Origin of the sequence: Paenibacillus sp. 79R4 (assembly GCF_013393165.1) — a bacterium.
Classification (GTDB): Bacteria; Bacillota; Bacilli; order Paenibacillales; family Paenibacillaceae; genus Fontibacillus.
This window is the reverse complement of sequence record NZ_QJOT01000004.1, coordinates 345,912-403,582: the sequence shown is the minus strand read 5'-3', so window position 1 is coordinate 403,582 and position 57,671 is coordinate 345,912. Positions and strand designations below refer to the sequence as shown.

52 protein-coding genes (2 of these 52 cut by a window edge) are annotated in these 57,671 nt (G+C 47.7%); 44 read left to right on the top strand and 8 right to left on the bottom strand.

The features are described 5' to 3' along the window. Window positions 1–300 carry the 5' portion of a dihydrofolate reductase family protein gene (locus DMN77_RS07820; RefSeq protein WP_179014279.1) on the bottom strand. It extends 240 nt beyond the left edge of the window, so 300 of the gene's 540 nt are visible here — the first part of the coding sequence; the start codon lies at window positions 298–300; the stop codon falls past the left edge of the window. 73 nt (window positions 301–373) lie between these two features. Here DMN77_RS07820 and DMN77_RS07815 point away from each other — a divergent pair, with 73 nt between their 5' ends. Further along, complete coding sequence (locus DMN77_RS07815; RefSeq protein ID WP_068781934.1) at window positions 374–1,285, top strand: helix-turn-helix transcriptional regulator; 912 nt, start codon at window positions 374–376, stop codon at window positions 1,283–1,285. Window positions 1,286–1,349: 64 nt separating this feature from the next. Here DMN77_RS07815 and DMN77_RS07810 read toward each other — a convergent pair whose 3' ends face one another. Both DMN77_RS07810 and DMN77_RS07805 read right to left on the bottom strand, forming a co-directional pair. After that, window positions 1,350–2,540, bottom strand: coding sequence for a coenzyme F420-0:L-glutamate ligase (locus tag DMN77_RS07810; RefSeq protein ID WP_068781933.1), 1,191 nt, complete (start codon window positions 2,538–2,540; stop codon window positions 1,350–1,352). 24 nt (window positions 2,541–2,564) lie between these two features. Continuing rightward, window positions 2,565–2,711 carry a hypothetical protein gene (locus DMN77_RS07805; RefSeq protein WP_157259357.1) on the bottom strand — a complete coding sequence of 49 codons (147 nt, stop codon included), beginning with the start codon at window positions 2,709–2,711 and terminating at the stop codon, window positions 2,565–2,567. Between the two features lie 261 nt (window positions 2,712–2,972). On the opposite strand from DMN77_RS07805, the gene DMN77_RS07800 reads away from it, so the two are divergent. The 9 genes from DMN77_RS07800 (at window position 2,973) to DMN77_RS07760 (ending at window position 14,005) form a co-directional block, all read left to right on the top strand. Next, window positions 2,973–3,863 carry a LysR family transcriptional regulator gene (locus tag DMN77_RS07800; protein ID WP_179014278.1) on the top strand — a complete coding sequence of 297 codons (891 nt, stop codon included), beginning with the start codon at window positions 2,973–2,975 and terminating at the stop codon, window positions 3,861–3,863. 169 nt (window positions 3,864–4,032) lie between these two features. Further along, window positions 4,033–5,163 (top strand): ROK family protein, encoded by a 1,131-nt coding sequence (locus DMN77_RS07795; protein ID WP_179014276.1) that lies wholly within the window; start codon window positions 4,033–4,035, stop codon window positions 5,161–5,163. A 9-nt stretch (window positions 5,164–5,172) separates the two neighbouring features. After that, on the top strand, window positions 5,173–5,892 hold the full coding sequence (locus DMN77_RS07790) for a 6-phosphogluconolactonase (RefSeq protein ID WP_256872284.1): 720 nt from the start codon (window positions 5,173–5,175) through the stop codon (window positions 5,890–5,892). Window positions 5,893–5,911: 19 nt separating this feature from the next. Continuing rightward, the gene (locus DMN77_RS07785) at window positions 5,912–6,832 is read left to right on the top strand and encodes an ROK family protein (RefSeq protein WP_068781929.1); all 921 of its coding nucleotides are present in this window, start codon (window positions 5,912–5,914) and stop codon (window positions 6,830–6,832) included. After that, a complete protein-coding gene (locus DMN77_RS07780; protein WP_179014274.1) occupies window positions 6,829–8,214 on the top strand; it encodes a family 4 glycosyl hydrolase in 1,386 nt (461 codons plus the stop codon). Before DMN77_RS07785 ends, DMN77_RS07780 begins: the two co-directional genes overlap by 4 nt. 17 nt (window positions 8,215–8,231) lie before the next feature. After that, complete coding sequence (locus DMN77_RS07775; RefSeq protein WP_179014273.1) at window positions 8,232–10,355, top strand: glycoside hydrolase family 3 N-terminal domain-containing protein; 2,124 nt, start codon at window positions 8,232–8,234, stop codon at window positions 10,353–10,355. Window positions 10,356–10,562: 207 nt separating this feature from the next. Continuing rightward, on the top strand, window positions 10,563–11,474 hold the full coding sequence (locus DMN77_RS07770) for an ABC transporter permease (protein ID WP_179014271.1): 912 nt from the start codon (window positions 10,563–10,565) through the stop codon (window positions 11,472–11,474). A gap of 15 nt (window positions 11,475–11,489) precedes the next feature. Beyond that, the gene (locus DMN77_RS07765; RefSeq protein ID WP_068781925.1) at window positions 11,490–12,362 is read left to right on the top strand and encodes a carbohydrate ABC transporter permease; all 873 of its coding nucleotides are present in this window, start codon (window positions 11,490–11,492) and stop codon (window positions 12,360–12,362) included. After that, window positions 12,362–14,005, top strand: coding sequence for a type 2 periplasmic-binding domain-containing protein (locus DMN77_RS07760; protein WP_179014269.1), 1,644 nt, complete (start codon window positions 12,362–12,364; stop codon window positions 14,003–14,005). The genes DMN77_RS07765 and DMN77_RS07760 overlap by 1 nt, the downstream gene beginning before the upstream one ends. Window positions 14,006–14,217: 212 nt before the next feature. Here the strand turns inward: DMN77_RS07760 and DMN77_RS07755 are convergent, their stop codons facing one another. After that, the gene (locus DMN77_RS07755) at window positions 14,218–16,008 is read right to left on the bottom strand and encodes an Rqc2 family fibronectin-binding protein (RefSeq protein ID WP_179014268.1); all 1,791 of its coding nucleotides are present in this window, start codon (window positions 16,006–16,008) and stop codon (window positions 14,218–14,220) included. Between the two features lie 1,143 nt (window positions 16,009–17,151). On the opposite strand from DMN77_RS07755, the gene DMN77_RS07750 reads away from it, so the two are divergent. The 18 genes from DMN77_RS07750 to spoVM all read left to right on the top strand — a co-directional run bounded on the left by DMN77_RS07750 (window position 17,152) and on the right by spoVM (window position 38,179). Continuing rightward, complete coding sequence (locus DMN77_RS07750; protein ID WP_068781922.1) at window positions 17,152–19,953, top strand: calcium-translocating P-type ATPase, SERCA-type; 2,802 nt, start codon at window positions 17,152–17,154, stop codon at window positions 19,951–19,953. Window positions 19,954–20,067: 114 nt separating this feature from the next. Further along, a complete protein-coding gene (gene dapF / locus DMN77_RS07745; protein WP_068781921.1) occupies window positions 20,068–20,901 on the top strand; it encodes a diaminopimelate epimerase in 834 nt (277 codons plus the stop codon). 147 nt (window positions 20,902–21,048) lie between these two features. Then, complete coding sequence (locus DMN77_RS07740) at window positions 21,049–22,935, top strand: bifunctional homocysteine S-methyltransferase/methylenetetrahydrofolate reductase (protein WP_179014266.1); 1,887 nt, start codon at window positions 21,049–21,051, stop codon at window positions 22,933–22,935. Between the two features lie 35 nt (window positions 22,936–22,970). Then, window positions 22,971–23,858 (top strand): YicC/YloC family endoribonuclease, encoded by an 888-nt coding sequence (locus tag DMN77_RS07735; RefSeq protein ID WP_179014264.1) that lies wholly within the window; start codon window positions 22,971–22,973, stop codon window positions 23,856–23,858. A gap of 80 nt (window positions 23,859–23,938) precedes the next feature. Continuing rightward, on the top strand, window positions 23,939–24,202 hold the full coding sequence (gene remA, locus DMN77_RS07730) for an extracellular matrix/biofilm regulator RemA (RefSeq protein ID WP_068781918.1): 264 nt from the start codon (window positions 23,939–23,941) through the stop codon (window positions 24,200–24,202). A gap of 13 nt (window positions 24,203–24,215) precedes the next feature. Beyond that, window positions 24,216–24,800, top strand: coding sequence for a guanylate kinase (gmk, locus tag DMN77_RS07725; protein WP_068781917.1), 585 nt, complete (start codon window positions 24,216–24,218; stop codon window positions 24,798–24,800). A 40-nt stretch (window positions 24,801–24,840) separates the two neighbouring features. Beyond that, on the top strand, window positions 24,841–25,062 hold the full coding sequence (rpoZ, locus tag DMN77_RS07720; protein ID WP_068781916.1) for a DNA-directed RNA polymerase subunit omega: 222 nt from the start codon (window positions 24,841–24,843) through the stop codon (window positions 25,060–25,062). A 161-nt stretch (window positions 25,063–25,223) separates the two neighbouring features. After that, entirely contained in the window at window positions 25,224–26,444 is a 1,221-nt protein-coding gene (gene coaBC, locus DMN77_RS07715; RefSeq protein ID WP_068781915.1) for a bifunctional phosphopantothenoylcysteine decarboxylase/phosphopantothenate--cysteine ligase CoaBC, read from the top strand. Beyond that, window positions 26,441–28,984 (top strand): primosomal protein N', encoded by a 2,544-nt coding sequence (priA, locus tag DMN77_RS07710; protein WP_068781914.1) that lies wholly within the window; start codon window positions 26,441–26,443, stop codon window positions 28,982–28,984. The genes coaBC and priA overlap by 4 nt, the downstream gene beginning before the upstream one ends. A 172-nt stretch (window positions 28,985–29,156) precedes the next feature. After that, window positions 29,157–29,639 (top strand): peptide deformylase, encoded by a 483-nt coding sequence (gene def, locus DMN77_RS07705; protein WP_068781913.1) that lies wholly within the window; start codon window positions 29,157–29,159, stop codon window positions 29,637–29,639. Window positions 29,640–29,648: 9 nt separating this feature from the next. Beyond that, window positions 29,649–30,593 (top strand): methionyl-tRNA formyltransferase, encoded by a 945-nt coding sequence (gene fmt, locus DMN77_RS07700; protein ID WP_068782513.1) that lies wholly within the window; start codon window positions 29,649–29,651, stop codon window positions 30,591–30,593. After that, window positions 30,590–32,053, top strand: coding sequence for a 16S rRNA (cytosine(967)-C(5))-methyltransferase RsmB (rsmB, locus tag DMN77_RS07695; RefSeq protein ID WP_256872283.1), 1,464 nt, complete (start codon window positions 30,590–30,592; stop codon window positions 32,051–32,053). The genes fmt and rsmB overlap by 4 nt, the downstream gene beginning before the upstream one ends. Before the next feature lie 221 nt (window positions 32,054–32,274). Beyond that, complete coding sequence (gene rlmN, locus DMN77_RS07690) at window positions 32,275–33,321, top strand: dual-specificity RNA methyltransferase RlmN (RefSeq protein ID WP_126997489.1); 1,047 nt, start codon at window positions 32,275–32,277, stop codon at window positions 33,319–33,321. A gap of 6 nt (window positions 33,322–33,327) precedes the next feature. After that, entirely contained in the window at window positions 33,328–34,101 is a 774-nt protein-coding gene (locus DMN77_RS07685) for a Stp1/IreP family PP2C-type Ser/Thr phosphatase (RefSeq protein ID WP_179014262.1), read from the top strand. Then, window positions 34,098–36,260 (top strand): Stk1 family PASTA domain-containing Ser/Thr kinase, encoded by a 2,163-nt coding sequence (gene pknB, locus DMN77_RS07680; RefSeq protein WP_179014260.1) that lies wholly within the window; start codon window positions 34,098–34,100, stop codon window positions 36,258–36,260. Before DMN77_RS07685 ends, pknB begins: the two co-directional genes overlap by 4 nt. 69 nt (window positions 36,261–36,329) lie before the next feature. Further along, entirely contained in the window at window positions 36,330–37,235 is a 906-nt protein-coding gene (gene rsgA / locus DMN77_RS07675) for a ribosome small subunit-dependent GTPase A (protein WP_068781909.1), read from the top strand. 4 nt (window positions 37,236–37,239) lie between these two features. Further along, window positions 37,240–37,905 (top strand): ribulose-phosphate 3-epimerase, encoded by a 666-nt coding sequence (gene rpe / locus DMN77_RS07670; RefSeq protein WP_068781908.1) that lies wholly within the window; start codon window positions 37,240–37,242, stop codon window positions 37,903–37,905. Between the two features lie 193 nt (window positions 37,906–38,098). After that, a complete protein-coding gene (gene spoVM / locus DMN77_RS07665) occupies window positions 38,099–38,179 on the top strand; it encodes a stage V sporulation protein SpoVM (protein WP_036621610.1) in 81 nt (26 codons plus the stop codon). A gap of 168 nt (window positions 38,180–38,347) precedes the next feature. Here spoVM and rpmB read toward each other — a convergent pair whose 3' ends face one another. Continuing rightward, window positions 38,348–38,536 (bottom strand): 50S ribosomal protein L28, encoded by a 189-nt coding sequence (rpmB, locus tag DMN77_RS07660; RefSeq protein ID WP_068781907.1) that lies wholly within the window; start codon window positions 38,534–38,536, stop codon window positions 38,348–38,350. Window positions 38,537–38,835: 299 nt separating this feature from the next. On the opposite strand from rpmB, the gene DMN77_RS07655 reads away from it, so the two are divergent. From DMN77_RS07655 to DMN77_RS07590, 15 genes are all read left to right on the top strand, one after another. Then, on the top strand, window positions 38,836–39,195 hold the full coding sequence (locus DMN77_RS07655; protein WP_068781906.1) for an Asp23/Gls24 family envelope stress response protein: 360 nt from the start codon (window positions 38,836–38,838) through the stop codon (window positions 39,193–39,195). A 15-nt stretch (window positions 39,196–39,210) separates the two neighbouring features. Beyond that, a complete protein-coding gene (locus tag DMN77_RS07650) occupies window positions 39,211–40,974 on the top strand; it encodes a DAK2 domain-containing protein (protein ID WP_179014259.1) in 1,764 nt (587 codons plus the stop codon). A gap of 300 nt (window positions 40,975–41,274) precedes the next feature. Continuing rightward, the gene (locus tag DMN77_RS07645; protein WP_179014257.1) at window positions 41,275–42,144 is read left to right on the top strand and encodes a DegV family protein; all 870 of its coding nucleotides are present in this window, start codon (window positions 41,275–41,277) and stop codon (window positions 42,142–42,144) included. Window positions 42,145–42,202: 58 nt separating this feature from the next. Beyond that, entirely contained in the window at window positions 42,203–44,248 is a 2,046-nt protein-coding gene (gene recG / locus DMN77_RS07640; protein WP_179014255.1) for an ATP-dependent DNA helicase RecG, read from the top strand. Between the two features lie 314 nt (window positions 44,249–44,562). After that, window positions 44,563–44,850 carry a stage VI sporulation protein F gene (locus DMN77_RS07635; RefSeq protein ID WP_068781899.1) on the top strand — a complete coding sequence of 96 codons (288 nt, stop codon included), beginning with the start codon at window positions 44,563–44,565 and terminating at the stop codon, window positions 44,848–44,850. A gap of 165 nt (window positions 44,851–45,015) precedes the next feature. Next, window positions 45,016–45,534 carry a hypothetical protein gene (locus tag DMN77_RS23810; RefSeq protein ID WP_256872281.1) on the top strand — a complete coding sequence of 173 codons (519 nt, stop codon included), beginning with the start codon at window positions 45,016–45,018 and terminating at the stop codon, window positions 45,532–45,534. Then, window positions 45,513–45,803, top strand: coding sequence for a helix-turn-helix transcriptional regulator (locus DMN77_RS23805; protein ID WP_306294236.1), 291 nt, complete (start codon window positions 45,513–45,515; stop codon window positions 45,801–45,803). The genes DMN77_RS23810 and DMN77_RS23805 overlap by 22 nt, the downstream gene beginning before the upstream one ends. Before the next feature lie 229 nt (window positions 45,804–46,032). Further along, a complete protein-coding gene (locus DMN77_RS07625) occupies window positions 46,033–46,737 on the top strand; it encodes a transglutaminase-like domain-containing protein (RefSeq protein ID WP_179014254.1) in 705 nt (234 codons plus the stop codon). 169 nt (window positions 46,738–46,906) lie between these two features. Beyond that, window positions 46,907–47,587: a TetR/AcrR family transcriptional regulator gene (locus DMN77_RS07620; protein ID WP_179014252.1), complete on the top strand. Its 681-nt coding sequence runs from the start codon at window positions 46,907–46,909 to the stop codon at window positions 47,585–47,587. Window positions 47,588–47,714: 127 nt separating this feature from the next. Further along, a complete protein-coding gene (gene map, locus DMN77_RS07615) occupies window positions 47,715–48,461 on the top strand; it encodes a type I methionyl aminopeptidase (protein ID WP_179014250.1) in 747 nt (248 codons plus the stop codon). 208 nt (window positions 48,462–48,669) lie between these two features. Continuing rightward, on the top strand, window positions 48,670–49,080 hold the full coding sequence (locus DMN77_RS07610; RefSeq protein ID WP_179014249.1) for a YhjD family protein: 411 nt from the start codon (window positions 48,670–48,672) through the stop codon (window positions 49,078–49,080). Between the two features lie 190 nt (window positions 49,081–49,270). Beyond that, entirely contained in the window at window positions 49,271–50,362 is a 1,092-nt protein-coding gene (locus DMN77_RS07605; RefSeq protein WP_179014247.1) for a tyrosine-type recombinase/integrase, read from the top strand. A gap of 7 nt (window positions 50,363–50,369) precedes the next feature. After that, complete coding sequence (locus DMN77_RS07600; protein WP_179014245.1) at window positions 50,370–52,421, top strand: tyrosine-type recombinase/integrase; 2,052 nt, start codon at window positions 50,370–50,372, stop codon at window positions 52,419–52,421. Then, the gene (locus tag DMN77_RS07595; RefSeq protein WP_179014244.1) at window positions 52,418–54,415 is read left to right on the top strand and encodes a tyrosine-type recombinase/integrase; all 1,998 of its coding nucleotides are present in this window, start codon (window positions 52,418–52,420) and stop codon (window positions 54,413–54,415) included. The genes DMN77_RS07600 and DMN77_RS07595 overlap by 4 nt, the downstream gene beginning before the upstream one ends. Window positions 54,416–54,428: 13 nt before the next feature. Continuing rightward, window positions 54,429–54,812: a DUF6262 family protein gene (locus tag DMN77_RS07590; protein ID WP_179014242.1), complete on the top strand. Its 384-nt coding sequence runs from the start codon at window positions 54,429–54,431 to the stop codon at window positions 54,810–54,812. A gap of 177 nt (window positions 54,813–54,989) precedes the next feature. Here DMN77_RS07590 and DMN77_RS07585 read toward each other — a convergent pair whose 3' ends face one another. After that, window positions 54,990–55,985 carry a DGQHR domain-containing protein gene (locus tag DMN77_RS07585; RefSeq protein WP_179014241.1) on the bottom strand — a complete coding sequence of 332 codons (996 nt, stop codon included), beginning with the start codon at window positions 55,983–55,985 and terminating at the stop codon, window positions 54,990–54,992. A 136-nt stretch (window positions 55,986–56,121) separates the two neighbouring features. Here DMN77_RS07585 and DMN77_RS07580 point away from each other — a divergent pair, with 136 nt between their 5' ends. Further along, window positions 56,122–56,463 carry a helix-turn-helix domain-containing protein gene (locus tag DMN77_RS07580; protein WP_179014239.1) on the top strand — a complete coding sequence of 114 codons (342 nt, stop codon included), beginning with the start codon at window positions 56,122–56,124 and terminating at the stop codon, window positions 56,461–56,463. 59 nt (window positions 56,464–56,522) lie between these two features. Here DMN77_RS07580 and DMN77_RS07575 read toward each other — a convergent pair whose 3' ends face one another. Together DMN77_RS07575 and DMN77_RS07570 are read right to left on the bottom strand one after the other, a co-directional pair. Continuing rightward, a complete protein-coding gene (locus DMN77_RS07575; protein ID WP_179014238.1) occupies window positions 56,523–56,996 on the bottom strand; it encodes a YhjD family protein in 474 nt (157 codons plus the stop codon). Beyond that, window positions 56,993–57,671: the 3' portion of a DNA polymerase IV gene (locus tag DMN77_RS07570; RefSeq protein ID WP_179014320.1), read on the bottom strand. Its footprint extends 560 nt past the window's final position; the window shows 679 of its 1,239 coding nt (coding positions 561–1,239); the start codon falls outside the window, past its right edge; its stop codon occupies window positions 56,993–56,995. The genes DMN77_RS07575 and DMN77_RS07570 overlap by 4 nt, the downstream gene beginning before the upstream one ends.

Genomic DNA, 57,671 nt, shown 5'->3' with positions numbered 1-57,671 from the left:
CGGGATCAGCGTATCCAGGGCCTCATTCGTAAATGTTGCATGTGGGGCCGGAGGTTGCTCTGTCCGGGACAAGATATAACATGGTTTATCTGCGTAAGGGAATTCATCGGCCAACTTGAGCACTTCGTCATACGTAAGCCGCCCCATCACTACCGTGCCCACTGTATGGTAAAATTTGCTATACCCGTTATCACCTCCGTCCCCTTCTACATCAAACAGCCAATCAACGCTACCGTCATTTCTGGCAATGTAACCGTCCAAGCTTATTGCAAGGTATAACACGACTTTATTGTTATTCATTTGCTATCGCTCCTTTCTATGGACTATGTTATATTATAATTATGACAAAACTTGACGTAATTAGGTGAGGCGATTGAATCAACGCAGACTGATGATTATGCGTCTGTTGGACGCCAGAAAGAAATTTACAGCTCGTGAACTGGCTGAACGATTTGACGTATCGGTCCGTACCATTCAGCGGGATCTCGATTATTTACAGCAGTTGGGCTTCCCTTTATATACTGAGGTGGGTGCCAACGGCGGCTACCGGGTTTTGCCAAATCGGATTTTGCCTCCTTTGCAGCTTACTGAGCATGAGGCGTTTGGCCTGTTCATGATGATGGAGTACTTGCAGCAGGTGCCTGACTTTCCTTACGGTTCCATACGCGATCAGCTGTCTGATCACTATTTCTCCAGCTTGCCAAGCGATGTCCAGGATCGGATCAGCGAAATGAGCCAACATATTGCATTTTTACAAAATCACGCTGAGCAGCCGGAAGCGCTGACAACACAGATCATCCATGCTGCCATGGAGAAAAAACAGATCGCATTCACTTACGCATCACGCAGCGGGCTGAAGGAAGTGGAAGCTTATCCGATTGGCATTTATTATGAGCATGGTTACTGGTATATGCCGGCCCAAAAGCGTGAGCGGGTGCTGTTATACCGGCTCGATCGAATGCAGAAATTATCAATCCTCCAGGATACGGGTACTTCCGTACCTACACTGAAGGAATGGCTAGTCTCAACAGATAATAGGGAGAAGACAGAAGTGACGGTGCGCTTTACCGATTTCGGGGCAAGGCTGGCCCAGTCAGATCTGGTCTTCAAGCTGGTGAAGGATCATGAGTGGAGAGGATGGGTCCCACCGGAGGAATTTCCGTTTATGGCCCGCAGGCTGCTCGCTTACGGGCCTGAGGCGGAGGTTGTGCAGCCGAAACCATTGCGGGAGTTTGTGAGGGAATTGCTGGAGAGCAGTTTGGCCCCATATCGGCAGGATTTCTGAAGCTCTGAATGACCTGCCGACACAAAAAAACCGTCCGGCGTTCGACGCCGGGCGGTTCTGTTTATTATTTCGTGTAATTATCGAAATAGCCCTGAATATAGATGACAGGCGTACCTTTGTCGCCGCTGCCTGAGGTCAGGTCGGACAGGGAACCGATCAGGTCGGTAAGCTTTCTTGGCGTAGTGCCCTGCGATTCCATAGCGCCAACAAGATCGGATTCTTTATTGTTAATGTACTCAGCGATCGCTTGCTGCAGTTCTTCCCCTCTCAGATGAGAGAAGTTATTATCAGCCAGGTACTTCAATTTTACTTCGTTGGGCGTACCGTCCAGACCTGCCGTGTAAGCCGGGGATACAACCGGATCGGCCAGTTCCCAGATCTTGCCCACAGGATCTTTAAACGCACCGTCTCCGTAAACCATAACTTCTACCTGTTTCCCGGTCTTGTCTTTGAGTACGGATTGAATCTTATCCACAATCGGCTGACAATTGCGCGGGAACAACTTCACGCTGCTCTCGGTGGATTTATTGGAGCCAAGCAAGCCGTAAGACTCATTAAATCCGCTGCCGTCCACAGATTCAGCCAGGATATTGTCCAGGCTGAAGACTTTGTCTGCACCATTTGCTTTTAAGATCCGCTTTGTTCTGAATCTGGTGTGAATGTCGCAGGTCAAGACGCTCTTGGTGTAATTCAGAATCGTCTTCGGGTTGTTGGAGAAGATGACCTCGCATTCAACGCCGTATTCTTCAACCAGCGATTTATAATAGTCGATGTAATCCACACCGGTAAAAGTATGCTTATTATATCCGAAATGCTCGCGGAATTGCTGTTCGGTCAGCACATCCGTCCATGGATTGACGCCTTTTTCATCGAGCAGGTCCAGATCGACCAGATGATTTCCGACTTCGTCAGACGGGTAGCTAAGCATTAGTACGACTTTTTTGGCGCCTTTAGCGATGCCTCGCAGACAGATGGCAAAGCGGTTACGGCTGAGAATGGGGAAGATAACTCCGATCGTGTCATCGCCGAATTTAGCATTAACATCCTTTGCGATATGATCGATGGTTGCGTAATTGCCCTGGGCACGCGCTACGATCGATTCAGTGATCGTCACGATGTCTTTATCACCAATTTCAAAGCCTTCGATTTCGGAAGCCCTCAGTACGCTGTCCACGACGATTGTCTCAATGCTGTCTCCCTGATTGATAATCGGGCAGCGCAGGCCTCTGACTACAGTTCCAACTACTCTTTCCAATAGTATCGCTCCTCGTAAGCTATATTAGAAGTATTTCAAAAAGTCCCCTGTGGGTGAGACGCCGATCGATATCATCCAAGGATAAGCGACCGCGATCCCAAGGCTGGTTTTCTTGCGAATATAGAATTTCATCAGCGCGGCAAGATCTCCAATTAATCCTATATCTAACAATCCGCTCCCCATCCCTTAGTTTCATTACAAACTGAAGCGTTTGGCAAAACGCACATCGAGGCATACGCCTCTAGTGCTGAAAACCGGACTTTTTGACTTGCACTATAAGTTGAACCTATATTCAGCTCATATAGTGTGTCCTCGAGATGTAGAGGTTGTTCAAAAATTCGCAATCATTTTGAACCTACCCTTGTAATATACAATGCAATAGTGATATAAGTAAAATTAATATATCAAATGTCCGGTATAAGGGGTGATTATATGTCGAGCAAGCTGGATTTATACAAAATATTTTGCAAAGTCGGCAAAAGCGAAAGCTTCTCAAAAGCAGCCAGAGATTTGTATATGACACAGCCGGCGGTTAGCCAGGCGATTATGCAATTGGAGAGCGAGCTGCGCATCCGCTTGTTTAATAGAACGCCCAAAGGAGTGTCCTTGACTGACGAAGGCAGTCTGCTATTTGAATATGTGAACTCAGCGCTCAAATTGATTCAGGCTGGGGAGGAGAAAATCCAGGATTTCAAAAATTTAACGATGGGCGAATTAAAGGTCGGCGTTGGAGACACGATCTCGCGTTATTTTCTGCTGCCGAAGCTGGAGATTTTTCATAATCAATATCCCAATATTAAATTCAAAATTGTAAACGGGACGACCCAGGAGCTATGCACGATCCTAAAATCCGGCGAGGTGGATATTGCGGTCTGCAACTTTCCGCTTGCGGATTCAACGCTGGAGCTTCGGCCTTGCTTCAACATCCAGGACATATTTGTAGGTGGGGAGAAGTATCGGCAGCTTCTGTCCGCTCCGGTGAGCCTGGAGGAGGTTGTGAAACAACCGTTGATATTGCTTGAGAAGAATTCCAATTCCAGACGATATGTGGAGGAGCACATCCGGTCTAGGGGAATTCAGATTGCCCCGGAGTTTGAGCTTGGTTCGCATGATCTACTGCTTGAATTCGCCAGGATCAACCTTGGAATCGCCTGTGTGACGAAGGAATTCTCCCAAGAGTACTTGAAGAAGGGAGTCCTGTATGAGCTGCCGTTAAGCGAAGGGATTCCGCGCAGAAGCATCGGGGTATGTTCTTTGAAAGGCGTGCCTTTATCGATCTCTGCCCAGAAATTCGTAGAGATTATTGAGGATCAGCAGCTATGATATCGAAACGGATCAGAACTGCTCGGAACCGTGCGCGGGGAAAAGTTGTTGACACTGAGCCCAGTATGTATATAATATTTTGTAAAGGTCAGCTTTGGCCTTTATTATTTTCACTAATTATTTAAGAACATTAATTAATTACATTGAATAAATTGAAAGGAGTGACAGGATGAAGTCGTTTTTGCCCAATGACATTAAGGATGAGAACCGGAAGATCATTTTTGATATTGTGATGCAGAACCCGGAATTAGCCAAGGTAGAAATTACAGAAAAGACGGCGATGAGCTTTGTAACGGTGAGTAAAATTGTCAATTTTTTTGAAGAAATCGGCCTGTTGACTGCGACCGGAGAAAGTCGGGAAGGTTCTGGCGGCCTGGGGAGAAAAAGAACGGTATACCGTTTTAATGAGAATAGCTATGTAACCGTTGGCATCCAGATCATAGGCAGCAGAATTACTGCACTGCTTATCAATCTTTATAGCAAAGTTATCGATTCGTATTCCACCGAGACGGATATCCCATTTTATAGCGAGCAGTTCGTCTCGATTTTTGAAGACATTATTACGCGGATGAAGGAAGTAGCGAAGCGAACGAATAGCGTTGTTCTGGGTATCGGCATTGGGGTTGACGGCGCGATAAACACAAGGAAGAAGAAGATCCGGATGAGGATTCAGGACAATAAGGAGCAGGATTACAACTATGAGCCGATCATCGAAAATCTGATACATCGGGTGGATTTGCCGATTTTTCTGGAGAACGATGTAAACGCTTCTACCGTCGCTGAGTTCCGCAATCTGGAGAACGCCGGGCAACCGCTGGCCGATCTGGTTCATATCGCAGTCGGGGACGGGATTGGCGGCGGCTTGATTATTAATAAAGAGCTGCATAGAGGCTTCAACGCAAGCGCAGGCGAGCTGGAGTATATGTGCTTTGACCCCGAATACAGGAGATCGCCTTCCTCTGTCGGGTGGCTGGAGAGCAAGCTGGGGATTCAGCATTTGCTGAGCCATTATGACCTTGGCTCTGAAGCAGACATCGAAGCCTGTGCGGATTATGTAGCCAAGCATCTGGCTCTGACGATGGTGAATATCATCAGTGTGCTCGATATTGACCGGATCATTATCAGCGGCAAGACGGTAGCCTTGTTCCCGGATCGGATTCTGAAGAGGACAAGCTATTATGTAGAGCAATACGCAGAGTGGACCCCAACCATCACTTACAGCGATTCGCAGCACTCGGCGGCTGTCGGCGCGGCGATATTATCGCTTCAGCATGAGATGATCAAAGTAATTTCCGGATAGGAAGTGGACATGATGATTAAAGTTTTTGCAACGGAAGAACAAGTGGCAGATGCGATTGCCGGTGAAATGAAAGAGCATCTGGCCAATGAGCATCCGGTGTTCTGCCTGGCGTCGGGCAGCACACCCCAGAAGAGCTATATGAAGTTTGCTGCCGATGCTGATATCCAAGCTAAAGTTCAGCAGCTCAACATGGTTAGCCTGGACGAGTGGGTTGGAATAAGCAGAGAATCCGAAGGCAGCTGCTATCAAATGCTGAATCAGGATTTATTCTCGCTTGTGCGGTTGGAGCCTCGGCAAATAGAATTTTTTGACGGGACGGCGCCGGATCTGGAGCAGGAATGTCTGAGAATAGATCGATTTATTGCTCAGCACCCTATTACATTCAGTCTGATGGGAGTCGGGATGAATGGCCATATCGGCCTGAACGAGCCGGGTTGTCCGGTTCTGGATCATAGCAGTGTCGTAGAGCTGTCGGAGACGACCAGAACGGTGGCTCAGAAGTATTTTCGACAACCTACGGTATTGGAGAAAGGAATTACCTTGGGGCTAAATCAGGTAGCAGGAAGCAAGCGGGTGATTGTAGCGATTACCGGTGCACGCAAAGCCGGGATCGTGAGAGCCATTTTTACTGATCCGGAAGCGAAGCTGCCGGCCCAGGAACTGCTTGGTTACGAACATATCGATTTCTTCCTGGATTCGGAGGCAGCGAAATATATCAAACAGCGATAATAACTGAGGAGTTCAAATCATGAGTAACAGCGTTATTGGAGTAGATATTGGAGGAACAAACATACGGGTCGGGTTGGTAAATGAGCAGCTGGAGCTGGTTCGGAAAGAGACAGCATTAACAAGCCGGTTTCAGCATGCCGAAGAGATTTTCGAATATGTCCAGCGCATGATCGGGAAGGTGGATCACCACAAGGAGGCTGACAGCATAGGTATTGCCTTGCCTGTTCCCTGGAAGGAGCAAACGGAGATTATCTATGATGCGACCAATATTCCCTGCTTGGAAGGAATCAACGTCGAATTTATAAAACGCTTTTTTTCCGGTTATGAGGTTCATTTCGAGAATGATGTAAATGTTGTGACATTGCTTGAATCAGAGCGTGGGGCTTCCCAGGCATATGGACATTCCATCTATATTACAGTCAGCACAGGGATCGGCAGCGGAATTGTTCTCAACAACGAGGTGCTTCACGGCGCCCATGGCTATGCCGGCGAGATTGGAAGCATGGTCATATCCGATAACGGCAAGCGGCATTCGACCTTATATCCCGGAACGCTCGAAGCTTTGTGCAGCGGCAGGGCCCTGGAAGAGGAAAGCAAGAAATTGTACGGCAGCGAGGCTACGGCGCATTTATTATTCGATCGATATCAACAGCAGGACGAAAAGGCAGTCGGGGTGGTAAACACCTGGATTGAGTACTTCTCCAATGCGATTGCTTCATTAATGCAGACGATCGATCCGGATATTTTTGTGATTGGCGGAGCCGTCGTCTATAACAACCAATGGTTGATAGATAAAATTGTTGAAAGCGCTAAAACCAAGGTGTTTGAGCATTTAAGCGACAAAGTCAATGTAGTCCTGTCAAAGTTCGGCCCTGATGCCGGCGTGATTGGGGCAGGGTACATGGCCTTAAAAAACGATAAAGGAGCAAGAACATCATGAAGAAAATGAAAGTTGCTTTGATCGGAGCTGGAAGCGTCTCTTTTGCTCTAGGAGCACTGCAGGATATGGTGTTGTCCGAGCGCTTGAAGTCGCAAGTTGAGCTGGAAATCGCGCTTATGGATATCGAGGAGGAGAATGTGGCGAGAACCTATAAATATGCTACAGATATGTTTACGGCCTTCTCTCATCCGGCGGAAATCTGGCAGACTACTCATCTGGAAAATGCGCTGACAGGTGCGGATTTCGTTATCGTGGCGATTGAGGTGAACCGTTATTTCTATTGGTCGCAGGACTTTCATATTCCGCGGCACTTTGGCAGCAAGCAAATTTATGGCGAGAACGGCGGCCCCGGGTCGATGTTCCATACTCTGCGCAACCTTGGCCCAATGCTGGAGATCGCCCGTACGATGGAACGGGTCTGCCCGAATGCCTGGTTTATTAACTATACGAACCCTGAAGCGAAATTGGTAGAAGCGATCTCGAAGCTGACCTCCATCAAGATCGTCGGACTATGCCATGGACTTGATATGGGGATTGAACAGCTGTCCCAATTCCTGGAGATGGATATTGCTGAAATCGGGATGGAAGGCGGCGGCTTAAACCACTTCGGCTTCTTCACCAAAATCTGGAACAAAAAGACAGGTGAGGATCTGTATCCGTTGTTAGATGAGAAGGAACAAAAGGCTAACCGTCTGGCGCAATTCGATCATGTCGCATTATCGAGAACGATGTATCGTACTTATGGCTACTACCCTTATCCAGGCACCAACCATTGCGGCGAGTATGTCTCCTATGCGGAGGATTTCTATGCTGGCCTGTCTTTGCAGTACCGTTATGATCCAATTCGCGAGAAGCTGTGGGAGAAGGATTCAAGAACGCCTGATTTTGTATATTGCGCCAGCGGCAATCATCTAGATCAAGGTTTGTTCTCGAAGGTTCAGACCCAGGAGTTGTGGGTGGAAGAGGCTTATATTTTCGATAAAGAGAAAGTGAACCGCAGTAATGAATATGCAATCCCGATCATTGAGGCGATCTTCTTCGATGATGAGATTGAGTTGAACGCGGTTAACTTGCCGAATCACGGTGCAATCAAGGGACTTCCTGATGATATGGTCGTTGAGACTCAGGCAATCGTGAATGGCAGTGGGATCAAGCTTAAGCCGATGACGGTTGAACTGCCAACAGCGATTATCGGAACGATTCATATTCAGGGCACGATCCATAAATTATTGCTCGAAGCTTATGTGGAGCAGTCCAAGACAAAGCTGCTGCAGGCGATTCTATTGGATCCGCAGGCTCCGACTTATTATCAGGCCTGTGCCATGATCGACGAGATGTGCGAGCTGCAACAAGATATTTTACCTATGCTGGAGTGGAAATAAAGGGGTTAAGTGTTGATATGGACAACAAGAAAATCATTAAACTGCTGCAGGAGATGACGCTGGCCGAGAAGATCGGACAGCTCTCCCAGACAACGGGAGAACATTATGTTGGCAAAATCGACAGCGAAATGGTGGAGACCGGACCTGGCTTCCCGGATCATAGGCTTGAGGGGAATACGCTGTACACGATAGGAAGCATCATCGGGGTATCGAGCGCCAAGATCACAAATCTGATTCAAAGTGAATACTTGCAGAAATCACGGCTGAAGATCCCGCTCCTGTTCATGCATGATGCGATACACGGGTATAGAACGATTTTTCCGATCCCATTAGGGCTCTCTTGTACCTGGGATGTAAGGATTGTACAGCAGGCAGCAGCGGACACGGCAGCGGAATTGCGCGCTACAGGCATACATGTCAATTTCTCGCCTATGGTTGATCTGGTGCGTGACTCCAGATGGGGCAGAGTGATGGAGTCCTTCGGCGAGGACCCTCTGTTGTCGGGACAGCTTGGCCGGTCGATGATCCGTGGCTATCAAAAAGGCGAGGATGGCAGGATCGCTGACTCGGGAGTAGCGGCTTGTCTGAAGCATTTTGCTGCATATGGCGCTGGCATTGGCGGCAAGGACTACAACACGGTGGATATGTCCTGGAGAGAGTTCTACGCCTATTACGGCAAGCCATATGAGATAGCGCTGCAAGAGAAGCCCAGATTCGTGATGAGTTCCTTTAACACATTTAACGGGGTTCCCGTAACTGCCAGCGAGCAGATGATGAAGGATATTCTAAGAGGTGCCTACCGATTTGAAGATATCGTTATATCCGATTGGGGGGCTGTAGCCGAGCTGCAGAATCACCGCGTGGCCGGCAATGGCAGGGAAGCTGCGGAATTAGCCTTGAAGGCAGGCATCGATATCGAAATGGTCTCGACCTTATACCTTGAGCATTATGAACAAATTCTGCAAGAAAATCCGCAGCTGCTTCAAGACATTGATGCGGCGGTACTGAAAATTATGCAGCTGAAAAATGAGCTCGGTTTATTTGAAAATCCATATGTGGACGAGGCTGCCGAGTATGAAGTCATTCTAAATCCAGGCTTTCAGGAGCATGCCAAACAAGCGGCCAAGAGAAGCTGCGTCTTGTTGAAAAATGAGCAAATGCTGCCTATACGCAAGGATTGCAACAAGATCATCATCGTGGGTCCTTTTGCCGGCAGCGATCAGCTGCTGGGCAACTGGCAGTGCAAAGGAAGCTTCGAGGACGTAGTTACCTTGGCGGAAGGGATGAAGCGGGTGGACGATTCATTCGCCCTGCATGTCTGCGAAACCCTGAAGGATTGTCCTCAAGATACGCTGGCGCAATGCGACTATATTATCGTAGCAGTCGGAGAGGACTGGCAACAAAGCGGTGAGGGGCATAGCAGCGTGAACCTCGAGCTTGCGGCCGATCAACAGCAATTGATCCGTGACGTGAAGCAGACCAACAAACCGTATGCCTGCGTCTTTTTCTCGGGGCGGCCATTAGCGCTTCAGAGCATCATCAATGACATTCCTGCGCTCTTATGGTGCTGGTATCCAGGCACCCAGGCTGGCCATGCAATTGCGGAACTGATAACGGGTCAGGATACTCCGTCGGGGAAATTAACGATGTCGTTCCCGCGTCATTCAGCTCAGGCGCCGATTTATTACAATGAGTACAGCACCGGCCGTCCGGCCAATGAATCGAGCTACAGCAGCAGGTATCAGGATTGCGAGGCAGGGCCTTTATTCCCATTTGGGCACGGGCTGACCTATACCGATCCGCAATATTCTGATTTTCAAATTTCGAGCCATCATCTGGCAGCAGGTCAGGAATTGACCCTCTCTTTTCAGGTAAGCAATCCAAGTGGTTATGACTATTCTGAGATCGTTATTCTCTATATTGAAGATCTGGTCTCCAAGGCTGCTCGTCCTGTGCGCGAGATGAAGAAATATCAAGTTGTGGATGTATCTGCGTATCAGACCGTTGCCGTTCAGATGACACTTGCTCCGGAGGATCTTCAATACTTGGACGATAGCTTACAGCCTTCGATTGAACCGGGGGAATTTCATATTTATATCAATGATCTTGAACGTCCCGTGTTCACAATAGAGTATCGATAAAATCTTCTGAATGACAAATGATAACGTGTTTCCAAAAGGATGACTAGGCTTGCTCAATTATTAAATTAAATTAATTAATTGTGTAAAATTTATCCATGACACAATTTTCAATATTTGAGAGGGAGCCTGGCACAATTTTGGGGTAACGCTTACATGATCGAAAAAAACTGTCAATGCTGTACCTGAAAAGAGAGAGGAGGTATACGGATGAAGTCCAAGTTTAAACATAAGTTTCTGTCGCAGTGGGAGCTTCAGGCGATGGTCTGGCCAAGCATTATCTTAATGATTGTATTCTCCTTCATCCCGATGTTCGGATTGATCATCGCGTTTCAGGACTATTCTCCGTTATCCGGTTTTACGGGCTCTGAATTTGTAGGTCTGGACAATTTCAAAGCTTTTTTGGGGGATAAAGATTTCTATAATGTGCTGACGAATACGCTGGCTATCAGCCTGATGAAATTGTTGATCGGTTTCCCGCTGGAGATCGTTCTGGCTATTTTAATCAATCAGATTCGATTAGGATTATTCAAGAAATTTACGCAGACGATATCTTATTTGCCGCACTTTTTGTCCTGGGTTATTCTTGGCGGCATGATTATCTCCTGGCTCGGTTCGACAGGGCTGGTGAACAGCTTCCTGCTGTCGATGCACCTCATATCTGAACCGCTCTCCTTCCTGTCCAATGCCGAAGCCTATTGGTGGATCGCCACGCTGTCGGATATTTGGAAAGAGGTTGGCTGGGGAACGATCCTCTATCTTGCGGCCATCGCGGGGATTGACCCTTCGTTATATGAGGCAGCTAAGGTCGACGGGGCGAAAATCCTAAAGAGAATCTGGTATATCACACTTCCTGGCATCAAAAATATTATCGTCCTGATGTTTGTACTGCGCGTAGGCTCTGTGCTGGGTGCAAATCTGGAGCAGACTCTCGTCCTGCAAAATTCTTCGAATATGCTGCGCAGTGAAGTAATTGATTCCTATGTCTATCATTTGGGTCTGACACAAGGAGACTTCTCCTTCGCGACGGCGGTCGGGATCTTCTCATCCGTTGTCTCCGTCACACTGCTGATGATTGCTAATGTGCTGACCAAGAAGCTTAGCGACAGTTCAATTTTCTAGAAGGGAGGGAGCTATATGGGACTGGATAAAGGCGAGAAAATATTTAACGTGTTCAACGTGCTGTTCATGTTGTTCTTCGTTTCTATCATCGTATTTCCCTTAATCAACATTATTGCGCTCTCATTTAACGATGGATACGACGCGATGAAAGGGGGCATCTATCTATTTCCGCGAAAATTTACGCTTGTCAACTATGAGACGATTTTGAAGGATTCAACGATTTACCGAGCGTTTGGGGTTACGGCGGCCAAAACGGTGATCGGGGTTATTGGACACTTGGTCATCACGGGGGCTGCGGCCTACGCCATGAGCAAGCCTTATCTACTTGGCAGAAAGATATTCATCCGGATGGGCGTCATCACGATGTTCTTCTACGGCGGAATGATCCCGACATTTCTGGTTGTCAAATCGCTCGGTCTGGCAAATAGCTTCTGGGTGTACATTATCCCTGTGCTATTCAGCTTCTATGACATGATCATATTGATGAACTTTTTCAGAAGTTTGCCGGAATCGATTGAGGAATCGGCCAAGATTGACGGGGCTAACGTATTCCAGGTGTTCTTCAAAATCATTATCCCGCTGTCCTTTCCGGTGCTGGCGACCATTGCCTTGTTCCATGGGGTGTACCAGTGGAATGACTTCTTTGTGGCCAAGCTTTATGTGACAGATAAAACTTTATATCCGATTCAATATTATTTGTATCAGCTGTTAACGAGCGCTGGCGCTGCGAACACAGCCAAAGCAGGGGTATACATTTCCAAGGCATTTACGACCCAGTCTTTGCAACAAGCGACGATGATCGTTACGACCTTACCTATTATGCTGATTTACCCTTTCCTTCAGAAATACTTTATTAGCGGCATGCTTGTTGGAGGAGTTAAAGAATAATGAAAAAAGCGAGGGAGCACGTTATGAAAAAATCGATCATACTTCTGACTTTGGTTGCATTCGTAGTAGCATTGTCCGGCTGCGGCGGCAAGAAAACAAACGCAGAATTGCCGGATTCAACGATTGAAGTGAACAAGGATACACCAAGCTGGGAGAATGACAAGGCCACGGCCGAGCTTGACTGGTATATTAACTTCGACTGGTTCGCCCAGACCTGGGGCAATGATGTCTCCTCCAAGTATATTACGGAGGACACCGGGGTTAACATCACATACTTGGGCGGCAGCGACGACAAGCTCAACACGATGATGGCTTCCGGAGAGCTCCCGGACATCATTACGGTGGATGGAAGCAACCCGTTTGTTAAGGATGCGGATAAGTTCGCTATTCCACTGGACGTATTGGCAGAGAAGTATGATCCGTATTTCCTGGAAAAGGCGGCAAAGCCGGAAACCGTAAAATTTTTCACTAGAGAAGACGGTCATATTTACGGATATCCTAACTTCTCGAACACGAAGTCGGATTATGAGAAGGGCGGCATTTATGCGAACCAGGCATTCCTGGTGCGCAAAGATATTTATGAGCAGCTCGGCAAGCCGGATATGACCACGCCGGAAGGCTTCATTTCCGCTTTGGAAGCCGCTCAGAAGCTGGATGCGAAGGATGAGCTGGGTAAATCGGTGATTCCGATCGGGGTCTCTCCATTTAATGAAGGTTCGGAACCAAACGGAGTATTCAATAGAACGCTGGCCGATTTTATCGGAGTCCCTATGTTGACGAAAGACGGCAAATATTATGATCGTTATACCGATGCGGATTTTCAAAAATGGCTTAAAGTGTTCGTCGATGCCCGCCAAAAAGGGTTGACCGACCGTGACATGATTACGATGACGAAGGACGACAAGGATGCGCGGATCACGAACGGCAGTTATTTCGTTTACTTCGCTTCGGATCTGAACAGCGAGACGGATACGATGACGGTATGGGCGAATGAGAATCAAGGCAAGGAATATATCGCTGTTCATGGCCCTTCTTCAACGACAGGGAATAAGACAGCATTGCCGGGTACTTCGATCGAGGGCTGGACACAAACCTTCATTACCAAAGACTGCAAGGACCCGCAAAAAGCGATGGAATTCCTGACCTATATGGTCAGCGAGTATGGCAACGTTGTAATGAACTATGGTCGTGAAGGGGAAACTTACACGATGGTGGACGGAAATCCTGTTCTGAATGGAGATCTGCTGGAGTTCAAGCAGACCGACCCGGCTGGCTTCGAGAAGGAGATCGGTTTGACAACGCATCTGTGGGTGCAGGATAGCGCTCTGCTCTCTCGTCAAATGGGGCTGGATCAATTCCCGAAAGCATTGCAGCAAGCGAAGCAGTGGACCCTCGATTATGTGGTGCCGCAATTTGAATTAGCAGGCCTGGACGTATATCTGTCCAAGGAATCCTCCCGCAATGCGGAGAAGATCAATCAGAACTGGTCACAGACGGTCGCCAAGATTCTGGATGCCAAATCGGATAGCGAAGTGGATCAGGCGATGAATGAATTCATTAAATATCGCCAGGATAATGGCTATGATAAATTGGTGGAAGAGAGAAACAAGCAGATCGAGGCTAACGAGAAGAAGCTGGACTAATTCTGGAATTAATAAGACAAGAAGAGGACTCCCTTTGCGGGGTCCTCTTCTTGTGTATACTTTGTGATTTTGTTGCACGAAATACGATTGTATTTTCCGATGTTCGCTCATTTGCGGGTCTGCGTATTTTTAATCGTACAATATGTACGAAATACACTGATTTTGCTAAGCTTGCGGGGTTAATCGCAAATTTGCAACGAAGCTAGCAAAAGTTAATTTCTCACCACATTGGGCATGTTCTTGATCATTCGCTCGTCCGGAGTAACGAATAGAGTTTTCTGATGATCATAGATCACAAATCCCGGTTTAGCCCCGCTTGGCTTGCGGACATGGCGGATCAACGTGTAGTCGACCGGTACGCTGCTGGAATGCTTGGCCTGGCTGTAGTAAGCGGATAATTGCGCCGCTTCGTTAAGCGTCGCATCACCATAGGAGTTGCTGCGAATCAGCACGTGCGAGCCGGGGATATCCTTCGTATGCAGCCATGTATCGTTCGCACTGCCGACCCGGTTCGTTACGTAGTCATTCTGCAGATTGTTCTTGCCCACGTAGATTTCAATTCCTTCGGAAGAAGTGTAGACATGCAGTGTAGGCTTGTCGTTTTTCTTCTTCTTTTTCAGCTTTTTGCTCCGGTCGCGCAGATAACCTTGCTGTACCAGCTCCTCGCGAATTTCGTCAATATCGTCGAGGGTCGCGTGGGAGAGCTGCTGTAGTAGCTGCTCCATATAGCTGATTTCCTCGCGGGTAATCTTCATTTGTTCATCGATGACCGTCAGGCTGTTTTTGTATTTATTGTATTTCTTAAAATAACGCTGGGCATTCTCCGACGGCGTCAGCAGCGGGTCCAGCTCAATCGTCTTGGTTGCCTGGTTTTCATCGTAGTAGTTGATCAATTCTACGGCTTTGTCTCCCTTGCGCATCAGGTGCAGGGAGGCAAATAGCAGCTCGCCCTTAATGCGGTATTGCTCGGCATCTCCGGCTTCGGCCAAGTCCTCTTCCAGCTTGGTCATTTTCTTAATATTTTTGCTTAATTCATTGTGCAGGAAGCGCAGCAGATCGCTGGTCTTCTGCTTTACCGTATCCCTTAACGCCTTGTCGCCGTAGTATTCTTCCATGCAGTCGCTAATGGAATCATAGGTGCGCAGCTCACCTTGGATCAGCGTGAGCTTCACGGCCGAGAATATGCTCTTCCCTTTGGCATTCTCGCCGGTAACCGGCTCATAGCGATGCTCGCGAATTTGCGCCATCAGGTCGGCAAAAGTGCTCCAAAGCGCATTCGCTTTATCCATTGGCATTTCGTGAGCAGCATTGTTATCTGCGGCGGCTCCTGCGGAGTGTTCCTCCGCCTTGTCGCTTGCCCTCAGACATATCTCCTCGGCGATCAGCGGGCTAAGTCCGCTGAAGGTGGATACAAGCCAGCTTTTATCCGCGATCCCGATCTCAGCCTGCCGATAGGCATCCATGAATTGTTCCTTCACGATCTCAAGCGGATGCAGCTTATTCTGCTGCGGAGGCTCTGTATAAGCGAACCCGGGCATAACGATCCGGAAGCTGCTGATCGCCGGGGTTACATGATGAATTCCGTCCAGCTGCGTTCCCGTTGCGGGATCGAGCAAAATAATGTTGCTGTGCCGCCCCATTAATTCAATGATGATGCGCTTCAAGGATTCATCCCCGAGCTCGTCGCGCTGTCGAATGTCGATATGGATGATCCGTTCCATCTCCTGCTGGGTAATGGCTTCGATGACGCCGCTCTCACAATGCTTGCGCAGCAGCATGCAGAACATCGGGGCCTCCAGCGGATTGGGGAAGGACTGCTCGGTCATTTGCACCCGCGGATAAGTCGGGTTGGCCGAGAGCAGCAGACGCCGGTTGCCTCCTCTGGAGCGAAGTTGAAGGATAATGTCGTTATCCGTAGGCTGATGTATTTTATTGATGCGTCCACCTACACAAATCTGTAGTTCGTGAACGATGGAGCGCGTTACGATTCCGTCAAGTGCCATACCATATAATCTCCTGTCTAATAAGGTAGTTCAAAGAGTCGCTTTTAATCCCGAAGTAACTCGGGGGGAGCGTATTCGGCGTCGAATCTTGAATTCAGTCGGGCCGGGCTTAAGCGGATGCTTACGGAGTCATGTTACCTACAGTAACATCTCAGTTGCTCATGTACAAACAACGCCGGGTTGGGTCTTCCTCTAACGAAACACGGTATCGCTATTTGGGCCAAATTGGGCTGACAATAATTCTAACGAAACGTGGTAACGTTATTTGAGCCCAAATGGGCTGGCAAAAATTCTAACGAAACGTGGTATCGTTATTGAAGCAAATTAGGGCCTTAACGTGGGGAATTCCCCAGAATAGCGATATGGTGTTTCGTTAGCTTTTATTTGCCGCTGTTTTTGCGGAAATAACGCTCCGTAGTTTCGTTAGACGCAGAAATGGCATAAACCTAGCTGGTCGGGCCTTCCTCTAACGAAACGTGGTATCGCTATTTGAGCCCAAATGGGCTGACAAAAATTCTAACGAAACGTGGTATCGTTATTGAAGCAAATTAGGGCCTTAACATGGGAAAATCCCCAGAATAACGATATGATGTTTCGTTAGCTTTTATTTGCCGCTGTTTTTGCGGAAATAGCGCTCTGTAGTTTCGTTAGATGAATAATGGCATAAACCTTGCGGGCCGGGGCTTCCTCTAACGAAACGTGGTATCGCTATTGAGCCCAAATGGGCTGACAAAAATTCTAACGAAACAGGGTATCGTTATTTGAGCCCAAATGGCCTGACAAAAATTCTAACGAAACGTGGTATCGTTATTGGACCAAATTAGGGCCTTAACATGGGGAATTCCCCAGAATAGCGATATGATGTTTCGTTAGCTTTTATTTGCCGCTGTTTTTGCGGAAATAGCGCTTTGTAGTTTCGTTAGAGTTAGACGGACGCGTTCAACGCTGAAAATCGACTTTTTTGAGCATATCCTCGAAATCTTCAATTACTTCAATATCTTACTCCTCTCTATGATGCCATAACTGCAGCAAAAACTTAAGAGCTTCTTCTGTGATAATTTGGGACTGGCTGGAATACATTTACCCTAGGTGGAAAAGCCTCACGCTGTTATCGCACTAAATACGGGAGGGGAAAAAAGGAGAATGGAACAAAAAAACTGGCACCAGTGGAATGGGGAAGAGCTTCTGGAGCTGTTGAACGTGAAGCGCGAACAGGGCCTGACCCGGGATGAGGCGCAGAGGAGACGGGAAGAGAACGGCTGGAACGAATTGTCGGAGGGCAAGCGGGTATCTCCGCTGCTGCTGTTCCTGAACCAGTTTAAAGATTTCATGATGCTCGTATTAATGGGGGCCACGCTCATATCGGGAATTCTGGGCGAATATTTGGACGCCATTACAATTATTGCGATTGTGATCCTGAACGGTGTGCTCGGGTTTATTCAGGAATTCCGGGCTGAGCGCTCGCTGCGAGCCTTGAAGCAGTTGTCCGCTCCTCACGCGAAGGTTCTGCGCGACGGGACCGTCGAGCATATTCCAGCCAAGGAGCTTGTTCCTGGCGATATCGTCATCGTGGAGAGCGGGGACCGGATTCCGGCGGATGTTCGCTGGTTGTCTGTAAGCAGTCTGGATGTGGAGGAATCGGCATTGACCGGGGAATCCCATCCCGTTGGCAAGCATGCCGGGGTGCTTCGCGAGGAGGAAGTGCCGCTGGGCGACCAGAAGAACCTGGGCTTCATGGGCACCATGGTGACCCGCGGCAGCGGCAGAGGAATCGTCGTTCGCACCGGCATGGATACAGAGATGGGCAAAATCGCAGATTTGATTCAAAATACCGATTCCCAAGAGACTCCGCTGCAGCGTCGTCTTGAGCAGCTGGGCAAAATATTGATATATCTCTCACTGGGGCTCACGGTACTGGTCGTCCTCGTTGGTATTCTGCATGGACAACCGCCTGGGGCCATGTTCTTCGCTGGGGTGAGCTTAGCGGTAGCGGCGATACCCGAAGGTTTGCCGGCGATCGTCACAATTGCGCTGGCACTTGGCGTACAGCGTATGATCAAGCGCAAGGCGATTGTCCGCAAGCTTCCTTCTGTAGAGACACTGGGCTGTGCTTCGGTCATTTGCTCGGATAAGACAGGAACGCTAACACAGAATAAAATGACAGTCACTCATGTATGGCTTGAAGGGCGAGCGCTGCAAGTGACGGGTGACGGCTATGAGCCAATCGGTCAGATACTGGAGCATGGGCGATCGGTTGATCTCAAGAAAGATCAGAGCTTGCGCCGGCTGCTGCAGGTTAGCTCGCTGTGCGGCAATGCCGTGATCTATGAGGAAGATGGCGACCAGCAAGCGAAGCGCAAGGGAAAGGATCGGGAGGAAATGACTGCATCGCGTTGGGCACTAAAGGGGGATCCGACCGAAGGAGCGCTCGTTACGCTGGCGGCGAAGATGGGTTTATCTCCAAGCTCGCTCAGCAGCGTATACACTCGCGAGAAGGAATTGCCATTCGATTCTGACCGCAAACGGATGTCGGTTATCGTATCCCACCAAGGCGGCAAAATGGCGCTCGTCAAGGGAGCTCCCGATATGCTGCTGGAGAAATGCTCCTATATATTATGGGACGGCAAGGTGGTTCCCTTCACCGGGACGTTCCGTCAAAAGGTACAGGCCGCTAATGAGGGGATGGCGCGGAATGCTCTGCGTGTACTCGGGTTAGCTTACCGCGATCTAAGACCTGATGATGCGGCCGAGTCAGAAGCGGATGTGGAGTCTCAATTGATATTCATCGGACTGGCCGGGATGATCGATCCGCCGCGCCGCGAGGCACGGGAAGCGATATCGGTCTGCCGCCGTGCCGGCATCAAGACGGTGATGATTACCGGCGACCATGGTCTGACGGCGGAAGCGATCGCTGCCGATCTCGGCATTATCCCGAGAGGCGGACGGACCATGTCCGGCAATCAACTGGCTGCCCTTAGCGATGAGGAACTGGATCGTCAAATCGATCAGATTTATGTTTACTCCCGGGTTGCACCGGAACACAAGCTGCGGATTGTCAAGTCTTTGCAGCGCAAAGGCCATGTCGTAGCCATGACAGGCGATGGCGTCAACGATGCTCCGGCGATTAAGGCGGCGGATATCGGAATCGCCATGGGCATTACCGGCACGGATGTATCCAAGGAAGCCTCTTCTTTAATACTCAGTGATGACAACTTCTCCTCCATTGTGGCGGCGATCGAGGAAGGACGGAATATTTATGAGAACATCCGCAAGTTCATCCGCTATTTGCTCGCTTCCAATGTCGGCGAGATTTTAACGATGTTCTTCGCCATGTTGGCCGGGCTGCCGCTTCCGCTGCTGCCGATTCAGATCCTGTGGGTGAATCTCGTCACAGACGGTCTGCCTGCGATGGCGCTTGGCGTAGACCAACCGGAGAAAGATTTAATGGAGCATAAACCGCGTGGAGCGAAAGAGAATATTTTTGCACGTCGACTGGGCTGGAAAATTATTAGCCGCGGATTGCTGATCGGCTTCTGTACGCTTGGGGCCTTCTGGATCACATTGCATAGCGCACCGGATGATCCGGCCCAGCTAGCCAAGGCGCAGTCAGTTGCTTTCGCAACACTGGTTATGGCCCAGCTGATTCATGTATTCGACTGCCGGAGTTCACGTTCGATCTTCCATCGCAACATCCTGCAGAACCGTTACCTTGTCGTAGCTGTACTATCCTCCGTACTTCTGCTGCTCGGGGTTATGTATATCGAGAGTCTGCAGCCGATCTTCAAAACGGTTCCGCTTGGCTTCCGGGAATGGGCGCTCAGCTTCGTGGCCGCAGGCATACCGACATTCCTGCTCGGGGCAGGCAGCGTCTGGTCGGGGCGCCGTCGCAAGTATAACGGTCCAAGACAGATAATCTCGGCGAAAAGTACAAATATTCGTGCATAAAATCAATACCTTTTAGAACGCACAAAATATAGACTAACCCCATAAAGCATTGCTCTGGCAACTCAAGTCATAAGACACAAGACAGGCGACAGGGCTCTAGGGAGTGGGGTTCAAATGGAATTTACGAAAATGCATGGTCTGGGTAATGATTTTCTGGTGTTCTACGGAGAGCAGGAACTGCCGCAGAATGTCTCGGATTTGGCTATAAAATGGTGCAACCGGTATTTCGGTGTGGGAGCGGACGGTCTGGTGTTTATTTTGCCGTCTGATCAGGCTGACTATAAGATGAGAATTATAAATTCCGATGGTACAGAAGCTGAACAATGCGGCAATGCGATCCGCTGCGTCTCCAAATACGTCTATGAGGCAGGCCATACAGATAAGCTGCGGATGACATTTGAGACGCTTGGCGCCGGCGTTCAGGAGGTGCTTCTCAAGGTAGAGGATGGAATCGTTAAGAGCGTTCGGGTTGATATGGGCGAGCCGATTCTGCAAGGGACCCGGATTCCGACCACACTGGAAGGCGAGTCGGTTATTGGACAGCCGATTGAAGCTCAAGGCCAGCGGTTCAACTTTACAGCTGTCTCGATGGGGAATCCACATTGCGTCATTTACGTGGATGATGCGCCGCATTTTGAGTTGGAAACATGGGGGCCGCAGCTGGAGAAACATCCGTACTTCCCAAGGAAGACGAATGTAGAATTCGCCACCGTGACCTCGCCCGAGCGAATCGAGATGAGGGTATGGGAACGCGGCGCGGGTCCAACGCTGGCCTGCGGAAGCGGCGCATGTGCCACTTTGGTATCCTCTGTACTCAACGGGTACACGCAGCGCAAAGCCTGGGTTGGTTTGAAGGGCGGCGATCTCTATATTGAATGGAACCCTACCGATAACCATGTGTATATGACGGGACCTGCAGAAATCGTATATCAAGGTGAAATTGCATAAAATTTTGTTAAAAAAGGCCTGCGGGCCTTTTTTTGTATGAAGTTCTATCATTTCCTTATCAATTGACGAAAATTATGATAAATTAATATGAAACTAAAGCGAAAAAGGTAGTCAAGCTACCATTACTTATATCGAGGAGGGGCTCATATGAGGCCAGATCTGCGTCAAACGTGGCAAAATGAAGTATTAATCGGCGATGGAGCTATGGGTACCTACCTGCACCAGCTGGGCTTTTCCGTCGGCATTTCCTATGAGGAGATGAATTTGACCCGCCCGGAAGTGATTCAAGATGTACACCGCCGCTACATTGAAGCAGGTGCTAGATTAATAGAGACGAATACGTTCTCCGCGAATTTTTATAAATTATCCAAGTTTGGTCTGGAGGATCAGGTAGCGGATATTAACCGCGCTGCAGCCCGCATTGCCAGACAGGCGGCCGGTCCTGACATCTTTGTCGCTGGCGCTGTGGGCACGATTCGTGGTGGCAAGCGCGTTAATGTGACCGACCAGGAATTGGTCAAATACTTTGATGAACAGATGACTGCCTTGCTGACGGAGGATGTAGATGCGCTCCTTCTGGAGACCTTCTACGATCTGAGAGAGATGCGGCTTGCGCTTGGACGCGCTCGCTATCTGACTCCTTTGCCGCTCATTTGTCAGTTTGCCGTGGATCAATTGGGTAGAACGCTGGATGGCTACTCTATTGAAGAAGCTTTCGGAATTCTCCAGGCGGAGGGGGCCGATGTGCTTGGCTTTAACTGTCATTCCGGACCAAAGGGCATTATGAGCGTTATGGAGAGATTAAATGGCCCGCTGAATATGCCATTGTCTGTATTTCCGAACGCAGGTTTGGCGGATTACGTAGATGGAGAATATGTATATGGGGCTACTCCTGCATATTTTGGTGAATGTGCAGTATCATTTGCCGATTTGGGATCACGCTTGATCGGAGGGTGCTGCGGGACGACTCCAGACCATATCAAGGCTACGGCTAGTGCGCTGGCTAACTATAATCCAGCTTCATTGGCAGAAGGCCGTCCGCTTCCAACTGTTCTTGAATCGATTCAGGTACTTGAGCGTGAACTGAATAATAGGGACAATGGGCGGGCGGAAAATACTCCAAATATCGTAGATCAGGTGAAAGAGCGGCACACGGTGATCGTGGAGCTGGATCCTCCGCGGGATCTGGATACAAGCAAGTTTATGGCCGGGGCTAAAGCTCTAAAAGAAGCGGGAGTCGATGCCTTGACACTGGCTGATAATTCTCTGGCTGTGACAAGGATGAGCAATATGGCGCTTGGCTCGCGCGTACAATCTGAGCTTGGACTGCGGCCGCTTATTCATATTGCCTGCCGCGATCGCAACCTGATCGGCACACAGTCGCACTTGATGGGATTTGATGCTCTCGGTATAGATCATGTTCTGGCTGTGACGGGGGATCCGGCCCGCTTTGGGGATTTGCCGGGGGCCAGCTCGGTATACGACCTCACCTCCTTCGAGATTATCCGCATGATCAAGCAGTTAAATGAAGGTACTGCCTTCTCGGGCAAGCCGCTTAAGCATCGCGCCAACTTTGTAATCGGCGCTGCTTTTAACCCGAATGTGAAGCATCTGAACAAAGCTGTAGAGCGGCTTGAGAAGAAAATCGCTTCGGGTGCGGATTACATTATGACCCAGCCGGTCTATGATCCTGAACTGATCGTTGCGATTCGTGAGGCGACCGCCCATCTCGACATTCCGATCTTCCTTGGTATTATGCCGCTGGCCAGCGGCAAAAACGCCGAGTATCTTCATAATGAAGTTCCGGGCATTACGCTGCCTGAATCCGTGCGCAAGCGGATGGAGGGGCTTCAGGGGACAGAGGGTCGTGCTATGGGCGTAGAGATTGCCAAGGAACTGCTTGATACAGCAATGCAGCAATTTAACGGCATTTATTTGATGACTCCTTTCATGTTCTATGAAATGACTGTAGCTTTGACAAATTATGTTCACGAGAAGTCGATGCACCGTGCTTCCCACTTGTCTCGTTCATAATTATCAATTACAATAGGGTAACGGATGTGATGTTCATGTCTCACAGTATGACTGGGTACGGTGGTTCCGCCAGACATTATGGCGGTTATAACATTCAATTTGAGATTAAATCTGTCAATCATCGGTATTCCGAGGTTGTGCTTCGGATGCCCCGAGAGTGGACTTGCTACGAGGATAAGCTGCGGCGGTTAGTTCAGGAGCACGTGAAGCGCGGCAGAATTGACGTGTTCATAAGCAAGGAACGGGAGGATGACAGTTCCTTGCCTTTTGTACTGAACCGTCCGGTTATTGAGGCTTATATACAGGCGAACGAAGAGCTGAAGCGGCATTACGGCATTGACTCTTCGCTCACCGCTAAGGATTTGCTCGCGCTGCCTGATGCGGTGATCGCTCCCGATCCATTGCTGGACGGAGCTGTCACCGATGAACAGTGGGAGTCGGTTCTTATGGAAGGCCTTGAAGAAGCGCTGGATGGGCTTATCGCGATGCGAGAGCAGGAAGGGCTTCATCTGGTCTCTGATATAGAGCAGCGTGTAAACAGGCTGCAGGAGATCCACACCGACATCGTCAGATTGGCGCCAGAAGTAGTTGTGGACTACCGTAATCGGCTCAAAGGGCGACTCGCCGAACTGTTGGAGGGGGCTTTTGATGAACAGAGATTCGCGATGGAGGTCGCCGTATTTGCGGATCGTTCCAACATCGACGAAGAGCTGATTAGATTGAAGAGCCACTTCGAGCAGTGCCGCGGATTATTGCAATCGGAAGGGCCGGTTGGACGGAAGCTGGATTTTTTGATACAGGAAATGAACCGGGAGACGAATACGATTGGTTCCAAAGCCAATCACCTGGCTCTGGTCAACCGTGTAGTCGAGATGAAAGCAGAACTGGAGAAGATTCGTGAACAAGCGGCTAATCTCGAATAGCGTAACTAAGAGTAAGTGCTCAGAAGCGTCTTTTTGAGCTACCTCTCAGAGTCAAGTAAATTAGGGGGAAAAACCTGGATATGGCAGCGATTAAACTTATTAACATTGGCTTTGGCAACATCGTATCAGCGAACCGAATCATTTCAATTGTGAGTCCTGAGTCTGCCCCAATCAAGCGGATTATTCAGGAGGCAAGAGACCGCCATATGCTGATCGATGCGACCTATGGACGTCGTACGCGCGCGGTAATTATTACCGACAGTGATCATGTCATATTGTCGGCGGTGCAGCCGGAGACGGTTGCTCATCGCTTATCCACCAAAGATGATGACAACGACGAGTAAAATGGAGAGAACTATGGCTAAAGGTTTATTAATCGTATTATCAGGGCCGTCCGGTGTAGGTAAAGGGACGGTCTGCAATGAGTTGCGGGCTAGAATGCCTGAGCTTGTCTATTCCGTGTCCGCCACGACGCGCCATCCGCGCCTGGGGGAAGAGAACGGGGTTAATTATTTCTTCAAGACCCGCGAGCAATTTATGGAGATGATCGAGAAGGATCAATTGCTCGAATACGCGGAATATGTAGGGAATTATTATGGTACTCCGCGTGATTTCGTTGAGGAGACGCTCGAGAGCGGCCGCGATATCATTCTTGAAATCGAGGTGCAGGGCGCGCTCAAGGTGAAGGAGAAGTTCCCGGAGGGCGTGTTCGTATTTTTACTTCCTCCTTCCTTGGATGAATTGAAGGATCGCATTCAAGGGCGGGGAACGGAGAATCAGGCGACGATCGACCATCGCATGTCGGTTGCGGCTGATGAGATGAGATTGCTGGAACAATATGATTACGCCGTAGTTAATGATGAGATTGATCATGCCTGCAGAAGGATTGAGGCTATCATTACAGCGGAGCATTGCAAAGTAAGAAAACCTGCCGATATCTAATATTCGGTAGACGAGTCTAATAGAAGAGGTGTGTTGCTTCATGCTATATCCATCCATTGACAAGATGCTTGGCATCGTTGGTAGCAAGTATTCCCTAGTCGTAGCGGCTTCCCGGAGAGCTAGACAGCTTAGAGAGGGCTCCAAGAGCGATCTTGAGCAGCCAAGATCCCATAAGCAAGTCGGTATCGCGTTAGAGGAAATTTACGGCGGTTTCGTCAAGCTAAAACCGGAAGTTGAAGAACCGGCAACAATCGAGAAATAAAATAGATCGACCTCGTGGTCATATGTTGATTTTGAACAACCTCTAGTTACAACCGCGAGGTTGTTATTTTTTTCTGCTCATATAGGTTATGACTGATTACTGATCCCTTGTAAGACAAAGGGAGTTTGACTTCGTATAACTTGAAAGCGGGGGATAGGACGATGTTAATCGGCAAAAAAATATTGCTTGGCGTTACAGGGGGAATCGCTGCATTCAAGGCGGCTTCGCTCTGCAGTATGCTTGTGAAGCAAGGGGCAGAGGTTCGTGTCATAATGACCGAATCGGCTACGAAATTCATTAGCGAGCTGACCTTACAGGCCTTATCCAAAAATGCTGTATACACCGATACCTTTGACGAGAAGAAGCCGGAGGCTATCGCCCATATTGAACTGGCCGACTGGGCCGACCTGGTGCTGGTTGCCCCGGTTACGGCGAATATGATCGGCAAAATGGCTGCCGGCATCGGAGACGATATGTTGTCGACGACTCTACTGGCTGTCACCGCGCCGATTATGCTTGCTCCGGCGATGAATGTGCATATGTATACCCACCCGGCTGTATCGCGAAATATGGCAGAGCTTAGGTCGCGCGGTGTTCATATGATTGAACCGGGCGTCGGCTTGCTTGCCTGCGGATATACGGGGAAAGGGAGAATGGAAGAGCCCGAAGCGATTGTTGAAGAAGTGAATCAGTTTTTTAAGCGTCAATCTATAAGGGCTGATCTTCCGCTTGCCGGCAAAAAGGTTGTCGTAACCGCTGGAGGAACCATCGAGCGCATTGACCCGGTCCGGTACATTACGAATGACTCTTCAGGCAAGATGGGATTTGCTGTCGCTAAGGCTGCGCAGGAGCTGGGTGCTGACGTCACCCTGATCGTCGCCCGTACGCAGGTGGCCCCTCCGCTGAATATCAATACGGTGCATGTGGAATCGGCAATGGAGATGTATGAGGCTGTCGTCGCCATATGGCAGAACACAGATATTTTAGTGAAGGCAGCTGCCGTTGCGGACTATCGGCCAAAGAGCCCGGCACAGCAAAAAATTAAGAAATCGGGTGACGCTCTACAGCTGGAACTCATTAAAAATATTGATATTCTGCAGACGCTTGGTCAACAAAAGACGTCGCAGTTTCTGATTGGATTCGCAGCTGAGACGGAGAATCTGGAGCAGTATGCCATGGATAAGCTGCAGCGCAAGAACTGTGATCTCTTGATTGCCAATGATGTAACCCAGGCGGGAGCGGGCTTTGGCATCGATACAAATATCGTGAAAATTTATGATGCACAGGGACTGGTGAAGTCGCTGCCTATGATGACCAAGGAGGAGACGGGTCTCCATATTATGGAGCTCGCTGCGGAACGACTGGCGGGAGCTGGCAAATGAACTGCAAAATCGCTAGAGTAATCGTCGACGTTCCAAGCCGCGGCACGGATCGCCCCTTCGATTATATTATTCCGGATACGATGAAAGACTGGATCGAGATCGGCAGCAGGGTTGGCGTTCCCTTTGGTCATCGAACAGTCCAGGGTTTCGTTATTGATCTCCGGCCCGACTCCGAGCTGAATTTCGCACGCATGAAGCCGGTTCAGGAGCTGCTGGATCTGATGCCCCCGCTTCCGCTTGATCTCGTTAAGCTGGCCGAGTGGATGAGCCATAGGTATGCTTGCAGTATGATCTCTGCGCTACAGGCGATGATACCTACAGCACTTAAAGGTAAAGCCGAGAAATATATTCAGCTTCAGGAGGAGTTAGACCCTGCGGATGAGGACCAGACGGAGGAAGCTTTGTACGCGTCACCTCCGCTATTAACTGGCGAGGAAGAGCAAATCGTCGCTTACATTAAAGCGAATGGCTCCGTTCCGATGACGACGGCTCATCTGAGTGCCCAATTTGCCGGCCAGGGAGAGACTATCAAAGGCCTGCTGCGGGCTGGCGTGCTGACGGAGACACAGATGATCAAGGATAAAGTCCGCAAGAAGACCATCAAGACGGTGAAAGCCACGGTCGGCGGAGAGGCGGCGGAGGCGGCGCTCGCTTCCTTCAGCGCGCAGGCGCGCAGGCAGAAGGAAGTTCTGGAGTTCTTGCTTGAGGTTGGGGTAACGATATCCCTGCAGGAATTGCTAACCACGCTGGGCGTTACGGCGGGAACCGTCAAGAAGCTGGCCGAGAAAGGCTTTGCGCTTATTGAGGACGCCGAAGTGTTTCGCGATCCTTATCAGAATCGTCGTTTCAAACGAACCGAGCCGCTGCCGCGAACGTCGGAGCAGGAGCTTGTCTATAATAAAATTAGTGAAGTGCTGGATAGAAGATTATATGGTGCTTTTTTATTGCATGGAATTACCGGAAGCGGGAAGACAGAAGTTTATATGCAGACGATCGAACGCTGCATTTCGCTTGGACGCCAGGCGATTGTACTGGTGCCGGAAATCTCGCTGACCCCGCAAATGGTTGAACGTTTCAAGGGGCGGTTCGGCAATAAGGTTGCTGTGATGCACAGCCGTCTGTCTACCGGAGAACGTTATGATGAGTGGCGGAAGATCAGGGAGGGACGCGTGCAGGTGGCTATCGGTGCCCGTTCCGCTATTTTCGCCCCTTTCTCCGATCTCGGATTGATTGTTATGGACGAGGAACATGAGACCTCCTACAAGCAGGAAGAGACGCCTAAATATCATGCTCGAGACGTGGCGATTCGCCGGGCTAGGCAGCACCAGGCTGCTGTTATTCTCGGCTCGGCAACCCCATCGCTGGAGAGTTACCACGCAGCCAGATCGCTCGATAATGAACATTATGCGCCGATGCTGCTGGAGATGAATGCACGCGCTTCGGGCAGCATGCTGCCAAGTATACAGATTGTGGATATGCGGGAAGAATTGCGAGAAGGGAACCGCTCGATGTTCAGCAGACAGCTCCATGCCGGAATAGAGGCCAGACTTGAGCGCGGTGAGCAAAGCGTCTTATTCCTGAACCGCCGCGGCTTTTCGACATTTGTGATGTGCCGTACCTGCGGATATGTGGCCGGCTGCCCGGATTGTGATATCTCGCTTACCTATCATCAGAAGTCGAACAATTTGCGCTGTCATTATTGCGGTTATGCCGTGCCTGCGCCTTCGGTATGTCCAGAGTGCGGCAGCGAGCATATCCGCTATTTCGGAACCGGTACCCAACGGGTTGAGACCGAGCTGTCCAAGCTGTTTCCAGGGATCCGGGTTATCCGTATGGATGTAGATACAACGACGGAGAAGGGCTCGCATGAGAAGCTGCTGCAGACTTTTCGCGAGAAAAAGGGCGATGTGCTGTTGGGGACGCAAATGGTCGCCAAAGGGCTGGATTTTACGGATGTTACATTGGTAGGCGTTATCGCTGCAGATACTTCGCTTAATTTTCCGGACTTCCGGTCTGCAGAGAAGACTTTTCAATTGCTGACGCAGGTGGCCGGACGGGCTGGGCGTCACCAGCTTCCGGGCGAGGTTGTGATCCAGACCTATATCCCCGATCATTATTCGATTGTCCATGCCAGCTCGCATGATTACAACTCTTTTGTACGTGAGGAGCTGCTGCATCGCAAGGCGCTGCATTATCCGCCGTATAGCCGCTTGATTCTTGTAACGCTGTCCCATGAGAAGCTGCCGTTATTGCTGCGAATGGCGGAGAATTTCACGGCGAATTTGCGAGGTAAGGCTCAGCAGCTGGGCTGGTTCGGCAATATGGACCGCTTTACGAGAGATGTCCTGGACATCCTTGGTCCGGTCGCCTCGCCGATTCCGCGGATCAAGAACCGCTACAGATTTCAATGTATGGTGAAGTATCGCGGTTCGCTGGATGCGGCAGAGCTGGTGCGCAGTGTGTCTGAGGCCATGCTGAATGATATGCGCGACTCGTCATTTCAGATCAGTATTGATGTGGACCCGCAGATGCTGATGTAATTATATAAAGGCGGTTGGATGAAGCCAGGGAATGAGGAGCGGAGCGTACGAAGTTTGTACGTATTGGAAGTCCCGAGTGAACTCAAGATTTGATGCTGAATAGGCTACTTTGATATACTTCGTGATTTAAAGCGGGATTTTTGAACTACATATAAAAGGATGGTGTGTGGGTATGGCATTGCGGATTATCGTCCAAGAACCGGATGAAGTGTTGCATCAGGTCGCCAAAGAGGTTAAGAAAATTACTCCAAATGTACAGAAATTGCTGACCGATATGGCGGAGACGATGTATGATGCCGAGGGTGTCGGGCTTGCGGCGCCGCAGGTGGGGATTCTGAAGCGGGCTATTGTCATAAATGTTGGCGATGAGCACGGACTTATTGAACTGATTAACCCTGAGATCGTCAGCAAAGAGGGGGAGCAATTTGGACCCGAGGGCTGCTTGAGCATCCAGGGATTGCGTGGTGATGTGCGCCGGGCGCAGACAGTTACGGTTAAAGGCCTCGACCGTAATGGCAAAGAGGTTACATATACAGGGTCGGATTTGTTGGCAAGGGCTTTCCAGCATGAAATTGACCATCTGAACGGTGTTCTCTATACGGATGTTGCGGAAAGAGTATATGAAATTACCCCTGAGGGTGAAGAAAAGGTGTGAGGAATAACGATGAATATCGTATTTATGGGGACGCCTGCTTTTGCGGTTCCGTCTCTGGAGGCTCTGATTGCAGAAGGCTATAACGTTGTTGGTGTTGTGACTCAGCCGGATCGTCCGCAAGGTAGGAAGAAGGTACTAACTCCGACTCCTGTAAAAGAAGCAGCATTGCGGCACGGACTTCCCGTGCTTCAACCGCAGAGAATGCGGGCGCCGGAAGCTGTGGAGGAACTGGCTGCGCTGCGTCCTGATCTGATCGTTACGGCCGCTTACGGACAGATTTTGCCTAAGGCCGTGCTGGATTTGCCGAAGTATGGTTGCTTGAATGTGCATGGGTCCCTCTTACCCGCTTACCGCGGGGGTGCGCCGATCCAACGCTCGATCATCAACGGTGAGAAGGAGACCGGTGTTACGCTGATGTATATGGCAGAAGGCCTGGATACAGGGGATATGATCGAGAAGGTTGTCGTTCCGATCGAGGATGAGGATAACTCGGGCACGATGTTCGAGAAATTAAGCCTTGCCGGGGCGAAGCTGCTGATGGAGCAGCTGCCGCTGATCCTGAACGGTACCGCCAAGCGGATTCCGCAGAACGATGAGGAAGCCTCGTATGCTTCCAATTTATCGCGTGAGGATGAGCGGATTGATTGGACGGCTTCGTCCCGTGAAATTTTCAATCGGGTTAGAGGCCTGGTACCATTCTCGGGCGCATTTACGCTATGGAACGACGAAGTATTCAAGATCTGGTCGGTAGCTAAGCCAACCAGTACAGGCTCCGCATCGGCTGCCGGGGTAGCTCCCGGGACAGTGCTTGAGCTGTCCGAGCGGGGGATCGAAGTGAAGACCGGCGATGGATCGGTTTGGTTGACCCGTATTCAGCCCGCTGGGAAGAAAGCCATGGAGGCCGCTGAATTTATTCGCGGTGGTATCATGAAGAAGGGCGCGGTATTGTCATGAGCGATATGAAAGGCCACTCCGGCCAGGCTGGCAGCGACAAGAAAAGGCAGGGGAATCAATCTGGAGCTGGCAAGGGGGCGCATGCCGGCAAAAGAAACAACAAAGCGCAGCCTACAGCGCGGGATACCGCTCTGGATGTGTTGACCGCTGTAGAACAGGAGGGGGCCTACAGCAACTTGCTATTAAATGGAGCGCTGCAGAAATCCGGGCTTACCGGTCCTGATGCGGGTCTTGCTACAGAGCTTGTATACGGCACCATATCGCGTCTCAATACAATTGATTACTTTCTGGAGTCCTTTGTCAGCAAAGGGATGGCCAAGCTTCAGCCTTGGGTCAGAAATTTATTGCGGCTAAGCTTCTATCAGCTGTATTATCTGGATCGAATTCCGCCCCATGCGGCAGTGAACGAGGCTGTGAATATCGCAAAACGCCGTGGTCATCAAGGGATATCCGGAATGGTGAACGGTGTGCTGCGAAATGTGCTTCGTCGCAAGGAGGAGTTGTCCTTGCCTGGCGATCTTTCTTCGGCGGCACGGATCTCGCTTGCTTACTCCCATCCGGAATGGCTTGTCTCACGTTGGATTGAGCAGTATGGAGAAGCTGTTGCGGAAGCGATCTGCCTCGCGAATAATGAGCCTCCGTCCGTCAGTATCCGTGTGAATTGTTCGCGGACGAGCCGCGAAGAGATGTTGGCTGTTATGAAAGAGCGGGGGCTAGAGGTTGCTCCGTCCCCTGTATCACCGGACGGGATATTGGTATTAAGCGGCGGCAACATGGCGCTGACAGAATGGTATAAGGATGGGCTTATCTCGATTCAGGACGAGAGCTCCATGCTTGTTGGCGCGGCTGTTCAGGCCATACCGGGTATGAAGGTGCTTGATTGCTGCGCAGCTCCCGGAGGCAAGACATGCCATATCGCTGAACGGATGGAAGGCCGCGGTCATGTGATTGCCAACGATATCCATACGCATAAGGCAAAGCTGATCGATGATCAGGCAAGGCGACTTGGACTTGACCCAGTTGAGACAATGACCAGCGATGCGGCCCAACTTTCCGAGCGATTCGCGGCCGAGTCATTCGATCGTATTTTACTGGATGCTCCATGTTCAGGCCTGGGCGTAATTCGCCGGAAGCCGGATTTGAAGTGGACGAAGACACCTGGCGATATTACAGAGATTAACGCGATTCAACGTACCCTATTAGACGCGGTGTGCGGGCTGCTAAAGCCGGGGGGAGTGCTGGTCTATAGCACCTGTACGATTGAGCGAAGCGAAAATGCGGCCATGGTAGATGCATTTCTACAGCGCCATCCGGAATTTTCGCTTGCTGAGGATATGCCGGAGAACTGGCCAGCCTTGCAGGAAGCGAGCGCCAGGGAGAAGACCGGGTTGCAGATCCTGCCTCAGGACTATCATTCTGACGGATTTTACATCGCTCGTCTTGTGAAAACCTCAATCTAAGCGGCGGTCTATACTTAATCTTTGCAAAATCCCTGAAATTACTATATACTGGAATCGGTGAAGCACACTTCTAATTATTGCTTTAAGCGATAAAAGGGGTGTGCTTTTTGCTGCGTAAGCCCCTGTTAAGGGCTTCCACTTTAGTGTTATTATATTTTATGCTAAAATAGGTGGAATGAGTATGGTCATATACTTGATACTATAAGAATAGGTGTGTGAAGATGAAACCTTTTATATACGATATGAGTCTGGAAGAGCTTCAGGAATGGGCGGTACAGCAAGGGGAGTCGGCCTTCCGCGGTGCGCAGATATTTGACTGGCTTTATGTAAAGCGCGTAAACTCTTTTGATGAGATGACGAATTTATCCAAGACGCTTCGGCAAAAATTGGACGAACAGTTCTCATTCGTAACTTTGAATGAAATTACGAAGTTTGAGTCCAAGGACGGTACGGTCAAGTTCCTGTTCGGGCTGCATGACGATCATGCGATCGAGACGGTTATCATGAAGCATAACTACGGGAATAGCGTCTGTGTTACCACACAAGTCGGCTGCAAGGTTGGTTGTACATTCTGTGCGTCTACCTTGGGCGGACTGAAGCGGAATCTCAATCCCGGGGAAATTGTAGCCCAGGTTGTGCAGGCTCAGAAGATTCTTGACACGCGAGGCGAGCGTGTTAGCAGTATAGTGATCATGGGCACAGGTGAACCGTTCGAGAATTATGATGCAACGATGAAATTTTTGCGAATTATGATTCATGAGAAGGGCTTGAACATTGGACAACGGCATATTACTGTATCAACGAGCGGAATCGTTCCCAATATATATAAATTTGCTGATGAGGATACCCAGATTAATCTGGCGATTTCGATTCATGCACCGAACGATGCGCTGCGTTCCAAGCTGATGCCTGTCAACCGCCGCTTTCCGTTTGATGATGTTATCGAGGCACTGCGTTATTACATCGCCAAGACCGGGCGCCGCGTAAGCTTCGAATATGCGCTGATTGGCGGAGTAAATGATCAGGTGGAGCATGCGGAAGAACTGGCAGAGGTTCTCAAGGATATGCTCTGTCACGTGAATCTGATCCCGGTCAACCATGTTCCGGAGCGGAAATATGTCAGAACCTCAAGGAATGATATCTTTCAGTTTCAACGTACATTGGCGGACAAGGGCATTAACGTAACGATCCGCCGGGAGCAAGGACATGATATTGCAGCGGCTTGCGGACAGCTGCGGGCCAAACATATGCAGTCTGGTACGAGGTGATTAGGATTGATAAAAACGGCTTATGTAAGTGATGTTGGAAGGGTTCGTTCTGTAAACGAAGACAGCAGCTGGGTTGCCGGCTTGGAACAAGGGTATACGCTGGCGATCGTTGCTGATGGCATGGGTGGACATCAGGCTGGGGATACAGCCAGCCGTCTAACCGTTGAGACGATTGTACAGGATTTGCAGTCTTTGCCTGCCAACTTGTCTTCGCAAGAGTTCGGAAATGAACTGCAGCAAGCGATTTTGCATGCCAATGAAATCGTGTATCGTGAAGCGAAGGAGCATGTAGAGTACTACAATATGGGGACCACGGTGGTTGCCGTCCTGCTTAAGGAACGCGAGGGAATCGTCGGCCATCTTGGAGATAGCAGAGTCTATCAATTCCAAAATAACGTGTTGACTCAAATTACTGAAGATCATTCTCTCGTTAATGAATTGCTTAAGAATAATCAGATTAGTGAGCAGGAAGCGAATGTGCATCCACATCGAAATATCGTGACCCGGGCACTCGGAACCGATGAAGAGGTGGTTGCCGACATGTATTCGGTAATGTTAGATGAGGGAGATATACTGCTGCTCTGCAGTGACGGTCTCAGCAATCATGTAACCCCGGAACAAATGATTCATACGCTTGGAGCCGGCGAGCTTCCTCTGGATCATCGTGCTAATCAATTGCTTCAATTCGCCCTGGATGCAGGGGGCGACGACAATATTACCGTCGCGTTGTTGGAGTATCATGATGAGTCCGTGTCAAGCGCAAAGGGGTGGAGTTTATGATCGGTCACGAGTTAGGTGGTCGTTACCAAATTATTGAACGAATTGGCGGGGGAGGAATGGCCCTCGTCTATCGTGCTCAGGATATTCTATTAAATCGTAACGTAGCTATTAAGGTTTTGCGTCAGCAATTTGTGAACGACGAGGAATTTATCCGTCGTTTCCGCCGTGAGGCACAATCAGCGGCATCCTTGTCACATCCGAATATCGTCAGCGTCTATGATGTTGGACAAGAAGGCGATGTTCATTACATTGTTATGGAATATATTGAAGGCCGCAACTTGAATGAGATTATCAAAGAGCGTGCTCCATTGCAGGTAGATGAAGCGGTTCGCATCGCATCGCAGATCGCCGATGCCCTGGATCATGCCCATATGAATCATATTATTCATCGTGATATTAAACCTCATAATATATTAATCGGCCGTAATGGCTGGGTGAAAGTGACTGACTTCGGAATCGCGCGTGCCGTAACTTCAACGACGATTACGCAGACGGGCTCGGTCGTCGGGTCTGTGCATTACTTCTCACCTGAACATGCCAAAGGGGTAACAACAGGCGAGAAATCAGACCTTTACTCCCTTGGAATTGTGCTCTATCAGATGCTGACTGGCCGTCTTCCATTCCTTGGGGAGAGCCCGATCAGTGTGGCGCTGAAGCATCTGCAGGAGCATTTTGACGAGCCGCGTTCGGTGAATCCGATGATTCCGCAGAGTGTGGAGAATATTATACTGAAATCGATGCGCAAAAACCCAGGCGAGAGATATGAATCCGCCAAGGAAATGCTGCGCGATCTGGAGACCTGTTTGCTGCCGGAGCGCAGGACGGAGAATAAGCTGACTTTTGCCGATGACGAGGATGAGGATAGCACCCGCGTTGTCCCGGCTATTAAGCCGCAAAACAGGCAGTCTGGTGGAGGCTCGAAGTTGTCCCGAGACGATCAGGGGTCCGATGAACGGCAGAAGCAGAAATCAGGTAAGAAGCCGGTAAGCAGCAAGACTAAATTATGGGTCGGCATTACGCTGATTGTAATCGTTGCGATGCTTGGTATTGCCTGGTATGTGAACAGACTCGTCACCGTGGAAGAAGTAAAGGTGCCGAATGTACTGAATATGTCCATTGAACAAGCTACTGAGGAGTTCTCCAAGGTAGGTATTGTGGTTGGGGATATTGCTCAGGTATATAAAGAGGGTGTAGATGAAGGAATTGTCTATGAACAGAGCAAGCCAGAGGGCACCGCAGTGAAGGAAGGCTCGTCGATTGATTTGACAGTAAGCACCGCGAAGGAGCTTCCAAAAATGCCGATGCTGGATAATGCGACCTATACCTATGAAGAGGCGATTGCACAGCTAGAGCAGCTTGGGGTGTCGAAAGAAAGGATCAGCAAGAACGAGGAAAATAATCCCGAAGTAGAAGCGGGCAAGGTCTTTGGTCAAAACCCGGATGCCAACGCGGAATTTGATCCGGAAACCGTTCAGATTGTATTGAAAGTGAGCAAGGGGCCAGAAAATATCAAAATGCCTAAGCTGGTCGGGAAGACCCAGGATGAAGCGCTGAAGGCGATTGAGGATGCAGGGCTGAAGCTGGCGAAGGACGGCATTAAGCAAAAATCGAGCTATGAGGTACCGTCAGGTCAGGTCATGGAGCAGTGGCCATATGCTGAAGGCGCTGAAGTGGCACCAGCTTCCGACATAACTATATTCGTCAGTTCCGGATATCCGTCCGATGCGATCGAGTATACCTTCGTGGTTCCTGTTGTTCCGGCTACAGACGGACAAAAGAGCAAAATCCATATTATATACGGGGATGCTCGTGGTGAGAATCAAGACTGGGGTACGAAGACGATCGCCAAACCGCAATATATGTCGGTAAATCTCGTTCTGGCACCTAATAAGGACGGATATGTCTATGTGAACCGCGATGGGGCATTAACGGATACCTACAAGATCTCGTATATTGATGCCAAGCAGGGGACTGTGCCGCAGCCATCACTGCCTGTAACGAATACGCCGGATGAATCAAATAATGAGTCTGATGGCAATAATGGTGACGGTGATAACGGGAACTCTGATCAAAATCCTCCAGATACAGGCAAGGCCAACAATTCCAAGTTAACTGGAAGGTTAACGAATGGAAAGATGAAGGGGTTTGGACATCATTGAAGTTGAGCTTGAATAAGCTTCAATTGTTATATCGTTATACAGACAGATATGAAAGCGAGGCCTGCAAGAATGCCTGAAGGCTTAATCGTTAAGGCGCTAAGCGGATATTACTATGTGAAGCCTGCAGACCCGGCGTTGGATAAGATTGTCCAGTGCCGGGGCCGCGGCATTTTTAAGAAAAAAGGCATAACCCCTCTCGTTGGAGATCGGGTCATGTATAGTCCGACGGAGAACGGCGAAGGGATGGTAGATGAGATTCTACCGCGCATCACGGAGTTGATTCGTCCGCCGATCGCTAACGCCCGGCTTGCGGTGCTGTTATTTTCACTTAAAGAACCTGACCTGAATTTGCAGCTTCTGGACAAGTTCCTGGTACATATCGAACATGAGGGACTGCAAGCGTTGATCTGCTTGACCAAAGAGGATCTGCTCGATGCGGAGGAAGAGGAAGCGGCCAGCGTCACGGAGCAGGTAGCTCACCTCTATGAGCAGATTGGATATGAAGTGTTCATTACCAGTTCTCTGACTGGCAAAGGAACGGAAGCTGTGAAGACGCGCCTGGCCGGGGAGATTAGCGTACTTTCCGGTCAGTCCGGGGTAGGCAAATCGACGCTGCTGAATGCGATGTTCCCTGGATTGTCGCTGGAGACGAGCGAGATTAGCATGAAGCTTGGCCGGGGGAGACATACAACCCGACATGTAGAGCTGATCGAGCTTGAGAATGGCGGATATGTGGCGGACACTCCAGGCTTTAGCCAGCTGGATTTCCTTGAGCTTGGCGTCGGGGAGCTCTCTACTTGCTTCCGCGAGTTCCGCGAGCTTTCAGAGGGCTGCAAATTCCGCGGCTGTACACATCTGCATGAGCCAGGCTGTAAAGTGAGAGAGGCTGTGGATGAAGGAGTTATTGCCGCGGGACGGTATGAGCACTATGTGCAGTTTTATGAAGAAATGAAAGACAAAAAACGGAGGTATTGACTTCATGAATGACATCTATATTGCACCGTCTATATTGTCGGCTGATTTTGCCAAGCTGGGTCAAGAAGTAGTCGAGGCAGAGCACAGCGGCGCGGACTGGCTTCACGTCGATGTTATGGACGGCCATTTCGTGCCTAATATTACATTCGGAGCGCTGGTGATGGGAGCGATTGCTCCGCTGACCAAGCTGCCGCTCGATGTCCATCTGATGATCGAGAATCCTGAGCGATATATTCCGGATTTTGCAAAAGCAGGAGCTCATCTTATTACAGTGCACCAGGAAGCCTGCGTACATTTGCACCGCGTCCTGCATATGATGAAGGAGCATGGCGTCAAGACAGGCGTTGCGATCAATCCGGCAACTCCTGTGTCTTCGATTCGCGAAGTGCTGGAGGATGTGGACCTGGTGCTTGTCATGACGGTAAATCCAGGCTTTGGCGGTCAGGCCTTCATTCCGTCTACTCTTCGCAAGATCAGGGAATTGAAAGAGCTGCGAGAGGAACTGGGGTTGAAGAATTTGCGAATTGAGGTGGACGGCGGAATCTCGGCTGCCACAGCACCGCTGGTTGTGGAGGCGGGTGCGGATGTGCTGGTCGCAGGCAATGCGGTGTTTGGTCGCAGCGACCGCCGCGCCGCGATTCAGGAGATTCGCAGCAGTTTGCAAGATTAGTCATTGCTATATTCTCTTCATTTTTGCCCTGTTTCACCTTGTCTGATTGGCATAGTGATTCGATCTGGCGCATACAATGGGTTACATGAGCGGGTTCTCATGCAGCCCTTTTTTTGTCGGCGAAAATACACAGGGAGAGGGCGCGGAACATACACTATGAATGAGGGCATGAGAATGATGGGGAGGGTGAACGATGAAATTTTATACATTCAAGCTGCCTAAGTTTTTGGGAGGTTTCGTCAAAGCGGTGTTGAATACATTTCACAAAAACTAGGCAGCGACAACTGCCGCTATCATGGAATTCGGCGCGGCGCACAAATCCCGCCTTCCATCACGCGGTTTGTGGCGATACTGTTTTCCGGTTGCTGAAGTGGCAGGAGAATACGAAAAAAGCACCTCTACTAAGAAAAGGTGCTTTTTGTCTATATTCTTATTCTCACCATTATACGCGAGTCAGTTTACCGGATTTCAAAGCCCGAGTGCTGACGTATACGCGTTTCGGCTTACCGTCTACCAAGATCCGGACTTTCTGTACGTTAACGCCCCAAGAACGACGATTACGGTTGTTAGCGTGGGATACGTGGTTACCGCTGCTTGGTTTCTTGCCTGTTACATAGCATTTGCGAGACATTCATTACACCTCCTGTTCCGATACACCTGTCTTGAAAATAACAGTTTATTAGTGAAGTTAACAGTTATTGTTCAAGCCGGCTTAAGCCGGTCGATTTCCTTCTTTTAACCTATAAATGTATAGGAAACCGCATAAAACAATACTTACATATAATATCACAGTAAAAAAACGTCCGTCAACCGATCGACAAACTTTATTTCTATAGTGTGCTTGTCGCGCTTTGTTTATTTATTTATCTTTGTTCTTATAGTACAATATGGTTTAGCCCATAATAATTTCAAGGGAGGAGTGAGCAAGGCGTGGCTATACAACTGGATACCGAATATGGACGTGTCGATATTTCGGAGGAAGCGGTAGCTGTGATCGCCGGGTCGGCCGCCATGGAATGTTATGGACTCGTAGGGATGGCAAGCCGGAAACAATTCAAGGACGGCATTGCTGAATTGCTGGGGCGTGAGAATCTAGCCCGGGGTGTGGAAGTAAAGCTCGATAATAAGCGATTGGCAATTCATCTTTATATCATAGTTAGTTATGGTACGAAAATTTCCGAGGTTGCCTACAACATACAGCGAAAAGTAAAATACGTGTTAAATGAAGTCGTTGGACTCGAAGTGGCTCAAGTCAACGTTGCAGTCCAAGGCGTTCGTGTATCAAGCTAGGAAGGGGAATTCTCATTGAGTAAGCGTTCTATTAACGGAACAGATTTTACCGCCATGGTGCTAGCCGGGGCGAAACGATTGGGAGATCATGCCGAGCATGTCAACTCTCTAAATGTCTTTCCGGTTCCCGATGGAGACACCGGGACGAATATGAATTTAACGATGACGGCTGGAGTGGCCGAATTGAATAATAACGGATCGGGCGGACTTGGCAGTCGGGCAAATACTTTGTCCAAAGGCTTGCTAATGGGAGCCAGAGGGAACTCCGGCGTTATTTTATCTCAGTTATTCCGGGGATTTGCCCGTTATTCATCCTCTTATGAAGAGTTGAATGCGATTCAATTTGCCGCCGCTTTACAGAGCGGGGTGGATACAGCCTATAAGGCCGTAGTGAAGCCGGTGGAAGGCACGATTCTTACAGTCGCGAAGGAAGCGGCTAAGCATGCCGTTCACCAGGCTAGACGCACGACCGATATCGTAGATTTGATGGCTGATGTGCTGGCGAAGGCGAAGGAAGCTCTTGCGAATACACCGGAGCAATTGCCTGTACTGAAGCAAGTCGGGGTTGTTGATTCCGGCGGTCAAGGTCTTGTATATATTTACGAGGGTTTTATGGAGCAGCTGACGGGCAAAGCGAAGCCTATCGATTCGATGCCTGCACAGCCGAAAGCAGGATCCGTCTCGGCATTTACCGCCGTTCATCCGGCCGAACATCATGATGCTCCTGCCCAAGCGAAGCTTGATACAGAGGATATTGAATTTCTTTATGATATGGAATTTTTCATAAATCGTACCCTGGGCGGCGTTTCGCATGCGAATTTTGATGAGGATCAATTCCGGAAAGCGCTGTCATTAAATGGTGACTCTATTATCGTCATTGCCGACGATGAAGTTATCAAAGTTCATGTGCATTCTAAAGCACCTGGCGAGGTTCTGAATCTCGCTTTGAAATATGGAGAAATTACTCAGATTCATATTCTGAATATGCGTGAACAGCATCGCGAACTGCTATCAACCGGACTTGATGCTGCTCCGATGCCAGAGCTGTTCGCGGATATTCCGGCTGAACCTGCCCGTTCTGAGGACCCTGCGGAGGTTCCTGCGGACGAATTGGCACCTTACGGATTTATTGCTGTAGCGTCTGGACAAGGGATCTCGGATATTTTCAAGAGCCTTGGTGTTGACGTTGTTCTATCCGGCGGACAGACGATGAATCCAAGCACAGAGGATTTTGTGAAGGCCATTCATTCGATTTCTGCACAGCATGTATTCGTGCTGCCGAACAATTCGAATATCGTTCTTGCCGCTCAGCAGGCTCGCGATTTGCTGGAAGATGAGCGCAGCGTAACCGTTATTCCAAGCAAGAGCATTCCGCAAGGAATCGCTGCTGCCTTTGCCTTCCAGGAAGAGGAGAGCGTTGAGGTGAATACGGATTCCATGCTGAATGCCGTATCTCATGTCAAGACAGGACAAGTTACTTATGCGATCCGTGATACGATGTTTGATGATCTGGAGATCAAGGCGGGTCACTATATTGGAATTGAGAACTCCAAGATCGTGGCGACAGAAGAGCAACTGCTGGAGACAAGTCAGGCGCTGCTGGCCAAAATGCTGGTTGGCGGCGATGAGATCGTTACGCTTCTGATTGGCGAAGAAGCGACGGAGGAAACTACGGAGTCGCTGTTGGGCTGGTTGAATGAAACTTATCCTGATGTTGAAGTAGAGACTCATGATGGAGGGCAACCGATCTATTATTACTTATTTTCGGTTGAATCCTGATCGTCTAATAATTTAAGTTCAAAAAGCTCGGTTTTCAGTACCGCTGCTGAGGCTTCCGATATGCGTTTTTGCAAAACGCTTCAGTGGGATGTAACAAAGGACTGAGGAGTGGAGCGTACGTAATGGGTACGTGAGCACCTGAGATGTTACATAAGGGAACATGACTTCGTAAGCATCTGCTTGGGCCTGGCTGAATTCAAGATTCGATGTCGAGTTGCTCCTTGATTCACTTCGTAATCCAAAGTGAACTTTTTGAACAACCTCTTGCAAAAGGGGAATGATGAAAGGGTGAAAATACCTATGAGTCAGATCGTTATTGTAGCAGACAGTACGGGGGATGTTCCTGCAGCGCTGGTTGCTGAATACGGTATTCATATAATACCGATGCGGCTTGCTTTCGGGGATGAGTCTTTCTTGGAAGGAATCGACATCACGGTAGAAGAGTTCTATGACAGGCTGGCGAAGTCCAAGAATCTGCCAACGACTTCGCAGACCTCGCCTGCCCAGTACGTCGAGGTATATCAGGATCTAATGAAGCAGTACCCCGGTTCTCCTATCGTCTCGATACATCTTTCTTCGGGGATGAGCGGCACCTATCAATCCGCTCTGCTGGCCAAGTCGATGGTCGAGGAGGATTCGGCGGAGCCGGTGAATATTACGGTAATTGATTCGCTCTGCGCCAGCTACGGCTTTGGCATGATGGTCGTGCATGCGGCAAGATTGGCGAAGCAGGGGGCTTCCGTTGAGCAGATTCGCACGGAGTTAGAGCGTCTCGGACAGGAGCGTCGGCTTTATTTTCTGGTCGATACCCTGGAATATTTGCAGAAAGGCGGCCGGATCGGCAAAGCGGCGGCCATTCTTGGCACATTGTTGAACATCAAGCCGATTTTGTCTGTAGACCATGAAGGCATCATCTATTCGGTAGATAAGGTTAGGGGCCGCAAGAAGGCGGTATCCCGCGTGATTGAGCTGTTCAGGAGTGATTTTCCGAATCACAAGGATTTGAACGTTGCTGTGTGCGATTGTGTGAATCCTGAAGGAGCGGAAGAAATTATTCAATTGTTGTCAGAGCATTTCACCCTGCATGAGATCGTCCGTAACAGCATCGGTTCTGTCGTAGGCACTCATGTGGGTCCTGGTACGATAGCCATCTTCGTGTGGCCGGCCTAAAGAAGTTGCTCCAAAAGCCCGACTTTTGGGGCGGGTATTAAAGCGAGGGATTTGTACAATGAATTTGCATGAAATCCCCGTAAGGCAAGTCAGCGGCGTGAGTGCTCTCAAAGCAGGAGAGCTTCACGCCTTTGGCATCTTTACGGTAAATGATCTAATTGAATATTACCCGTTTCGTTACGAAGATTATCGGCTTAAATCTTTGACAGAGGTTAAGGACGGCGACAAGATTACGGTTCAGGCAAAAATTATGGGAGTTCCGGTTCTGCAGCGTTATGGGCGTAAATCAAGAATGACCTGTAAAATGGTGGCCGAGGATTGGATGTTCACGTCGACATGGTTCAACCGCCACTTCCTTCGCGATCAATTGGTTGCGGGAAGAGAGATTATATTAACCGGGAAATGGGATTTGAAGCGCAATCAGCTTACAGTATCGGATTCGGAGTTCCCGGATAAGGGGGTGCAGCGGAGTGGCACCGTCCAGCCGGTGTATTCGATTGGCGGGAAAATTACACAAAGCTGGATGCGCAAGACGATTCAACAGGCGATGTTGCAGTATGGGGAGCTGATCCCTGAAATTTTGCCTGAGGCGCTGCTGAAGCAATATGATCTGATGTCGAGAAAACGGGCGATTCAGCGAATCCATCTGCCGCAGGATCAGGCGGAGGGACAGCAGGCCCGCCGCCGCATGGTCTATGAGGAGCTGTTCTTATTCCAGCTCAAGCTGCAGGCTTATCGCGCGATTAACCATGAGCGGATGGATGGCGTTGCTCATCTCGTCGAGAACTCGGTCATTCGGGAGTTCGTGCGCAGCCTTCCGTTCGAGCTGACGGATGCACAGAAGCAAGTGGAGCTGGAGATTTTGCGGGATATGCGCTCCCCTTATTGTATGAACCGCTTGCTGCAAGGCGATGTCGGTTCGGGGAAAACGGTGCTTGCTGCGATTGCGCTGTTTGCCGCGGTGAAGTCGGGACATCAGGGAGCTTTTATGGTGCCCACAGAAATTTTGGCTGAGCAGCATGCCCGTTCGCTTGCGAAGATGTTCGAGCCCTTCGGGATCTCTGTAGGACTGCTTACCGGAAGTATAACGGGCCGGAAGCGCAAAGATTTGCTAGCTTCCTTGCAAATGGGACTGACGGACGTCATTATTGGTACCCATGCTTTAATTCAGGAGGATGTCTTTTTCCGATCGCTGAGCCTGGTCGTTACTGATGAGCAGCACCGCTTCGGGGTGAACCAGCGCAGTGTTTTACGGCGCAAGGGATTCAATCCTGATGTACTGACGATGACCGCTACTCCGATCCCGCGGACGTTGGCGATTACCGCTTTTGGAGATATGGATGTCTCCACGCTGTCAGAGCGGCCAAAGGGTCGAAAGCCGATTTCAACCTATTGGGTGAAGCATGACATGATGGATCGCGTACTGGGCTTTATTTCCCGTGAAATATCGCTGGGTAGACAAGCTTATTTGATTACTCCGCTGATTGAGGAGTCGGAGAAGCTGGATGTTCAGAATGCGATTGATCTGTATGTAGCGATGCAGCAGGCGTTCCCGGATTTCCGTGTCGGATTGCTGCATGGGAGAATGACCCCAGGCGAGAAGGACGAGGTCATGCGGGCGTTTTATGCGAATGAGGTGCAGCTACTCGTATCGACCACGGTTGTAGAGGTCGGCGTGGATGTGCCTAATGCTACGCTGATGATCATCATGGACGCCGACCGCTTCGGCCTGTCGCAACTGCATCAGCTGCGCGGCCGTGTAGGGCGAGGGGAGCACGCGTCTTACTGCGTGCTTATCGCCGATCCGAAGACGGAGGTAGGTCAGGAGCGAATGAAGGTCCTGACCGATACGGACGACGGCTTCGAAGTGGCGCGCCGGGACCTGGAGCTGCGCGGTCCCGGGGATTTCTTCGGTACGAAGCAGAGCGGCGTGCCGGAATTTCGAATCGCGGACATGGTCAGCGATTTCGCGGTGCTCGAGGCGGCGCGCGATGACGCCGCCCGGCTGGTGGCGGACGCGTCCTTCTGGACGTCGCCCGAGTTCGAGCCGCTGCGCGGCTACCTGCAGCGCGAACAGGTGCTGCAGGGCGAAGTGATCGACTGATGAATCTAGAGAGCGGACTCGTTTTAAAGGAAACCTGATTCGATGCTTGCTGCGGAAATCTCGTGGCAGCCTTTCTTTCATAGAGTAGGGTCCTTTTCCTCTAAGCATAGTCTTGGCGGCCTTTCAAGGGACGGCTTGCCTCTACTGAACATCGTCGGCTGCTTTCCAACGGGTCCTTTCCTTGCTGTTCCGGGGGCCAGGCGCTTTATGAACATCCGATCCCCGCGTCCCTAATTTCATTTTTAAGACACTATGTACAGGCCTCTCGTCATATATCTAGAAAGTAGGTGTTATGAGGGAGGTGCAATGAACATTTGAGTTACCAACAGTTTGGCATTAGTCCGCAGTTAGTAGAGCGGATAAAGCTTAAAATGAAGAATCCGGCCACGAAGGATCGAATCAAAAATTTGGTGGACGGTTTAACAAAATCCGATTTGCAGGACCGTGTGAAGGTACGTCGGCTTGTCAAATCAGCGGCAGGGATCCTGAATGAGCGGTTGACGAGTGTGCAGGAAGAGCAGATTGTCTCATTTGTAGTTGCTCAAAAAATCGATCCGCGCAATACATTTCACCTGATTAAGCTGTGGGGAATGTTCAGATAGCGGAAAAACCAAGAAGTGGGGGTTCTTTTCTAAAGGGCCCTCACTTTTTTTTTTATGAGGTAGGTAGGTTACTTGCTTTACTTCAAAGATGCCGCCCGGTATAATTCCAACCAATGAAGGTTTATCTATTACTTTACCGTTATGGATGGGAAGGAGAAGCTGAAATTGCAGAGGTTTGGTTTCCCCTATGAGCTTATATTGTATTTTAGCCAGGATCATATCTCTTTTCTCACCAACAAGGTAGATGCCGACGATCACAGCCATCATTACATACAGTTTACGGTAGGACTTGAACAGCCTGTATCCATTACGGTCGAAGGACAATTATTGCAAGCGCCGGGCCTTCTTCTTCAATCCAGCGTTATACATCAATTGCAGGGGCATCAACAGTGGCAATGGTACATGCTGATCCATCCTGAATCCACCTTGGGAGAGTTAGTGAAACGGGCTTATTTGGCGAATCCAAAGGTCTGTGTATTGGGACAAGATCAGGCTGACCCACTGCGGCAGCTTGCTATCAAACAATTGTATTCGATAACTAGTCAGGATGATTACGACCAGAGCATGAGGCGGTTTATGCAAATTTTACGGCTGCAGGAACAGGATCATAAGCTGGCGTTAGACCCGATGACCGCATTAGCGACGTATTGCTCGCTATCGAGATGCTTCCTTCCCATGACCTGACGGTGAGAGCGCTCAGCCAGCATATGTATATTTCGGAGAGCCGATTATCTCATATTTTCAAACAAAAGGCAGGTATATCACTGGCAAGCTATATTGTACACCATAAATTAAGAACTGCATTCCAGGCGATTTTCAGCGGGGTCTCGATGACGGACGCTGCGGTAGAGGCTGGCTTCAGCAGTTCCTCCCATTTCTCCAGGACGGTCAGGGATAAGCTGGGCATGACCGCTCGCTCCATCGTGCAGAATAGCAGATTTTTGAAAGTGTAATGATCTTCACTCCCATATACTAATAGTGCGTGTTCAAAAAGTCAGACTTCCAACACCGAGAAGGTTGGATGAAGCTAGGGCCTGTGGAGCGGAGCGTACATTTTGGGTACGAGAGCACCGGAAGGCCCGGGTGAATTCAAGATTCGATGCCTTGGTTACTTCTTGATTCACTTCGTGATCAAAGGGGGACTTTTTGAACAACCTCTAATAAGTAAAAGGAGGGATGATCATGGAAGTATTCTTGCAAGCTACAGCTTTAGTAGACTATACCCATCCATCGATTAGGCAACTCATAACGGAGAAGGAATGGAACGAGCTTAGCGAATACGAAAAAATCCGTCAAATTTACGATTATGTTAGGAATCAGATCCAATTCGGCTATAATCGCGGCGACGATATTCCCGCTTCGGAGGTGCTTGCTGACGGATACGGGCAATGCAATACCAAGAGCATCCTATTAATGGCGCTACTGCGGGGTGTCAGGATTCCGTGCCGAATTCATGGCTTTTATATCGATAAAAAAATGCAAAAAGGCGCGCTGACCGGCATCCTTTATACCTTTGCGCCTGCAAATATCGTTCATGCGTGGACCGAAGTATGGTTTGAAGGGAAATGGGTAGCTTTGGAGGGGGTCATCATCGATGATCCGTATCTCAAGCAGGTGCAGGATAGACTCTGCAGCTATAACGGCGGGTATATTGGCTACGGAGTTGCTGTTAAAAATAAAGCGGGCATCAATCTATGCTGGCGTGGTGAGAGCACCTATATTCAGAGCTTTTCGATTACTGAAGATTTAGGGTATTTCGACCAGCCTGATGAATTTTTCGCCAAGTATAACAATGTCAAAGCCCCTGTGAAAAAGTGGTTGCTAAATCTGCTGCGCAAACGGATTAACCGACAGACGGATGCGATTCGCAAGGGCAGTATGAAATAAAAATGAGGTTAGCCTGGGTTTGCCAGGCCGACCTCATTTTTTAGTGGCGGCTTGCTCAAGTTTGGAGATTTCAATGCTATAATTTTACATATCCATCTTGTTTTTTTACAGCATTTGCTGTATTTTTATATTGACATGATAGTAGGTCAAAAAAGGAGGCAGACATGACATGACTCCCCGTACAAAAGCGCAAAATGAAGAAATTCGAAATCGGCGAATCGCCGAAATCATTCAGGCGGCGGCTGATGTTTATTTGGATAAGGGCATGCTGTTGGAAATTCGTGATGTTGCCCGCTTGGCCGGCCTAGGTTATGGAACAGTGTACCACTACTATAAGAATAAATTAGATTTATTGCATGATTTGCTGTGGCAAGCTTTGGAGCGGAGTGCGGCAACTGTCGATCGATTAATTCATGAATCGCAGACCAATTTCCGTGGCAGACTTCCATTTGGCGTGGAAATATCGGGAGTCATGACCATGGCTAGGACCCAAGAAATAGAACATAAGCTCTGGCCGGCCTTGGTTGCAGATCTTTTGAAGACGTGGGCAGAGGATCATGCCGCGTATTTGGTGTTCCAGCTTGGAAATGAGGATTACCGTCAGCTTCCCGAGGAACAGGCTTTGCCGCTAATCAAGGCTTACCGGGAACGCATTGTGATTCCTCTGTCGTATCTGATTGAACTGGGCGAATCAAGGGCTGCCCCGGTTATATCTGACCTGGGTGCAGAGGCCAGGACGCGGATGCTATTATCGGCGCTGACCGGCTGCACTATGCTGCCGCTTCGACGTGGGACGTTGTCCGCCGAAGCGGAGGGGATTTCCAGCTTTCTATGTGCCGGACTGGCCTGATGATCATCGGTTTGACGGGCGGGTAAGATAGAAGCTTGGTTTCGCGTCTATCCGTGGATGGGACCATCCGCCGCAGGAAGTCTAAAGGGCAAACCGTTGTCCGAAAACGAAGGAGTGGAAAAGAAAGATGATTATTTTAAAGTCAGCAAGAGAGGTTGAAGAGATGAAAACGGCGGGCCAAATTGTGGCCGATTGCCATCGCGAGGTTGCGAAGATCATTAAGCCAGGGATAACGACGCAGGAGATCAATGATTTTGTGGCCAGACATATTATTAAGCTTGGTGCCAAGCAGTTCACAAAAGGATATAACGGCTTTCCCGCGGAAACCTGTGCATCGGTCAATGATGTTGTGGCGCATGGCTTTCCCGGCAAAAAGCCACTAGAAGAAGGGGATTTGCTCAAGCTTGATATCGTTGCTGAATATGACGGCTGGTTTGGCGATTCTTGCTGGACTTATGCTATCGGTCAGATTAGCCCTGAGGCGGAACGTTTGATACAGGTCACAAAGGAGTGCCTCGATATCGGGATAAGCAAGGCACTGCCTGGAAACCGTCTCGGCGATATAACATCGGCGATTCAACAGCATGCCGAATCGAACGGCTTCTCGGTTGTACGCGATTTGTTGGCGCATGGGGTCGGGCGCAGCCTGCATGAGGATCCGAACTTTGAGCATATCGGCGTGGCCGGGAAAGGCCCGCGTCTAAGAGAGGGCATGGTATTTACAATCGAGCCGATGATTAATCAAGGTACGTTTCGAATTACGATCGACGAGGATGGATGGACAGCCAGAACGGTTGACGGCAAGCCCTCCGCCCAATTCGAGCATACGCTGGCACTCACTGAGGACGGTCCGCTTGTTCTGACCGCACATTAACTGCACATTAATGAACAAGATCGCCATTCTAAATAGTGGGTTCATACAGAAACCGGTTAGCCTAAGGGCCTGACCGGTTTTTCATTTGCCTGAATACCAGGAATAACCTGTTGCCAGGGGGAATATTTGTTCGTATCATGAATATAATAGGAACAAACGTTCTTGTAGAAGGTGAGTTTATGATTTACAGTGTGCGAAGTGGGCTGGGATGAGTCCAATTCCTTGGCAAACGCCGGAAGAGGCGAGGTTCGTGAAAGAATCGGTTCTGCTGCCGATGATTCTGGATGTACTGGAACGGGATCGCGCAGCGGTAGTTCGGGCAGAGTTGAAGCTGCCGGGGATATATGATGATCTAATTGATTCGCTGCAAAAGGCAGCAATGGAGGAGCTGTCCCGGGCCAGACAAGGTCTGCGGCAGCATGGAATGAAGATCTATAAAGAGCGCCGGACGGTGCTTGGCGTTGAGGCAAGCTATTTATGCCGAGGGTACCATTATGAGTTTTCTATGCTGTGGGGGCTTGTCAAAGCGGAAATCCTGCAGAGGATTCGCAGTTATCTGAGCGTCTCTTCGGTCGGCTTCCCGGAAGTCAATGATGCAAAAGAAGGGGATGGCTCATGAAGCAGAAGGAACGCGTCGTTATGATGGGGGACATATATGTACTATTATAATAAGGAGTCTTTAACGTATATAATGTTAGAGAACTTCTTATTTTTTATCTATATAGATTAATTAAACAACCCTATATTCTATAGTTAACAACGTTTATAATGATAAGAATAAGTATATGGCTTTGGGGATGATATGGCTCATGCGTGTTCAAGAAGTATACATTAACGATACACCCGACGATACAAAAGTTAGATATATTCTGCTTAACTCTATCAATGAAACGGTTCTACCTGTTATTCGTTATTTGAAATACTTAGATGCAACCGGTAAAAGTCAAAACACTTTAAAATCATACTGTTATCATTTAAAGCTATATTTCGAATTCTTAGAAATACAAGAAGTAGACTATCAGGCAGCAGATCTTCAATTACTAATTAAGTTTATAAGTTGGCTTAGATCCCCATATCAATCCATTGATATTAAGTCTATAAAGCCTGTTAACGCTAAGCGAAAAGAATCCACAATAAACATAATTGTATCTTGCGTAGTAGGATTCTATGAATATTTATCAAGGATTGATGCAGGTAATCCCAATATCCCTGATGCTAGTAAAAAAGCATCCTCTCCATTGGGAATATCCTACAAACCATTCCTCCACCATATTACTAAGGGCAAGAACATTGATAAGAACGTTCTGAAGATAAAGGAACCGAGTAGGGCAATTAAAACGTTGAGTAATGGACAAATTTCAGCAATTAATGAGGCATGTAACAATCTCAGAGATAAGCTATTAATACATGTACTTTATGAGGGAGGACTACGTATATCGGAGGCTCTTTCATTGTGGATTGAAGATTTTAATATCAGTCAAAATACAATAACAATTAGGAATTCAAAAACCCCATCTGGTGTTCGAACTGTTTATGTAACGGAGAACACTATGAATTTATTTCAGGATTACATATATACGTTTCATTCTGATGAGGTAGATTCAAATTTCGTATTCATTAACCTGCGTGGAAAATATAAGGGTGACCCCCTAAAATACTCAGCGGTATATTCACTAGTTAAACGATTAAGAAAGAAAGTCAATTTAGACTTTACCCCACATATGCTTCGACATACTTATGCAACCGAACTTCATAATCAGGGGATCGACGCTGCAATTCTTCAAAAACTATTGGGACATTCACAAGTCCAAACTACCATGCAGCTTTATGTTCACCCTTCTGATGAACTAATACGTGGTGAATGGCTAAGGGCACAACAAAAAAACAAATCCAAGGAATGATGATCTTATGGCCTCGACTGCTATTAATAATTCAATCTCTACAACCTTCGATTCTTCAATAATTAATGGGGCCATTACTGGATATTTCGCAGAAGACCGTTGGAATATACTCAACTGCCCACTACTAAAGGACAAATGGAAGGGTTCCCAAAATAGATGGTTAGTTTTTGAAACATTTCGAAATGAAAGTTTAAAAAATGAGGTCAAATATTATTTCTACTCAAACCTAATACATAATTCTCTTTCACCCACAACTCTTTGGAGTAACTATTCGACTATTTTAATTACTTTAGGAAACTTCCTCAATATTCACTATCCAAATCTAAAATCATTAATTGGACTGCCACTTGAGGAATTCATTGGGCAACTTCGTGTTTATATGATCTCTATTGGAAAACCTGTGGAAAAAAAGCGTTATCTTACAGAATCCAATTTACGATGGCAAAGTAGTGGGACCTCAGAAAGTATAGGATTAACTGCTGCAAGAAGTATTTACAATTATTTATATAGTGTATTCAATGTAAAATCTGAGATCGAATTAGATCGCTGGGATGTTAGAAAACTTGGCCTCGATTTTAATATAACTAACGGCTCCCACTACATTGATTTCAATTTGATCCCAAGTAATTTTAAGGAATTCACGAAATCCTATTTTAAGTTACGTTTAATTGACCACGGTGATTTATCTTGGGCATCAGCAGTTGGTCAAATGATTATACTAAGAACCTTTTTTGCTTATATTAATTCTAGCTTTCCACATTGGTGTGACCTCAAATGCCTTTCTAGAGCAGATATTCTTGGATTTATAGAATATCTGCGTACCCAGCCAATGGGAGGTAACAGTGCAAAAGCTGGTCAGAAACCAACCGAAAAGTATATATATCGAACTCTAAGTGCAACACACTCTTTTCTTCAATACATTCAGACTATAGGGTTTGATGAAGCGCCTGATAAACTTGTAAACACTCTTATTTTGTTATCTGAAGATGTGCCTAGGCAAAAGAGACGGAATGAAGAAGCTATTCAATATATCCCCGATTATGTATGGGAACAAGTCGTTGAAAACATTTCTTCCATGGCATCAGATACCATACCGATAATTTTAGTTCTTGAAGCTACAGGATTCAGAATTTGCGATGTTCTTCAACTTAGACAGAATTGTCTTTTGGAACAAGAAGATGGTTTCTGGATAGAAGGTCGTCAACGCAAAACAAAACACATAAATCATAAAGTCCCTGTCTCAAAGGAAATTGCTGATATTATAAAATCACAAATAACCTTCACAAATGAGGCATTGCCTTTTGAACAGAATAAACAGAATTATTTATTTCCTGTACTAACAGGTAGGCGAAGAGGTATTCCCCCTCTAAACTCGACAATAACAAGACGATTAAATGATATGGCATTTAAGTGCGGTATAACTGATACTAACGGGAATATTTATTGGTTCAAGAGCCATAGCTTTCGTCATCGATATGGCGTTAACCTTGTCAATAATGGAATGAATATATATCACATTCAAAAATTAATGGCACATGCTTGTCCTGAAATTACACTCCACTATGCTAAACTACATGATAAATCCTTGCGCGATGCTTGGGAAAATGCAAGAAACTCTACCGCCATAAAACTAGATGACAACGGATTTATTGTTTCTTCAAATATTGAGTCAGCAGCTAGTGAGAATGGACTAGAACTAGAGTGGATTCGCCACAATTTAGATTCCGTTCGCTTAGATCATGGTTATTGTATTAAAGCCCCGAGCCAGCAATGTGATTACTTGGAAACTACCCTAGACCCACCTTGCATTAAAAATAAATGTAGAAGTTTTCATGTAGACCAAACTTTTATTGACTACTATCAGAAACAGATTTCCATTATGCAAACAGACATCAATACTTACAATAATACGGGTAGGTATAGATCCATAGAAATTATTAAGCCTAGACTAGAAAAATTTCAAAAAATCTTAGAGAGACTTCTTAATAATCAACCGCTTCTTGGAATGAACAAGTCCTCAAGAGAATATGTCGCAAACGAACGGAGCAGTGGTAAATGAGTACAGTTGAGCAATATCCAATTGCTGCTTTACCTTTCTCAAGTGAAGAGCAAATAAAGTTATATAACCAAACAGTTCTGCAGGAACTTATCGGTATTTATGACTCACATAATTGGAATATTAGCGATTTAATTGATGTTCAGTATGAACAAGCCATGTATTTTGACTTTACTTTATTTCAGAATCCATACATCCGTAATGAAATAAAATTTTACATAAAGAATCTACTCTCACTACTGTCCTTCGATGACGTAAAAACTATTCTTAACTACAGGAAATCTTTCAATTTAATATCAAGATTTATCAAACAGTTCTATCCGACGATAACTTCCATTACCGAGATTCCTAGAGACGTATTTGTAAGATATTGTAGGTCCATATACCCGACAATCCGAAGTAGTTCGGCTAGTAACCATATAGGATTCTTTTCTCGAGTAAACTCCTTTTATTTGGATTTTTATGATCAGCGTTTAGAAGTAGATAAAGATCGATGGAGTGCTAAAAAGCTTGGTTTGGATTATAACAAAACCCAAGGTGTTCCTATTTTTGATTTTTCATTTTTCCCAAAACCTTATAAAGGGCTTATAAAAAAATATATCTATACACGTTTAGTTATCCAAAAATCGGTATCATGCGGTACGGCATTAGGCTATGTATCTAAGTTGCATTTGTTTTTTACTTTTATTTCGTTAAGCCATCCTGATTGGACTAATTTAAATTTACTGAGTCGCTCAGATATAATTGGGTTTTTAGAGTATATTAAAAAAACACCTATGGGAGGTAAAAACCTATATTGGAATACACAAAAAATATCAGATGGCCATATTATACGCTGTATTAGCCATCTGGAAGTGTTTATTGATTACATTCAACGAAACGAATTTATTGAGGCACCTTTAACGAACTTGAAAAACCTAATTTATCCAGGAGATAAACCAAAGCAACAAAGGCCGATAGTAGATAAAACAAAATATATCCCTGACTTTATATGGAACCAAATCACATCAAAAATACACCTTCTACCTAAAGACATAGTAATAATAATTTTATTACTGGAATGTACCGGATTCAGAATTTCTGATGTACTGACGCTAAAAATCGATTGTCTACTACATAAAGAAGATGGCTATTGGATTACTGGTAATCAACGCAAGGTAGATGATCCCTTTCATAAAGTTCCGATCACACTAGAAATTGCTCAAATCATTGAAACGCAAAAGCAATACGTAGAAAAAAAATTATCTTTCAATGAAAATCCATCTTCCTTACTTATTCCTATCGTTTCCGGACCAAAGAAAGGCGAACCTTATCTTGGTAGTACAATTAGGCATCACTTAAATAAAATAGCAAAAATGTTTGAAATCAAAGATGAATCTGGAGAAATATACAAATTTACTAATCATGCATTTCGACATAGATACGGGGTTACTCTTGTTAATAACGGTATGAGCTTGCTTCACGTTCAAAAACTTATGGCCCATACAAGCCCAGAAATGACCATTATATATGCTCAAATTCTTGATAAGACCAAAAGACTAGAGTGGGAACGTGCTAATCAAAAAGGCGCTGTAAGACTTCAAGCATCGGGTATTATTGTTGACGCTGATTTTGAAGAACAAGCTATTGAACAAGGCTTGGAACTTGAATGGATACGACATAACTTAGATTCAGTTCGCTTAGACCATGGTTTTTGCATTAAGAGCCCTAAGGTAAACTGTTCGTTTCTAGAGCAAACAATGGAACCTCCATGTATTAAAAATAATTGTTCAAGTTTTCATGTTGACATGTCCTTCGTGTCTTATTATGCGGAACAAATTATTAAAATGGAGTCTGATTTACTAATCTACAAAGAGAAATCACGTCAGCGCTCAATCGAGATTCTTCTACCCAAATTACAGAGATATAAGGAGTTAGTTCAAAGTCTTCTGAAAAGTGGTAGTATGATGGGAATGTCTAAAAGCTCACGTGAATATACAGAATCTGAGAGAAACTGAGGTGTTCTTCAAAATGGCAAATCATAACCCTAATTATTCTGGTTTACTAATGCATGCAAAAAACAAGTCTGAAGAAGTAGAAAAGAGAGTGGACGATGCTCTAAAAAAAATGATAAAGAACCAATTGAAAATTAACTTTAACTCTGTTTCAGAACAATGCGGGGTCTCAAAGGCGTTTCTTTACAAAAATGAGAAACTTCGTAATAGAATTGAAGTGCTACGCCAACAACAAATCGGCCTTTCCTCACCTAAGCAAGTAAAGAGACATATGAGCGATGCTTCTAAAGACGTTATTATCGTGTCACTTAGAAATAGAATTACCAAGCTTGAAACAGAGAATAAAGAACTTAAAGAACAATTAAAAATCAACTTTGGAAAAGTATACGAGTCAATTTAGCTGTTTGATGAAAATAAAGTAATTGACTGGATGTGCTTATCCACACCGTTTTCAAATAAATTCATATAGAATAATGACGTGTCAAATTAGTTGCCAATTTGCACGTCATTGTCATATCATTTGATACTTCTCTCCTCAAATCAAACCCCATTAAGTACAGTTTCTAAGCTTTATAAATTAGCCTATCATCTGCTCTACTAATTCAGATGCAAGTGTTCTAGACCCACTCATTCCCTTTACATACTTCAATTGCCCATCACTAGACCATTCAATTCCTTTTAACCGCTTAATAAGTCGACCAGCAGCAGCGAGTTCAACTTGCTTGCGCGACTCTTGTACGCAGCTCGCAAGCACCTGAGAACCTGCAATGGATAGTGCATCGAGACAAACAATATGCGTTAATCGTTGTCCTTTATAATCCATCCATTCAGAAGGAAATAGTTCTTTAACTTGTGAGAAATAAAATATGGCAAGGGAAAGTTTCTCTTCTTTAGAGAATACACTCAACTTTCGATCCCTAAACAGTAAGCCTAACGTACGATACAAATTTTGCAGAGTGATATGCCTTCCTTTGTTACGCTTACCAGTAATGCTTCCGTTGTTATGAAATGGACTATCCTTTTGAATTAACAATTGTGTAGCTACCCAACTCAACTCATCAGAATCTCTTCTGAGATATTTACTTAAAGAGGGGCCAATCCCCTTGGCCTTTGTATTTATCGTGTCAAAAAGCTTTATTTCCTCATCTTCATCGAGACAATGAAATGAAAGAAAAGGAACATTCAAATCAGAGTTAGTTTCTTGAATATAACGTTGAATGCCACCTAAACGATGCTGGCCATCCATCAAAGAAGCCTTCCCTTTACATATTAGGCGCCCAAAAGATGGACGCTCACGACTATAACAAACAAACTTCCAATGGGAAGCTGCATTGAGTAGAATTGGTGTGAAAAGTGCATCTTCACCTTTAGAAAGGTAAATAGCGAAATCATGGCTTCTTTTCGGATCTACTGGTCTCTGATAACCCTTTCCAGAAGGATCATTGTACGGTTTTACATAAAATAAATTCAGTATGGTTGACGCTGATATATTCCCCTGGTAAGCAATTTTGCCTCTAATTTTGCTCAAAAGAACATTCTCAATTACCACTTGATTTGGAAGAGTATTATTCATGATGTTTTTCTCACCCTTATGATGTATTTCACAACTATAATAGTTCTTATAACATCTAAAATCAAATGGTTTTATATGTTATGAGTGTATTTAATAATTCCCGTGACTTGCCTACTCTTTAGGAGAGGTGGTCTTTATGGCAGAATTAATCAAACAAATTGGGCAGCAAATCCGTATTCTTCGGAAGAATCGCGGACTTACACAAGAACAATTAGGAGAAATGACGCAACTGCCCCAGTCATATGTTGGAAGTGTGGAGCGTGGAGAAAAGAATATTTCACTGGAGACCCTCGAGAGGTTAATTAATGCTTTAAGAATCAGCCCCGCTGAGGTATTAGGAACAGTGCAACTCTCTGAAAAAGAAAAGATGCTAGACTCGTTGAAAGTGTTGCTTCACAATCGAAGCATAAAGGAAATCGAAATTATCTATAAGCTGTCTAAAGATGTATTAGCTGCATTTGATGCAAAGAAATACTAAAATGACTCTTTAATGAAGTGGTCTATTATAGACCACTTTTAGAACTACAGACCCTTTGTTTAAGGTTTAAACATCTCAGACACATACTTAGAGATTCTTACACTTATTTCAGCTCTTGCAACATCACGCATCATAGCAAACGTATCCTCATACCCTCGGCAGATAAACCTATAATGGATAGCACTGTCCACGCGCTCTTCTTGAAACACTTTTATGTTCCTTACCTTCATTTTCTTTCTTACCACGCTTAGATCTGCATGAATTCGTGCCATTAAGACTTGAGAAGCCTTTATATACAGGCTTTTTAACGAATAAGAAGTAAACCCAATCTCAGTATTGTTTTTATCTACAATCGTAAGTATCATGGGCAGCAGCACATAGTCTCGAACTAATTCAAGATCCTCCTTGGTCGGCAGTTCTGTCTTCACGTTCTCTTGCTGTCCATACCTACGACTCAGGTATTGTTCCCTATGTTCAGGGAGCATCATTCGGCTGGATTCCCAGCGACCGTTGCCTTCTAGCTTCTTACTCATTTGTAGTGTCCTCCTATTTTGACGCTTCGGTCACGTGCCTGGGCTGCCTTAAGTAACGAGGATGCCCGCAGAATCGAGGTCGTTCCGAACTTATGGCGGATCGCATCCGTGACGCGTTCCAGCTTTCTTTCCTTTTCCCTATTGCCGAACAGGGTAAGCTGATATTGATCATCGGGCACCAGCTTAGATAATGTCACGCCGAGTCTGCGAACAGGGAGCCGGTCCCAATGGGCATAAAATAACGTCTTGGCCGCAGTGAATACTTCCATCGTAATATTCGTCGGATCTGGTATCGCCATCTGGTGAAAAAAGCCTGTCGGCCGATCGAAATCAGTACCTTGTGCCCCTGCTGCGACGACGCTGCCCATATAACCCTTGGCACGGCTACGTCGGCAAACTTCCTCGCTTAATTCCAGCAGAATGACATCAATTTCCTGAGGCTTGCTGTAATCACGGGGTAGCGTCATTTGATGGCCGATGGCCTTCTGTACGTCATGCGAGCTTGGCTTGACTGGGCTCTGATCAATACCGTTCGCTGTCTGCCAGAATAACTCCGCCTGAATATCGCTGTTGCGACCCATCCGCGCCCGCAGCTTGCGCTTGAATTCTGGCAAGGGGAGACTACCAAGGTCGCCGATCGTCGTGAGTCCCATCCGTTGGAAATGTGCGGTCATC

Excerpts from the sequence above, each read along its gene's own strand:
- DMN77_RS07585 (WP_179014241.1), bottom strand. The coding sequence starts at position 55,985 with ATGAATAATACTCTTCCAAATCAAGTGGTAATTGAGAATGTTCTTTTG.
- recG (WP_179014255.1), top strand. The coding sequence starts at position 42,203 with ATGAATTTGCATGAAATCCCCGTAAGGCAAGTCAGCGGCGTGAGTGCT.
- DMN77_RS23805 (WP_306294236.1), top strand. The coding sequence starts at position 45,513 with ATGCTTCCTTCCCATGACCTGACGGTGAGAGCGCTCAGCCAGCATATG.
- DMN77_RS07775 (WP_179014273.1), top strand. The coding sequence starts at position 8,232 with ATGGACAACAAGAAAATCATTAAACTGCTGCAGGAGATGACGCTGGCC.
- DMN77_RS07625 (WP_179014254.1), top strand. The coding sequence starts at position 46,033 with ATGGAAGTATTCTTGCAAGCTACAGCTTTAGTAGACTATACCCATCCA.
- DMN77_RS07605 (WP_179014247.1), top strand. The coding sequence starts at position 49,271 with ATGCGTGTTCAAGAAGTATACATTAACGATACACCCGACGATACAAAA.
- rpoZ (WP_068781916.1), top strand. The coding sequence starts at position 24,841 with ATGCTATATCCATCCATTGACAAGATGCTTGGCATCGTTGGTAGCAAG.
- DMN77_RS07785 (WP_068781929.1), top strand. The coding sequence starts at position 5,912 with ATGAGTAACAGCGTTATTGGAGTAGATATTGGAGGAACAAACATACGG.
- def (WP_068781913.1), top strand. The coding sequence starts at position 29,157 with ATGGCATTGCGGATTATCGTCCAAGAACCGGATGAAGTGTTGCATCAG.
- DMN77_RS07795 (WP_179014276.1), top strand. The coding sequence starts at position 4,033 with ATGAAGTCGTTTTTGCCCAATGACATTAAGGATGAGAACCGGAAGATC.
- rsmB (WP_256872283.1), top strand. The coding sequence starts at position 30,590 with ATGAGCGATATGAAAGGCCACTCCGGCCAGGCTGGCAGCGACAAGAAA.
- DMN77_RS07750 (WP_068781922.1), top strand. The coding sequence starts at position 17,152 with ATGGAACAAAAAAACTGGCACCAGTGGAATGGGGAAGAGCTTCTGGAG.
- rlmN (WP_126997489.1), top strand. The coding sequence starts at position 32,275 with ATGAAACCTTTTATATACGATATGAGTCTGGAAGAGCTTCAGGAATGG.
- DMN77_RS07740 (WP_179014266.1), top strand. The coding sequence starts at position 21,049 with ATGAGGCCAGATCTGCGTCAAACGTGGCAAAATGAAGTATTAATCGGC.
- DMN77_RS07735 (WP_179014264.1), top strand. The coding sequence starts at position 22,971 with ATGTCTCACAGTATGACTGGGTACGGTGGTTCCGCCAGACATTATGGC.
- gmk (WP_068781917.1), top strand. The coding sequence starts at position 24,216 with ATGGCTAAAGGTTTATTAATCGTATTATCAGGGCCGTCCGGTGTAGGT.
- DMN77_RS07790 (WP_256872284.1), top strand. The coding sequence starts at position 5,173 with ATGATGATTAAAGTTTTTGCAACGGAAGAACAAGTGGCAGATGCGATT.
- DMN77_RS07755 (WP_179014268.1), bottom strand. The coding sequence starts at position 16,008 with ATGGCACTTGACGGAATCGTAACGCGCTCCATCGTTCACGAACTACAG.
- DMN77_RS07770 (WP_179014271.1), top strand. The coding sequence starts at position 10,563 with ATGAAGTCCAAGTTTAAACATAAGTTTCTGTCGCAGTGGGAGCTTCAG.
- DMN77_RS07800 (WP_179014278.1), top strand. The coding sequence starts at position 2,973 with ATGTCGAGCAAGCTGGATTTATACAAAATATTTTGCAAAGTCGGCAAA.
- fmt (WP_068782513.1), top strand. The coding sequence starts at position 29,649 with ATGAATATCGTATTTATGGGGACGCCTGCTTTTGCGGTTCCGTCTCTG.
- rpe (WP_068781908.1), top strand. The coding sequence starts at position 37,240 with ATGAATGACATCTATATTGCACCGTCTATATTGTCGGCTGATTTTGCC.
- DMN77_RS07760 (WP_179014269.1), top strand. The coding sequence starts at position 12,362 with ATGAAAAAAGCGAGGGAGCACGTTATGAAAAAATCGATCATACTTCTG.
- rpmB (WP_068781907.1), bottom strand. The coding sequence starts at position 38,536 with ATGTCTCGCAAATGCTATGTAACAGGCAAGAAACCAAGCAGCGGTAAC.
- DMN77_RS07765 (WP_068781925.1), top strand. The coding sequence starts at position 11,490 with ATGGGACTGGATAAAGGCGAGAAAATATTTAACGTGTTCAACGTGCTG.
- spoVM (WP_036621610.1), top strand. The coding sequence starts at position 38,099 with ATGAAATTTTATACATTCAAGCTGCCTAAGTTTTTGGGAGGTTTCGTC.
- remA (WP_068781918.1), top strand. The coding sequence starts at position 23,939 with ATGGCAGCGATTAAACTTATTAACATTGGCTTTGGCAACATCGTATCA.
- rsgA (WP_068781909.1), top strand. The coding sequence starts at position 36,330 with ATGCCTGAAGGCTTAATCGTTAAGGCGCTAAGCGGATATTACTATGTG.
- DMN77_RS07600 (WP_179014245.1), top strand. The coding sequence starts at position 50,370 with ATGGCCTCGACTGCTATTAATAATTCAATCTCTACAACCTTCGATTCT.
- DMN77_RS07595 (WP_179014244.1), top strand. The coding sequence starts at position 52,418 with ATGAGTACAGTTGAGCAATATCCAATTGCTGCTTTACCTTTCTCAAGT.
- DMN77_RS07645 (WP_179014257.1), top strand. The coding sequence starts at position 41,275 with ATGAGTCAGATCGTTATTGTAGCAGACAGTACGGGGGATGTTCCTGCA.
- DMN77_RS07590 (WP_179014242.1), top strand. The coding sequence starts at position 54,429 with ATGGCAAATCATAACCCTAATTATTCTGGTTTACTAATGCATGCAAAA.
- dapF (WP_068781921.1), top strand. The coding sequence starts at position 20,068 with ATGGAATTTACGAAAATGCATGGTCTGGGTAATGATTTTCTGGTGTTC.
- coaBC (WP_068781915.1), top strand. The coding sequence starts at position 25,224 with ATGTTAATCGGCAAAAAAATATTGCTTGGCGTTACAGGGGGAATCGCT.
- pknB (WP_179014260.1), top strand. The coding sequence starts at position 34,098 with ATGATCGGTCACGAGTTAGGTGGTCGTTACCAAATTATTGAACGAATT.
- DMN77_RS07620 (WP_179014252.1), top strand. The coding sequence starts at position 46,907 with ATGACTCCCCGTACAAAAGCGCAAAATGAAGAAATTCGAAATCGGCGA.
- DMN77_RS07575 (WP_179014238.1), bottom strand. The coding sequence starts at position 56,996 with ATGAGTAAGAAGCTAGAAGGCAACGGTCGCTGGGAATCCAGCCGAATG.
- DMN77_RS07580 (WP_179014239.1), top strand. The coding sequence starts at position 56,122 with ATGGCAGAATTAATCAAACAAATTGGGCAGCAAATCCGTATTCTTCGG.
- priA (WP_068781914.1), top strand. The coding sequence starts at position 26,441 with ATGAACTGCAAAATCGCTAGAGTAATCGTCGACGTTCCAAGCCGCGGC.
- map (WP_179014250.1), top strand. The coding sequence starts at position 47,715 with ATGATTATTTTAAAGTCAGCAAGAGAGGTTGAAGAGATGAAAACGGCG.
- DMN77_RS07610 (WP_179014249.1), top strand. The coding sequence starts at position 48,670 with ATGAGTCCAATTCCTTGGCAAACGCCGGAAGAGGCGAGGTTCGTGAAA.
- DMN77_RS07780 (WP_179014274.1), top strand. The coding sequence starts at position 6,829 with ATGAAGAAAATGAAAGTTGCTTTGATCGGAGCTGGAAGCGTCTCTTTT.